Genomic DNA, 57,671 nt, shown 5'->3' on the forward strand with positions numbered 1-57,671 from the left:
GTCGAATTGGCGGTTTCGGTATTCCCGATCGGGGTAAAGGACCCCGTGTGCTCCGTTACGGCCTGCGCGTTTCCGCGGGGCTTTTTTCGAAGCGACTCTGCGAGTTTACATGCCCCGAGCACCGCTCGGACCAGGCTGACTTCTCAGAGGGAGACCGGCCCGCCCGCGAAGATTCGCGTTCGTGTCGCTCGGTCTTGACCAACTGTACCCCTGGGTGGGAGTGCTTGTGACGGGTTCCGGAGAACGCGTCGGTGTCATGGCTTACACGTCGTGAAGACGCGTCCGGCCGGTACGCACCCAAGGCACGTCCGGCCGGTTCCTCCCGCGCAGCGGTCAGAGCTTCTCGATGGGCGCGTACTTGACGAGGAAGTCCTTCTCCCCGATGTCGGCGCCGAAGTCGATGCGGGCCTTGGTCCGGTCCCCGGCCCCCTCGACGAGTTGGACCCGCCCCATACCGAAGGAGTCGTGGTTGACGAGGTCGCCGACACTGAGGGTGGGCGCCTCCTTGGCGGCCTGCTTCCGCCCCCCGCCGAAGGTGCCGCCGAAGCCGCCGCCCCCACTGAGACCGCCGCCGCCACGGCCACCACCGATACTCCGGCTAGGAGGTGCGGCCAGGGTGGACTCCGCACGCCGCCAGTCCACGAGCGCGACCGGGATCTCGTCCAGGAACCGGGACGCCGGGTTGTACGACGGCGTCCCCCACGCGCTGCGGACCGCGGCCCGGCTGACGTACAGCCGTTCCTGGGCTCGGGTGATGCCGACGTAGGCCAACCGACGTTCCTCTTCGAGCTGGGTCTTGTCCCCCAGGGTCCGGGTGTGCGGGAACACCCCGTCCTCCATGCCGGTGAGGAAGACGGCGGGGAACTCCAGTCCCTTGGCGGCGTGCAGGGTCATCAGGGTGACCACACCACCGTCGTCGTCCTCGTCCGGAATCTGATCGGTGTCGGCGACCAGGGCGATGCGTTCGAGGAAGTCCACGAGCGTGGGCTCACCGGGGTCGATGCCCTGGTTCTCCTCACCTTCGAGCATCGCCTCGTCCTCCAGGAGCGCGGCGAAGGTGTTCTCGAACTCGCGGGCGACGTCGACGAACTCCTCCAGGTTCTCCACCCGGCTCTCGTCCTGGAGGTCCTTGGACTCGGTGAGCTCGGACAGGTAGCCGGTCTTGCTCAGCACCGCCTCGACGATCTCCGCCGGAGTGCTCCCGGGCACCACCGCGGTGAGTTCGTCGAGCAGCGCGGTGAAGTTGCGGATCGCGTTGGCCGAGCGGGTGGCGATCCCGGGGGCCTCGTCCACGCGTCGCAGCGCCTGGGCGAACGTGACGCGCTCGCGCGCGGCGAACAGTTCGATGGACTCCTCCGCCCGGGCCCCGATGCCGCGTTTGGGCACGTTGAGGATGCGGCGCAGGCTCACGGTGTCCTCGGGGTTGGACAGGACCCGCAGGTAGGCGAGGATGTCGCGGATCTCCTTGCGCTCGTAGAAGCGCACACCACCGACGATCTTGTAGGGCAGACCGGTCCGGATGAACACGTCCTCGAACACCCGGGACTGGGCGTTGGTCCGGTAGAAGACGGCGACCTGACCGGGCGCGACGATGCCCTCGTCGGTCAGCTTGTCGATCTCCCCGACGACGAAGGCCGCCTCGTCGTGTTCGTTGTCGGCGACGTAGCCGATGATCCGGGGCCCCTCGCCCTGCTCGGACCACAGGTTCTTGGCGGGCCGGCCCTCGTTGCGGTCGATCACCGTGTTGGCGGCCGACAGGATGTTCTGGGTGGAGCGGTAGTTCTGCTCCAACAGGATCGTGCGCGCGTCGGGGAAGTCGCGCTCGAACTCCAGGATGTTGCGGATGGTCGCGCCGCGGAAGGCGTAGATCGACTGGTCCGCGTCGCCCACCACGCACAGTTCGGCGGCCGGCACCACGCTGGTGTCGGAGCCCTCCGCGGCGCCGACGAGCTCTCGCACGAACACGTACTGCGCGTGGTTGGTGTCCTGGTACTCGTCGACCATCACGTGCCGGAACCGGCGCCGGTAGTACTCGGCGACGTCCGGGTACATCTGGAAGAGGTTGACGGTGACCATGATGAGGTCGTCGAAGTCCATGGCGCCGGCCTCGTGGAGGCGGCGCTGGTACAGCCGGTAGGCCTCGGCGAGCTTCTTCTCCTGCTCGTTCTGGGCCTGCTCGGCGAACGTGTCGTAGTCGACGAGTTCGTTCTTGAGGTTGGACACCTGGAAGCTGAAGGACTTGGGCGGGAACCGCTTGGGGTCCAGGTCCATCTCCTTGCAGACCAGCTGCATGAGCCGCGAGGCGTCCGCGGCGTCGTAGATGGTGAAACTGCTCGGGTAGCCGAGCCGGTGCGCCTCCCTGCGCAGGATGCGCACGCACGCGGAGTGGAAGGTCATCGTCCACATGGTGTTGGCCGCGCGGGTGCCGAGGAGCGCCTCGATGCGCTCCTTCATCTCGGCGGCGGCCTTGTTGGTGAAGGTGATCGCGAGGATCTCGCCGGGGCGCACGCCGCGTTCGGCCATCAGGTGCGCGATGCGGTGCGTCAGGACCCGGGTCTTGCCCGACCCGGCCCCCGCGACGATCAGGAGCGGCGAGCCGGAGTGGGTGACGGCGTCGCGCTGGGGACCGTTGAGACCTTCGAGAAGCTGCTCTTGGGAGGACACGTCCTCCAGGTTACGGCCGACCGGTGACGGTCCCGTCCACCCTCGTGGGGGTGGTCGGTCGCGGGAGTGCTCCGGAAGTCGTTCTAGTCTGGTTTCACACCGGGTGCGCTCTTTTCCCACCCGGCTCATGTCATTTTTCAGGGGGAGATGGGTCTTGTCTGACCGGGAGACCACACGTGTGTTCGTCGACTGCGACCCGGGGATCGACGACGCCGTCGCGCTCGCGTACCTGGCGGCGCGGCCCGAGGTGGAGATCCTCGGTGTCGGTGCCGTGTTCGGCAACAACACCGTGGCGGTGACCGCGCAGAACGCGCTGCGCCTGTTGGAGTTGTACGGCCGGCCGGAGGTTCCGGTCGCCGTGGGCGCGGAACGACCGTTGGTGCAGGCGCCACGGCTGGCCGAGCACGTGCACGGCGGCAACGGCCTGGGCGACGTCGAACTGCCCGATCCCAAGGGCGAGCCGGTGGCGGAGTCCGCCGCCGAGCTGCTGGTGCGTCTGGCCCGGGAGAACCCGGGTGAGCTGGACGTGCTGGCGGTGGGCCCGCTCACCAACGTGGCGTTGGCGATCGGTCTGGAGCCGCGGCTGCCGCAGCTCGTCCGTCGCCTCGTGGTGATGGGCGGGGCCGTGGAGGTCGCCGGCAACGTGGGTTCGCACGCCGAGGCCAACATCGTCAACGACCCGGAGGCGGCCGAGGCGGTGTTCGCCGCCGGGTTCGACCTGGACCTGGTGGCGCTGGACATCACCATGAAGACGGTGGCCACCGCGGAGTGGCTGGACCGTCTGAAGGAGGTGCCCGGGGATCGCGCGGAGCGCACTTCGGCGTTCCTCGACTTCTACGCGGAGTTCTACAAGGGGATCTTCGGGCTGCGCCAGTGCGCGATGCACGACCCCCTGGCCGCGGCGGTGCTGGCCGACCCGCACCTGGTCACCGAGGCGTTCGAGGCACCGGTCCGGGTGGAGCTGACCGGGACGCTGACCCGGGGGATGACGGTGGCCGACCGTCGTCCGCGCCCGCGGACCGACGAGCGCCGCGCCTGCCGGGTGGTCACCTCGGTCTCCGAGGACGCGTTCCTGGACCTGATGCTCGACGCCCTGCGCTGAGTCGCGAGGACGGCGGGGTCCGCGGGTCCGTCGGGCGCGGGGGCGGCGTGCACGTGCGTGCCGTGCCCCGCGCCGCGACCGCCCGTCAGACCAGCCGGCGGGCGGTCGCCCAGCGGCTCAGTTCGTGCCGGTTGGAGAGCTGGAGCTTGCGCAGCACCGACGACACGTGCGTCTCCACGGTCTTCACGGAGATGAACAGCTCCTTGGCGACCTCCTTGTACGCGTAGCCGCGGGCGATGTGCCGCAGGACCTCGCGTTCGCGCTGGGTGAGACGGTCCAGCTCGGGGTCGACCGGGGGCGCGTCGGTGGCGGAGAAGGCGTCGAGGACGAACCCGGCCAGGCGCGGTGAGAACACGGCGTCGCCGTCGGCGACGCGCACGATGGCGTTGGCCAGGTCCTTGCCGGAGATGGTCTTGGTGACGTAGCCGCGGGCCCCGCCGCGCACCACCCCGATGACGTCCTCGGCGGCGTCGGACACCGACAGGGCGAGGAACCGGATCTGGGGGTGTTTGGCGAGAACGCGCCGCAGCACCTCCACTCCCCCGCCGCCGGGCAGGTGCACGTCGAGAAGGACCAGGTCGGGCTGGGCCTCACCGATGACGTGCACGGCGCTGTCGACGTCACCGGCCTCACCGATGACCTCGACGGTGTCGCCGAGTTCGCCGCGCACACCGCTGCGGAACAGTCGGTGGTCGTCCACGATCACGACGCGGGGAATCGCGTCTCCGTCACTGAAGGTCGTGCTCTCTTCTCCCACACCTGGACCTTACCGCGACCGGAACCGCATCAGAGGTCGAGGATGCGGGGCATCCTGAGTTGGACCTCGGTGCCCTCGCCGGGTTCGGTGCGGATGCGGGCCGAACCGCCGTGGCGGTCCATGCGCCCGAGGATGGACCCGCGCACGCCCATACGGTCCTCGGGGATGGCGTCGAGGTCGAAGCCGGCCCCACGGTCGCGGACGAACACGAGGACCTCCTTCTCCTCGACCTCTCCGAAGACGGAGAGGGTGTCGCTTCCCGCGTACTTGGAGGCGTTGACCATGGCCTCGCGCGCGGCGCGCAGCAGGGCGCCGAGCCCGTCGTCCATGGGACAGTCCCCCACGCACACCACCTCGATGGGCACGCCGTGCTCCTCCTCGACCTCGGCGGCCACGCGTTCGAGGGCGGGCGAGACGGTGGTCTCGGCGTCGGCGGGGCGCTGGTAGAGCCAGCTGCGCAGGGCGCGTTCCTGGACGCGGGCCAGGCGTTGGACCTCGCGGGGGTCCTCGGCCCGGCGCTGGATCAGGGTGAGGGTGTGCAGGACGGAGTCGTGGATGTGGGCGGCGAGTTCGGCGCGCTCGGCGTTGCGGATGCGTTCGCGGCGTTCGGCGTCGCGGTCGCGGACCAGCCCGATGATCCAGGGGGCGGCGACCAGGGAGATGCCGGCCAGGAGGGTGAACGCGAAGCTGAGTCCGGCGCGGGCGTCCTGGAGCTGTTGCTGGAACACCATGAAGCCGATGACGCCGGTGACGATGAGCAGGACGCCGGCGCCGGTGCGCATGAGGCCCTTGGGGCCGGCACGGCTGACGGTGCTGGTCATCCACTCGTCGCGTTGGGCGGGGTTGGCCTGTTGCCAGAGGATGGTGGCGCCGAGCGCGCCGAAGACGATGAACCACAGCAGGGGGTCGAAGACGCCGCCGAAGACGAGGAAGAGCGCCGCGAGGGCGGTGGCCAGACCGACGTAGGCGATGATCTGCGAGAGGTCGCGACCCTTGCGTCGGTTCTCGGTGGCCGGGTCCGGGTTCTCCTCGACCTCCTGCACGGGGAGGAGGAAGTAGAGGGCCGCGTAGACGGCCACACCGATGCCTCCGACGCCCAGCGCCATGAAGGCGAGCCGGACCACGACCGGATCGATGCGCAGGTGTTCGGCCACGCCCGCGGCGACCCCGCCCAACAGGCGTCCGTCGACCGCGCGGGTGAGCCGAGGGGTTCCCACGGCCGTCGTTGCCACCGCCCGATCACCGCTTTCGTCCGAAGTCCCGTTACGTGCGGCGCACCCGTGGGCGCGCCCTTCCCCAGGTCTCCAGCATGCCTTGTGCGGGAGGCGCCGACATCGGGGACGCACCCGGGGTCCGCGGGGTGGGGCGGTCAGGGTGGGTTCAGGGTCGTCCCGGATTCCCTCTTGGACGTGCCAGGGGTGACGATGGTTCCATGAGGAAGGTGCGGTGAGCGACGATGACCGACAGTCAGGCCCCTGACACGCCTGCCTCCGCGGAGGTTCCGCCCGAGACCGGGCCGGAACTGCGCCGCGACGACGACCATCGGGTGATCGCCGGTGTGTGCGCCGGGTTGGGCGCGTACACGGGGATCGACCCGGTCCTGTGGCGTACGGGGTTCGTGCTGACGGTGTTCGCCGGGGGTACGGGGTTGTTCCTGTACATCGCGGCGTGGGTCCTGATGCGCGACCCCCAGGGCGGTCCGGCCACGTTCGAGCAGATGCTCGACCGGGCCATCCCGTCCCGGGCGGTGCCGAAGCTGTTGGCCGTGGGGTTGATGGCGGCGACCGCCCTGAGTCTGGTGGGCGGGTTCGGCTGGGGGACGATGATCCTCGCCGTCCCCCTGGTGTTGGGGTTGTTGACCGCCCGGAACCGCGGGGTGGACCTGCGGGCGTCGCTGACGGCGCTCCGCAAGGACCTGGCCGAACGGGAACCACCGCCGACCGGTACGACACCACAGCCCAGCGCCGCCTACTACAACCCGGCGCAGCCGTGGGCCTCGGCCCCGCACGGCCCGGTGGACCTGGCGGTGGTGTCGGAGCGCACCTCGCGCGACGTCGAGGACGACGTGGAGGAGGACTCCGACGACGGGGACGACGACCACGAGGACGGTGGCCGGGACCACCCGGGGACCGGGTGTCAGGACCACAAGGGCACCCGGAACGCACGTGGTGCCCGGTGCGCGCGGTTGACCGTGTTCGCGGCCTGGACCGTGATGGTCATGGCGGTCGGTTGGGTGCTCGTCGCGCCCGGTCTGGGGCCACCGTTCTCCGAGGCGGGGGCGGTGGGTCTGCTGGTCGGACCGCAGCTCGGGGTCTACTTCATGGCCGCGGTGATCGCGGTGGTCGGCCTGTACGCGCTGCTCGGCGCCTGGGTCGGGGACCCTCGTGGGCTCGCCTCCCTGGGGACCCTCGCGGTGCTGGGCGCGCTCACCGTGCACGGCACCGACGTCACGCAGTGGCGGATCGGCGGTGAGGTCTGGCGACCGGGGTCGGTCGCCGAGGCCGAGTCGGAGACCATGCGGGTGACCCTGGGCCAGGGGACCCTGGACCTGACGGACCTCGGCCGCGAACTGGAGCCCGGGCAGAGCGTGGACGTGACGGCCGGCACCGACCTGGGGGTGACGGTCGTGGTGGTGCCCGAGGACGTGCGAGTGGTGCTGGAGGGGTACGTGCTGTTCGGTGCGGTGCACATGCCCGACGAGGGAGAGGACGACCTGCCGGGGTACGACCTCGTCTATGACGCGACGTTCGAGCCGGTCGGTCCGCTGCCCCCACCGGAGTCCGCGGACGGGACCGGCGGGGAGCGGACGCCGGGAAGCGAGGAGGAGTCCGCGACGACGGGCCGCACCGACGTGCCCGTGGTGAACGTGAGCGCCGACACCCGGCTCGGAGTACTGGAGGTGCGCTATGACCAAGCGCGGGATTGACGGTGGCTCGCTGGTCGCCGGTGTGCTGTTCCTCGGCCTGGCGATCGTGTTCGCCGTCCAGGGCAGCGGATCCTGGGGCTTCGACACCGTGTGGCTGGTCCCGGTGTTGATCGCGGGTCTGGGCCTGGCCGGGGTGGCGCGGGCGCTGTTGCGCGCCCGCCCGGACCGCTCGGGCGCGACGCGAGGGCCGCGGGGAGCCGAGGACGCGAGCGCACCGGGCGCTCCGGACACCGCCGGGGGAAAGCCCGGATCGGACCGGTCCGGGCACACCGGCTCCGAGGACTGACGCAGGAGGCCGTCCCCGGTCCGCCCCGAACGACGGAACACCGCCCCGCGCAGGTCGGGGCGGTGTTCTCGTGTGACGAGCGGCGGCTACGCGGGACGGTGTTCGGCGATGGCCGCGAACTCCTCGATGCCGAGGGACTCACCCCGGGCCTTGGGGTTCACGCCGGCCGCGCGCAGGGCGTCCTCCGCGGCGGGGGGCGACCCCGCCCAGCCCGCCAGGGCCGCCCGCAGGGTCTTACGGCGCTGCGCGAAGGCGGCGTCGATCACCCTGAAGACGTCCGCTCGGGGGGCCTTGGTGGTGGGTTGGGGACGGCGCACGAGTTCCACCAGCCCCGAGTCGACGTTGGGCGCGGGCCAGAAGACGTTGCGCCCCACGGCGCCGGCGCGTTTGGCGGTGGCGTACCAGGCCACCTTCGCGGAGGGGACCCCGTAGATCCGCCCACCGGGGGTGGCGGTGATCCGGTCGGCGACCTCGGACTGCACCATGACCAGGACCCGTTCGAGGCTCGGCAGCAGTTCGAGCAGGTGCAGCAGGACGGGCACCGACACGTTGTACGGCAGGTTGGCCACGAGCGCGGTGGGGGCCGGCCCGGGGACCTCGGCGATGCGCATGGCGTCTCCGGGCACGACGGTGAGCCGGTCGACGAGGTCGGGCGCGTGGGCCGCCACGGTGCCGGGCAGCGCCGTGGCCAGCGCCGGGTCGATCTCGATCGCCGTCACCTGCCGCACGTGCGGCAGGAGCGCGAGGGTGAGGGAACCGAGCCCGGGCCCCACCTCGACGACCACGTCGTCGGCGCCCACGCCCGCGACGCGGACGATGCGGCGGACGGTGCCGTGGTCGATGACGAAGTTCTGGCCCAGGGTCTTGGTGGGCCGGATGTCGAACCGTTCGGCGAGCTCACGTACGTCGGCGGGGGTGAGCAGGCGGGAACGGTCGTCGGGGTCGGGTGCGGGTGTCTGTGTCACCCACACATCTTGCCGGCCACGGCCCACCCGCTCGTCCCGCGCGATGGCGCCCGCACCCGCCCGGTCCCGTGCTCACTCGTGGAGGTGCACCCCGCAGTGGGGCCACTGGCTCTGCCAGTTCCCGCCGACGGTGTTGTACAGCTGCTGCGCGCGCTGGGTCTGTTCGCCCGGGCTCGCGTCCGAGGGCAGGCCGCTGCCGCCGACCGACTCCCAGGTGGTGACGCTGAACTGGTAGAGGCCGTAGTAGCCGCCCGCCGAGTTGACCGCCGAGGGGTCGCCGCCCGACTCGCACTGGGCGAGTCCGGCCCAGTTGAGCCCACCGGCCTCGCCACCGCCCTGGGGCGGGGTCGAGGGGTCCTCCTCCACCTTGGTGCCGATCATCACCAGACCCTCCACCGGTTCGGTGACGACCTCCTCGGAGAGTTCGTGCTCGACCTCCTCCCCGTGGCGCAGGACGGTCGCGGTGGTGACCTCCTTGAGGCCGTCCTCGGGTTCGGTGACGACCTCGCGTTCGCCCTCGGGCAGATCGGGGTCGTCCTGCTCGACGGTCTCGGCCTCGATGACGACCTCCTCCGTCTCGGGCGCGTCGAGCACGGGCAGGACCCGCACGACCATGCCCGGTTCGGCGGCCTCGTCCGGTTCCGGGCTGACGATGTCGTGCTCACCGAGGTCGACCCCGGCGGCGTCGAGGACGTCGGCGACGGTACCGCCGGTGGTGCGGGTCTCGGACCGGACCGTGTCGTACATGACGATCATGCGGGGGGCGCGTTCGGCGGTGACGGTGAGGCCGTCGGCCGGGATGGCGGTGGTGTGCGCCTCGGAGAGTTCGACGCCCTCGGGGTCGAGGCCGATCTGGCCGAAGGCCTCATCGAGTGTGGCGGCGTTGACGCGGTGTTCGTGCCGGTGCCCGTCGAGTTCGACGGTGAGCGGTCGCGGAGAGCGGACGATGACGTGGTCGCCGCCGCCGACGGGGGTGTCCGGGGAGGGGGCCACGGCGTCGTGCTCGTCGAGTTCGATGCCGGCGTCCTCCAGGACGTCGGCGACGGTACCGCCGAAGGTGCGGACGGTGGTCTCCTCACCGTCGGCGTCGATGGTGACGCCCTGGTCCATGGCGAGGGCGGTACCACCGCCTGCGAGCGCGAGTGTGATCGCGCCCGTGGCGACGGCGGCCACGACGAGGCGGGACACGGGCGGTGCGGAGCGGACGCGCCGGCGACCCTTGGCACGACGTTCGCCCCGACCCCTGACCCCGGGTTTTTCGGGCATGAGTCGATCACCTTTCTCTTGGTGCGAAAAATGCAGAACCCCTCTGGGTACCCCGGGGGGACTTGAGAGGCTCTGGGAAGATTCCGCCTGTTCTGCGAGGCTCTGAACGGGGGTTTCGGGCCATCGACAGCAGGACAGGGTCACATTAACACCGAGTCGCGTGCGCCTTTTGATATTGACCGAATATAGGCGTCGGCATCGGGAACATAGTCCGCCGATCCCTTTTTGTCGGATTCAGCCCCCGCGTTTCCCCTCGTGTTTCCCCGGCACCCCCGCCCGAGGGTCGGCTTGGCGCCGGACGGGACGGGCCTGCACAATGACCCGAACGTCGTTCTGGTCAGTTCCCCGCGAAAGGCATCCATGGGCCCCCTCAACGGAATCCGCGTCGTCGAGTTCACCGGGATCGGTCCGGCGCCGATGGCGGGCATGCTCCTCGCCGACATGGGAGCCGACGTCATCCGGATCGACCGCCCGGGGGCCGTCGAGGCCGCCCATTCCGGCGCGCCGGGCCCGCACATGACCGAGGGTCGCGCGGTGGTCGGCGCGGACCTCAAGTCCGAGGAGGGACTGGCGCTCGCCCGTGACCTGATCTCCCGCGCGGACGTCCTGCTGGAGGGTTTCCGCCCCGGGGTGCTGGAGCGGCGCGGTCTGGGCCCCGACGACTGCCGCGCGCTCAACCCCCGGCTGGTGTACGCACGCGTCACCGGTTGGGGGCAGGAGGGCCCGTTGGCCCACACGGCCGGGCACGACATGAACTACGTCTCGGTCAACGGCGCCCTGCACTCCATCGGGCGCGCGGGCGGCCCCCCGGTCCCACCGATCAACCTCCTCGGCGACTTCGCCGGCGGCACCATGTTCACCGTCACGGGCATCCTCGCGGCCCTGGTGGAACGGCAGGGCTCCGGGCGCGGCCAGGTGGTCGACGCGGCGATGGTGGACGGCAGCGCCCTGCTCATGTCGATGGTGCACGAGGACCGTGCCCGCGGTGAGTGGCGCGACGAGCGCGGCACCAACTACCTGGACACGGGGGCGCCCTGGTACGACGTCTACGCGTGCGCCGACGACCGTCACGTCTCGGTGGGCTGCATCGAGCCGCAGTTCTACGCGGCGTTCCTGAAGGGGATCGGTCTGGCAGACGAGGAACTGCCGGACCAGTGGGACACCCGGGCGTGGCCCCGGTTGCGCGCCCGGTTCGCCGAGGTCCTGCGCACACGGACCAGGGACGAGTGGGGTGCGGTGTTCGAGGGCACCGACGCCTGCGTGATGCCGATCGTGTCCCTGGAGGAGGCCCCCGACCACCCGCACGTGCGGGCCCGTGGCGCGCTCGTACGGGAGGGCGGTCGGATCGTGTCCGGTCCCGCCCCGCGTTTCGACCGCACACCGGGCGGGGTCACCCGCGCACGACCGCTGCCCGACACCGACGCGGCCCTCGAACGGTGGGGGTTGGGGCACTGAGCGAGGGTCGGAGGGCGCTTCTGCCCGCACGATCGGAACGGCCCCCGAGGCCCGACCGGCCGCTTCACCCGGAATCGCCGTATCGCCGTTTTCCCTCGGTGGGCACGCTCGATCACTAGGGTGAGCCCGACCACCAGGGTGATACGCGCGATCGGGGGGCCGCCATGTCACCGAGTACCGGGCTCGGCACACGTTGGGCGTCGCGTCTGTGCGGGGTCCTGTTGGCGGGCGTGGCCCTGCTGGCCTCCGCACCCGCTTCCGCGTCGGAACCGGCGACCACCCCCGACGCCGACCTCACCCGGACCACTCCGGTCGTCCTCGTGGGGATCCCCGGACTGCTCTGGGAGGACGTCACCCCCGAACACACCCCCACCCTGTGGCGGATGGCCGGGGACGGCGCGATCGGCAACGTGTCGATCCGCACGGCCACCTCCCGCACCTGCCCCACCGACGGCTGGCTGTCGGTCTCGGCAGGGCAGCGTTCCCTGGCCGAGCGGGAACGGTTCACCGTCTGTGAGCCCGCACCCGAACCGATCCCGGACGGCTCGGGCGCGGTGGTGCCCGGCCACGCCGCGCTGGTCGCGCAGAACCGGGCGTCGGCCTTCGACGCGCCCGTGGGCCTGCTCGGCGGGACCGTGCGCGACCACGGCGGTCTGACCCTGGCGGCCGGCCCCGGCGCGGCACTGGGCGCGGCGGACACCTCCGGCCGGGTCGACCACTACCTGGAGTCGGCGCGCGAGGTGACCCCCGAGCGGCTCGACGGGGTGTCCCTGGCCGTGGTGGAACTGCCCGAACTCACCCGCCTGTACCCCGAGCCCGGTGTCGACGGGGAGGAGCCGTCGGAGCCGCTGCCCGAGGACGTGCCGGAGTGGGAGCGCGAGGAGGCGCTGGCGTCCCTGGACGCCCGGTTCGCCGCCGTGACGAGCGCCCTGCCCACCGGCGCCTCACTGATGGTCGCGGGCGTGTCCATGGACAGCGGGCCGTCCCGGCTGACCGTCGCCATGACCGCCGACATGACCGATCACGGTCTGGCCGGACCCGCCTCCTACCTGGCCTCGGAGTCGACGCGCAGGCCCGGCCTGGTGGTCCTCACCGACACCACCGTGACCGTGCTCCACGCCCTGGGCCTCCGTCCGGAGACGCCCACCGGCGGCAGGGTCTGGCAACTGAACGAACGCCCGGCGACGACGGAGGCCGCGGTGGAGCGGCTGGTGGACTTCAACACCGCCGCGGTCGTCGTGGGCGCGTCCATCCCCGGCTTCTTCAGCGGACTGGTCGTCCTCCAACTGTTGATCTACGCGGCGGCCGCCTACGCGCTGCACCGGTACTCCGACCACCAGCGCGGTAAGCGGGCCCTGGTGCTGTCGGTGACCCGGGTGGTGGCGCTGGCCGGCGCGGCCTTCCCGGTCGCCAGCTACCTGGCCAACCTCATCCCGTGGTGGGCGGCGGACACCCCGCCCCTGGCGCTGTTGGCGTCGGTGCTGGCCGTGGACGCGCTGGTGGTGGCGTTGGCCATGGCGGGCCCATGGCGGCGCACCATACTCGGGCCGATGACGGTGGTGGCGGGCGCGACCACCCTGGTGCTGTTCCTGGACCTGTGCTTCGGCGCGCACCTGCAGATGAACTCGCCCACCGGGTACTCCCCGATCGTGGCCGGCCGGTTCTACGGGATCGGCAACATCGCGTTCGCGACCTTCGCCACCGGCATGCTCATGGCGGTCGCCGGGATCGCGCACGTCCTCATCGGTCGGGGGCTGCGACGGACCGCGGTGGTCACCACCCTGGTCATCGGGGTGGCCTCGGTGCTCATCATCGGCTGGCCCGGTCTGGGCACCGACTTCGGCGGGGTGATCGCGCTCATCCCCGGTCTGGCGGTGACCACCATGATGATCGCGGGCGCGCGGATCACCGTGCCACGCCTGACGGTGATCGGGGTCACGGCCGTGACGGTGATCGCACTGCTGTCGTGGATGGATCACCTGCGCCCCGTCGAGGACCGGAGCCACTTCGGCGCGTTCGCCGAGCAGGTGGTGAACGGTGAGGCCGGAACCGTGCTCGTCCGCAAGCTGGAGGCGATGCTGGGCACCCTGGGCAACTGGCATCTCACCCTGCTGTCGGCGGGGGCGCTGGTGTTCCTCTTCGCTGTCCTCAACCGGCCAACGAAATGGCGGATCGGGGCGTTGCAACACGCCTACGAGTACGCTCCGACACTCCGGGCGGGTCTCACCGGTTCCCTCGTGACCGCCCTCGTGGGATTCGCGGCCAACGACTCCGGGGTGGCCATCCCCGCCCTGGCGCTGACGGTGGCGGTGCCGTTGACCCTCTCGGCCTGTGTGTGGGCGATCCAGCGCCAGGATCGGGAGCCGGAACCGGCGTCCGACGGTGAGGAGTCCCTACGCCGGGCGTGACCCCTACACCATCGGTCACAGGGACGGCAAAGCGACCGGGCACGACCTTGCGTCGCTCACGTCACGAATAGGCCACGGCCCTGTGGTAAAGTCCGTGGCTGTAACGACCCCGGTGACACAGATCCCACAGGCCATGAGGCCGCCAGGGAGAGGGGCCGCGCGAGGAACCGGCCCAGCCGTCACCTCCGGCACCGGCCACCGGGGAATGACCGTCGACAGCGATGGGTTCTCACGTGCAGAGGGCCGTGTCACCGTCGGTCCACGGCGAGCCCCACGGAAACCGGGCCCGTCGCGCACCGGGTCTCACCGACCCTCTGTATCCGTCATCACCGATGACCCGCATCGCATCCGGAACTTTCGGCCCGGGCCCAGGCGTTCCATGGATGCCGTGCTTTTACGAGCAAACCAGGCGAGAAAGGCGTTTCCTCCCCCGGCATCCGGTCCGGGGTACCACGCAAGGAACTAGATGAACCATCAGCTTGGCTCACGCGGTAACGCAACCAACGCACCGGTCACCACACGTCCCCGGTGGGACTACGTGTGGTCTGCCTCGCCGACCCATCGGGCAGGGCCCGAGTACGCCGGAGTCGCAATGCCCGAACTGAGCATCGCCTCGACCCTCCACGAGTCCGGACGCGTTCTGGCTCTGGACGGCGAGATCGACATGGCCACCGAAGCCCGCTTCCAGGACGCCGTCACCGAAGCGCTGACCACGCAACCGTTCGGCCGCGTCGTGCTGGACTGCACCGAACTGCGGTTCATCGACTCCAGCGGTCTGCGCGTGCTCATCCGCGCGCACAAGTTCGCCAAGGAGCAGCGTGCGCTGCTGGTGATCGCCTCCGCTCCGCCCCGGGTCCTGCAGACCCTGCGCATCACGTCCCTGGACACCCGCATTCCGGTGTTCGGCTCGGTCGCGCAGGCGCTCGCGGCACCGCAGAACGCCTGACCCGCGCACTCTCCACGACATGAAGAAGGCCCCGCGATCCTCTGCGGGGCTCTTCGACGTGTACGGGGACGGGTGCCGCCTCCTGCCGTGAGGCGGAGGTCCGACGCCGGCTCGCACTAGAACAGCAGCATCCACACGCCCAGGCCGGTGACGGCCGCGTTCACCAGGAGGAACACCCCCACCCACAGGGTGCCGGGAATCCCGGTGAGCCCGGCGAGCTGGTCGGCGTCGGAGTGCGGCGAGGGTTGGCGACTGCGCTGCGCCTGGAGTTCGAGGACCGGTCGCACGCCCGCGAAGAGCAGGAACCAGATGAACAGGTAGGCGAAGGCCGCTTGGACCTCGTGCGGGGTGAACCAGCTGACCCCGAAGACCACGGCCCCGGTGACCACGATGGAGATCACGCCGTACAGGTTGCGGATCATCAGCAGCATGGCGGCGAGCACGAGGATGCTCGTCCACAGGAGCGCGGTGATGCGTCCGGACATGAGCATGAGGATGCCGAGAAGGCCGATGACGGTGGGCGCGACGTAGCCGGCGAACACCGTGAGGATCATGCCGATACCGGTGGGCCTGCCACGGGAGACCGTGACCCCGGAGGTGTCGGAGTGCAGGCGGATACCGGTCAGCTGGCGTCCACTGAGCAGCGCCACCAGGGCGTGCCCGCCCTCGTGCGCGATGGTGACGACGTTGCGCGCCACCCGCCAGGGAGGGCCGAGCAGAACGGCTGCCAGGGCGATCGCGGCCGTCGTGACGATGATCCACTGTTCCGGGTCGGGCTGGACGGACAGCACGTCCTGCCACACGTCACCGAAGCTCGTTGCACCCACTGGTCTCCCGACTTCCCACATCGACCGCCGACGAAGGGGCCGCGCCGCCGACGCCTCGGTGGCCGGGGGCGAGGGGGTCGCGGGCCCTTGCCGAACTTTATGGCATGTCCGGAGGTGCCGTGCCGGCACACCGGAGCAGGGTGGGGGGCGCCGCCACCCGGAGCGACCGTGGCCGGTCACCGGGAAGGCACCGAGGGGCGGCCCGGTCCCGGCACCGGGCCGCGCTCACGACGAAGGTCCGGTGCACACCCACGCCGCCGGCGCGACCTGTCCGCCGCCGAGGATCACGACCGCCGCCGCACGGGCCTTCGGAGGACGCGGCGCGTCGCCCGCACGCCGGAGGCACCGACGACCGGGGAGACCACGGCGAGGCCGGAACGGGAGCCGGGACCACGAGTCCCTCCGCACACGGCCCTCGGGGCCGGCCCGGCCCGGGCGTCGACCGCGCCCGGGGAGGTTCAGTCCTGTTCGGCCACGGCCTTGAGGCGCACCAGGGTCTCCTCGATCCCCCGGGCGTTGCGGGCCGGGGCCCCGGACAGCACGTAGAGGTACGCCTGACCCCACGTGTAGTCGAAGGTCTCCGTGACCCGGGTCCGGCCCGACCCGAGGTCCTCCAACACGTAGCGCCAACGGTGCGAACCGACGTGCTTCCAGGCGATGAGGCGTCCCTCCTCGAACTCCACCACCCTGTTGGTCATGCGGTAGGGCAGCCCCAGCATCCGCATGTCCATGCCGAACTCCGAGCCGAGTTCGAGTCGTTGCGGCCCGAAGACCGACCCGAGCACCGTGCCGGACCCGTCGAGTTCGGAGTGCCGTACCGGGTCGGCGAGCAGGTCGAAGATCCTCTTGACCGGAGCGTCGACCTCGATGCTCCGCGCCACCATGTGTTCAGCCATGCACGCATCATGTCACCGGCGCGGGACCACCCCGACCCGGGAGGTACCCGTCACTCTCGGACGCCGTGACGTTCCACACCGGCCAACTCGCCGTCGGCGGACACGTGCAGCACCCAGAACGAGCCCTTGCGCAGCCCACGTTGTTGGGACAGTGGGGCGCCCAGTCGGGTGAGCGCCTCGGTCATCAGTTCCGGGACCAGTTCACCGTGGGTGCACACCACGGTGGGAAGGCTCTCGTCGAGGAGCCGCGCGAACGCCTCCCTGGCCTCCCCCACCTCGTAGCCCCGACCCTCCCGGCCCACCGTGAAGGCCCGTTCGGTGCGCATCTGCACGTCCTGCTCGACCGTGTACGGCAGCAGGGACTCGGTGCAGCGCGCCGCGGCGGACGTCACCACCCGGGGCCGCCCGTAGGCGCCGAGCACCCGGGGCAGGGCCAGGGCGTCGGCCCGGCCGGTCTCGTCGAGCGGTCGCAGCAGGTCGCTGTCGTTCCAGGAACGCTTCTCCCCCGCGGACAGGTGCCGCAGCAGGACGATCGGGAAGGTCTCGGCGGGACCGGACAGGAAGTTGTCGACCACCTGGACGTCGTGGTCGTAGGTGAGCCGGGCGCGGGCCTCCTCCACGGGGACCCACTCGACCGTCTCGACCTCCTCGTTGGGTTCGTAGTCGATCTCGCCCCCGGGGCGTTCGGGGGTGGCGGCCCACCACTCCACCTGCTTGGGCCAGCCGTCCTTGAGGTAGCGCTGGGGCGGCAACCGACGGCCGAGCACGGGGACCAGCCCGGTCTCCTCCTCGACCTCGCGGACCGCACCGATGATGGGGTGCTCTCCGTTCTTCAACTTGCCCTTGGGCAGGGTCCAGTCGCCGCGGTCGGGGCGACGGATGAGCACGGTCTCCAGGCCCGCGGGGCCCTCGCGCCACAGCACGGCGCCCCCGGCCCGGATGGGTTCCAGATAGCCGCCCACGGCGGTGTCACGTGGCGGGAAGGCACTGGTCACCCGAATGCCGGTCGGCGGGGCCGACGTCCGTTCGTCCTGCTCGCTCACCCGTCCACCACTCTCAGGTGACGGTCGCCGCGCAGGGTGTCCTGGAGATCGATGAGCGGTCTGCCTTCCTCGTCATGGGTCACGCGCTTCCACGCCCCCTCCGGCTGCAGTCTCCAGGAGGAGGTGGTGTCGGCCATCGCCAGGTCCATCAGGCCGACCAGACGTCGGCACTGTTCGGGGTCGGAGATGCGCACCAGCGCCTCCACCCGCCGGTCCAGGTTACGGGGCATGAGGTCGGCGCTGCCGATCCACACCTGTGGACGCCACGCGTTGGCGAAGACGAACACACGGGAGTGTTCGAGGAATCGGCCGAGGATGCTGCGGACGCGGATGTTCTCCGACAGCCCCGGCACGCCGGCGCGCAGCACACAGCTGCCCCGCACCCACAGGTCGACACCGACGCCGGCCTGGGACGCACGGTAGAGGGCGTCGATGATCTCCTCGTCCACCAGGGAGTTGACCTTGATCCGGATGCGCGCGGGCTCGCCCTTGAGCGCGTTGGCGACCTCGGTGTCGATCTGGCGGAGCAACCCCTGGCGCAGCGCGGCGGGCGCCACCATCAGGCGTCGGTAGTGCCTTTTGCGGGAGAACCCGGTGAGGCTGTTGAAGAGGTCGCTGACGTCCTCACCGACCTCCGCCGAGGCGCTGAACAGACCGAGGTCCTCGTAGACGCGTGCGGTGCTCGGGTTGTAGTTGCCGGTGCCGACGTGACAGTAGCGACGCAGGAGACCGTCGTCGTCCTGGCGGATGACCATGGACAACTTGCAGTGGGTCTTGAGGCCGACCACTCCGTAGACCACGTGACAGCCGGCCTCCTCCAGCTGGCGGGCCCACTGGATGTTGTTCTGTTCGTCGAAGCGGGCCTTGATCTCGACCAGGACCACGACCTCCTTGCCCTCGCGGGCCGCCTCGATGAGCGACTCGACGATGGGCGAGTCCCCACTGGTGCGGTACAGGGTCTGCTTGACCGCCACGACCTTGGGGTCGGTGGCGGCCAGGGCGAGGAAACGCTCGGTGGTGGTGGCGAAGGACTCGTAGGGGTGGTGGACCAGGATCTCGCGTTCGCGGATCGAGGCGAAGAGGTCGCCCGAGGTCAGCGCACGCGGTTCGACGGGGACCATCGGCGGGAACCGGAGGTCGGGGCGGTCGGCGTCGGCGATCTGGGCGAGTCCGGCGAGGTTGAGCGGCCCGGGGACCCGGTAGATCTCCTCCTCGTCGGCACCGAGTTCCTCGGTGAGGATGGCCAGCACCTCGTCGCTGATGGTCTGTTCGACCTCCAGCCGGACGAGCGGGCCGAACCGACGGCGCAGGAGTTCGTTCTCCAGTGACTGGACGAGGTCGTCGGTCTCGTCCTCGTCGACCTCCAGGTCGGCGTTGCGGGTGACCCGGAAGGCGTGGTGCTCGACCACGTCCATGCCCTCGAACAGTTGGGGCAGGTGCGCCGCGATGATGTCCTCGACCGGCACGTAGCGGCCGCCGCCGTGCGCGGTGAGTTCGATGAAGCGCGGCAGCGCACTGGGCACCTTGACCCGGGCGAACATACGCCGGTCGTCACCGGGGTCCCGGACGCTGACGGCGAGGTTGAGCGAGCGGCCGGAGATGTAGGGGAAGGGGTGGGCGGAGTCGACGGCGAACGGGGTCACCAGGGGGTAGATGGAGCGGCGGAAGTTCCCGTGGAGGTGTTCGCGCTCGTCGGTGTCCAGGTCCTTCCACCGGACGATGCTGATGCCCTCCCCTGCCAGGGCCGGGGCCACGCTCTCCGCGAAGCAGGCGGTCTGACGCAGGATCAGTCGGTGGGTGAAGAGCGAGATGCGCTCCAGCAGGTCCTTGGGGTGGTGACCGCTGGAGGAGGCCACCGACAGTCCGGTGGCCAGGCGGCGTTTGAGACCGGCGACCCGGACCATGAAGAACTCGTCGAGGTTGCTGGAGAAGATCGCGAGGAACCGCGCCCGTTCCAACAGCGGGATGTTCTCGTCCTCGGCGAGTTCGAGCACGCGTTGGTTGAAACGGAGCCACCCCTCCTCACGGTCCATGAACCTGTCGGGCGGCAGTTCCGCGGTGCCGGGTTCCGCGGGTGTCGGCGCTGATTCCGTGCTCACAGTGGGCAGACTCCCCCTCCTTCATGACCACACGGTGACAACCCCATGAGGGGGAAATGACCGCAACACGACCCCTATGGATCTTCTGTACCCACTCGACCAGGGATCCCGTGGGTCGGCGGGCAAGTTTTGCACCACGAACGGGACAACGCGCCCCGCCGTGGCGGGGCGCGTCGCGAAGGTGGAACGTGGTCGGCCTCAGATGCCGATGTCCAGGTCCGGCGGCAGGATGAGGATGAACATCGCGATGCGCATGAGGACGTTGATCCAGGTGTTGCGGAAGCACGCCCACAGGTAGCCGTAGAGCACGCCCGCGGCGCCGTAGGTCAGCATGGCCATCCCGGTGTCGTGCACCAGGTCCAGCCCGGCGAGCTGGGACACCGCGTCGTAGGGCTGGATGAGCGCGTAGGTGAGCGCGAACAGCACCGAGGTGGTGATGATGCCGCCCCAGCGCCCCAGGAGCATCTCCAGCCGGGTCTGCATCATGCCCCGGAAGAAGATCTCCTCACAGACCGCGATGACGGCGAAGGCGACCAGCATGGCGTACAGCGTCAGGGACGGTCCGGGCAGACCGATGTAGGGCGCCAGCAGATAGCCGAGGATCCCCGAGGCCACGGCGACGGGGACGAGCCCCAGCCAACGCCAGGGTTCGACCACCTTGAGCGCGAGCGTGGGCATGGCGGTGCCCTTGCCGTCCACGGTGATACCGGAGCGGTCCATGATCAGCAGAGGGAGCGCGAAGAGGAACAGCAGGCGCGACACCAGTGAGACCGACACCGCCAGGTCCGTGGTGGTGCCCGTCTCCTCCCCGAAGAAGTCGAGGATGCCGGACAGCACCACCATCGACACCACGAAGCAGACGATGAGCAGCAACAACCAGGCCACTTCGCGGGTGAGGGGGTGCCCGTCCATGGCCGCCCACACCCGACGGTCCAGTGCGTCCCGTCGCCCCAGCCAACGGACCAGACCCCAGGCCACGAGACCGGCCAACAGCATCGGTCCCCAGGAGAGCACGAACAGCATGGCCGACTCGCCGAAGACGTCGTTGCGCAGGACCGGATGGGCGAGAAGTGGCCCGGCGACGAAGACCGCCGCGAAGGCGACGGTCCACGCGAGCCCCCATCTTCGCACTGTGGTCACTTGAGTCCCCCCTGTCTCAGAAAACCCATTCTGCCCCAGGGGAAACTAAAAGCGACTTAATGACTACGGTATGTCGTCACCAGGTGTGACCGGCGAAGACGCACCGGAGGGGCAGAGTCATCGGCGCACGAAAGGGCGCCGCCCCGGCCGTCGACACGACCGGGGACGGCGCTCAGCGACATCCGGGAGCGGTTCTCAGTGGCCGTTCTCCAGGACCGACTTGAGGAACGACTTCGTCCGCTCCTCGCGCGGGTCCCCGAAGATCTGGTCGGGAGGACCCTCCTCCGCGATCCGGCCCTGGTCGAACATGAGGACACGATGGGAGACGTCTCGCGCGAACCCCATCTCGTGTGTCACGCACAGCATCGTGATGTCGGTGGTCTCGGCCACCTCGCGCAGTACGTCGAGCACACCGGCGACCAGCTCCGGGTCCAGAGCCGAGGTGACCTCGTCCAGGAGCAGGATCTCCGGCCGCATGGCCAGCGCGCGGGCGATCGCCACCCGCTGCTGCTGACCGCCGGACAACTGGGTCGGGTGGGCGTCGATCTTGTCGCCCAGACCCACCAGCTCCAAGAGCTCCTCGGCCCGTTGGCTCGCCTCGTCCTTGCCGATCCCCAGGACGTGGACCGGCGCCTCCATGATGTTCTTGCGCACGCTCATGTTCGGGAACAGGTTGAACTGCTGGAACACCATCCCGATGCGCTTGCGCCTGGCCCGCAGGTAGCCCTCGTTCGCGGGGGCCATGCCGTTGCCCCTCGGCATGTGGCTGAAGGGCTCGCCGTCGACCCAGATGCGACCCTCGGTGACCTTCTCCAGCGTCATCAGCAGACGCAGGATGGTGGTCTTGCCCGACCCGCTCGGCCCGATGAGCGTGACGCGCTCACCGGGAGCGACCGAGAAGTCGAGGTGGTCCAGGACCGTGAGGTCACCGAAACGCTTGACCACCTTGTCGAAGACGATCAGCCCGTCCTCGGCGTTCTCGGCGACGACGCCGTCGACACCCGGTGCCGTGGTGTTCTCGGGGGTATCAGACGGCGACATATCGCTTCTCCAGTCGTCGGATCAGAATCGCGGACGGGATGCTCACCACGAGGAAGAGGAACCCGACCATGGTCATGGCCTCCGTCATCCGGAAACTCTCGCTCCCGACCCGTTGGGCCCGGGTCAGCAGCTCCGCCACACCGATGGCGAAGAGCAGCGGGGTGTCCTTGAACATGGCGATCAGGTAGTTGCCCAGTGCCGGGATGACCTTGCGGATGGCCTGGGGCAGCACGACTGCGCCCCAGGTACGGCCGGTCGGCAGGCTCAGTGCACGCGCGGCCTCCCACTGCCCCTGGGCCACTCCCTCGATGCCCGAGCGGTACACCTCGGCCGTGTAGGCCGCGTAGTGGATACCGAGGACCGTCACACCGACGGTGAAGGCCGTGATGGGCACCGGGCCCAGCAACGGTACGTTCAGGCTCGCCGGCAGCAGGAAGAAGACGAAGACCACCTGGATGATCAGCGGGGTGGTCCGGATGAACTCCATCACGAAGTGCACGATGGCCCCGATGACCGGTGCGCGGCGCACGATCGCGATCAGCAGTCCCAGGACCAGGGCGATGGTGTAACCGATCAGCGTGAGCTGCACGGTCACCCACAGCCCGCCCAGCAGACTCGGCATGACGTCGAACGTGAACTCGAAGTCCCAGATCATGGGTGCGGAGTCGTTCATTACTTGGCCACCCCCACCCGGGTACCGACCGACGGCGGTCGGAGCAGACCCATGAGCCCACCGCCGGAGGGCGGGATACGGCCCAGCTTCACGTTGGCTCGACGCTCCAGGAGTCGCATACCGAAGATCAGCACCTGCGCGATCAGGTAGTAGAAGACGAAGGCGATCGCGAACGCGGCGAGCGTCTCACCCGTACCGCTGCGCACCTCACGGGCGACGGCGGTGAGGTCGAGGATGCCGACCAGGTAGACGACGGCGGACGCCTTCATCAGCTCGATGATCAGGTTGCCGAAGGTGGGCAGCATCTGCGCCCACGCCTGCGGTACGACGACCAGTCGCATGCGCTGGAACCACGAGAGGTTCAGCGCGACGGTGGCCTCCACCTGGGCCTTGGGAACCGCGTTGAGCGCGGCCCGCACCACCTCGGCGCCGTAGGCGCCGACGTTCAGGCCGAGCGCGAGGATCGCGGCGAACATCGGATCGAGTTCGTAGCCGGTCATGTCCGGGAGCGCGTAGACGATCCAGAACATCACCACCAGGGCGGCGATGCCGCGGAAGACCTCCACGTAGACCGTGGTGATCGCGCGCAGGATCCAGGGCCGCGTCGAGCCCATGATCCCGAAGACCATGGCTAAGACGAAGGCCAGGACCGCGCCCGCGAAGGTGAGCTGGATCGTGATCCAGGCACCGTCGAGGTAACGCGGTAGCTGTACCTGGAGGAACTCCAGGAACCATTGAAGGAACTCCACGACGGGATCAGCCCTCGCAGAGCTCGGAGGTGCTCGTGCCGTCGGGAAGGTCGGCGTCGGTGAAGCCCCACTCCTCGCCGAGCTCCAGCAGGCGGCCGCTCTCGGTGAACTCGGCGATGACGCGGTTCACCTCGTCGAGCATCTCCTGGTCGCCCGAGCGGAGGCAGAGACCACCCCAGCCCTTCTCCTCCTTGCCGTCCATGACCGGGTAGAAGGGCTCGGTGACGTCGAACTCGCCGCCGCGCTCCATCAGGAGGTACTCGTGGGAGACCTTGAGCATCGAGACGGCGTCCACGCGGCCGTTCTCCAGCATCTCGAACCCGGTGGTCTGGTCCGGGATGAGCTCCATCTGGCCCTCGGGCACGCCGAAGTACTCGGCGTAGGTCTGCTCCACCGAGGCGTTGAGCACGGCGAGCCGGATGTCCGGGTTGGCCGCGATGTCCTCGAAGTGCTGGATCCCCAAGGGGTTGCCCGCCTCGACCATGAAGGCCTCGGGCGCGGTGGCGGTCGGCTCGCTGAACGCCACCTCCTGGCAGCGCTCGGGCGTGATGAACACCCCGGCGGCGAGAATGTCGAACTGATCGTTCTGCAGACCCGGGATCAGACCGTCCCAGCTGGTGGAGGTGGCGACGATCTCGGGAATGCCGAGTTCCTCGAAGACGGCCTGGGCCACGGCCGGAGACTGACCGGCGGCCTCACCCGCAGCGTCGACGAACCCGAAGGGGATCTCGTTGGCGAGCCCCACCCGGACGAAGCCCTGCTCGCGCAGGTCGTCCAGTGACGCGCCCTCGCCGGCGCGCGTGCACGAGGCGAGCGTGGGGGCCAGGGCGACTGCGGCCGCACCGACCCCGGCCAGGCGGAAGGCGTCTCGGCGGCGCCAGGTTCCCCGCCGACGCGCTGTTCCCTGATTCTTCACGACTGCTCCTCGAAAACTCGAGAGCGGGTCTCCGCCGAAGGACAGGCGGAGACACCGCACATTCGGATGGTGGATCGCCTCATGCGGCTCACACCGCGGATCGTGTCCGTGGCTCCGGCCGTCCCCCGGGAACACGGGACGACGGCTCTGGTACGGGGTCTCTCTCCCCGGGCCCGCCGTGCAGTAACTGAAGACGTTTAGTCCGTTATGCACTGGTTATGAGCTGCTCGGCATCGCGCGATCAGGCCGAAAGGCCTCGTCATGCCGATCACCTGTGAGTGGTGACTATGGGTTCTTATGCCCGTTACTCAGGGATGTCTACCCCACGAACAACGGAGGGCGAGGACCGGAACCGGTCCTCGCCCTCCGTCGAGGTCTGAAAGCGCCGTGTATCAGGCGCTCGCCTCCTCCTCCACGACCAACGGGTAGACCCCGTTCTCGTCGTGGACCTCACGCCCGGTGACGGGCGGGTTGAACACGCACAGCACGCGGAAGTCCGTCTTGGGGCGGACCGTGTGCTTCTCGTGGCCGTTGAGCAGGTAGAGGGTGCCCGGCGTGATGATGTGCTTCTCGCCGGTCTCCTCGTTGGTCAGCTCGGCCTCACCCTCGATGCAGTGCACGAGCTCGACGTGGTTGGCGTACCAGAACGTCGACTCGGTGCCCGCGTAGAGCACGGTCTCGTGGAAGGAGAAGCCCACCTTCTCCTTGGCCAGGACGATGCGACGACTGCGCCAGTTCTCGGTCTTGATGTCGGCGTCGGTGTCGCTGATCTCGTCCAGACTGCGAACGATCACTGGGGTCTCCTTAACGTGCTGGTGCGCGCCGAATATGCGCTGGTTACACGGTACGGGGCCGGACGAGGTTCCCGCTGGAGGAACCTCGTCCGGCCCCGAAGTCTCGGGGGGTCGGACTCAGGCGGGCTGGGAGCTCTTGACGGCCGCACGGGCGGCGTCGGCCATGATGTCCAGGCCCGTCGTGAGCTCCTCCTCCGTCGTGGTGAGCGGCGGCAGGAGCTTGGCGACCTCGTCCTCGGGACCGGAGGTCTCAAGGAGCAGACCGCGGTCGAAGCACTCGGCGGCGACCCTCTTGGCGATGCCGCCCTCGGCGTCGAAGGCCAGTCCACGAGCCAGACCGCGACCGCGGATGTGCGCGCCGAAGTCGGCGTGCTCGGCGGCCATCTCGCTCAGCCGCGCCTCGACCTTGGCGCCCTTGGCCAGGGTGGCCTCGGCGAAGGCGTCGTCGCTCCAGTAGCGGCGCAGGGCCTCGGTTCCGGTGACCATGGCCGGGTTGAAGCCGCGGAAGGTGCCGTTGTGCTCACCGGGCTCCCACACGTCCAGCTCGCGCTTGAACAGCGTGAGCGCCATCGGCAGGCCGTAACCGCTGATGGACTTGGACAGGGTGACGATGTCCGGGGTGATGCCGGCCTCTTCGAAGCTGAAGAAGCGGCCGGTACGACCGCAGCCCATCTGGATGTCGTCCAGGATGAGCAGGATCCCGTACTCCTTGCAGAGGTCGGACAGCCCGCGCAGCCACTCCGCGCTGGCCACGTTGATGCCGCCCTCGCCCTGGACGGCCTCCACGATCACGGCCGCCGGGGCGTCCAGGCCACTGCCGCTGTCCTCCAGCAGGCTGCGCAGCCACAGGAAGTCCGGGGTCTGGCCGTCGAGGTAGTTGTCGAACGGCATGGTCGCCACGTGGTCCAGGGGCACGCCGGCGCCGCCGCGCTTCATGGAGTTGCCGGTGACGGCCAAGGCGCCCAGGGTCATGCCGTGGAAGCCGTTGGTGAAGTTGATGATGGTCTGGCGACCGGTGTACTTACGGGCCAGCTTCAGCGCGGCCTCGACCGCGTTGTTACCGGCGGGGCCGGGGAACTGGACCTTGTAGTCCAGTCCTCTCGGTTTGAGGATGATCTCCTCGAACGTTTTCAGGAAGTCGCGTTTGGCCGTGCTGTAGGCATCGAGGCTGTGGACGATGCGGTCGTCCGTCAGGTAGTCGACGAGCGGCTTCTTCAGTTCCGGGTTGTTGTGCCCGTAGTTGAGCGAACCGGCACCGGCGAAGAAGTCGAGGTAGGGCTTGCCGCTCTCGTCGTAGACGTGTGCTCCGACCGCCTTGTCGAAGACGACCGGCCAGTTACGGCAGTATCCGCGGACTTCGGACTCGATGCGCTGGAAGGTCTCCATCGTGATGTTCCTTGGTTCCTTTCCCCAACTTCATGGGCTCATGGCTGAGACGAGGGGCGGGTCAGGATCGCGTTCGATCCGGTGCGGATGGTCAGTCGTCGGAGTCGACGTCCGTCGGCCCGAAGGGGCCGATACGTACGAGGTCCTCGGGCTCGTGTGGCTCGTCGCCGTCGGCCGGGAAGTGCTCCTCGGTGAAGAGCGGGCTCCACAGCGCCTCGGCGTCCCGGTCCCGTGCGAAGGACCCGAAGAGGGCGCGGGAGGCGGTGTTGTCCGGCGTGACGGTCGCTTCGAGGTACCGCACACCCTGATCGGCGAACGTGTCGCCGATGAAGTCGAGCATCCGGCGGGCCAGTCGCTGACCGCGGTACGCGGAGTCGACGGCGACCTGCCAGAGGAAGTAGGTGTCCGGGCTGTCGGGTCGGACGTAACCGGTGACGTAGGCCGCCACTCGTCCGTCGGTGTCCCTGGCCACGACGCTCGTCGCGGCGAAGTCCCGGCACCACAGTGTGTAGGCGTACGGAGAGTTGACGTCCATCCCCGTCTCGCCGGCCAACCGCCACATGTGCGGCCCGTCCTCCGGTGAAGGATGGGTGAGGCGCACGCCCTCGTGGCCCGCGCCCTCGGCGGTCCGGGAGTCCTGGGCCCCGACGTCGTTTCGGTCGCGTGCTGAGAGGTTCGTTCGTAGTTGTGGCACGTCGAACGAACTTAGCGAACGAAGTTCAAAGGCGATTCACGCCGAATCCGCGGACATGTTTGGAAGAAAGAGGGGCGGGTATGGCTCGTCTATTTAGCAGCTGACGACCGCCTTGACCTGCACCTTCGGGTGACGCGCGGTGGTGGCCGAACGGCCTGGTCACGCCCATCTCATCAGGGGGTTCGGCGGTGGCGGAGGGGTCTGCTCGCCCGGGGCGGGCACCCGTCTCCCGATGGACCATCGACAAGCGCCGGGGTCAAACATAGAGCCTCCGGCGGCGATATTAAGCGTGTGTTAAGTCACATCAATTCGGTGGAAAGCTCGCGACATAACACCCCGGAAGGGTCGCATCGCACGTCACACGGTACGCGTTCGTTTCTTGAGAACCAGCCTTACGCAGCAAAAATCGCCACCCCCGCAGGGCGCGCGGACGATCACCAGCCCGCGCCCCGCGCACGCCTCGCACGCGGCGCGACCCGGGCCGGGCGACCCTCGTCCTCGCCGAACGTCCTTGATGATTTGCGGATTTTGGAGCAGACTCTGCGTAGTACGACCTCATGTAGTACTACAATTAGTCGCATCGCGGTGCCGCAGTCACGGAAGGTCCTACCCCCGGCTACGGCCACGCGACCACGAATTTCGCCGTCCCCACCGCGGCAACTCCGGTGGGGGATCATCGACCAGGGATCGGAGGCGCTCGTGAACCGCCTGTATCACGACAGTGAGGACTGGGTCCAGCAGGGGAACTGCCGCTCGTACGACCCTGAGATCTTCTTCCCGGTGAGCAGCACCGGGATCGGTCGCGTCGACACGGAACAAGCCCTCGCCGTCTGCCGCAGCTGTACTGTTCGCCCGGAATGTCTGCGGTGGGCTCTTCGCGCCGGTGAGGCGCACGGAGTCTGGGGTGGGACCACCCCCGAGGAGCGTCGCTACATGCGCCGCGAACTCGTACCGGCCGGCTAGGAAAGCGGGTGGAGCCGCCGGGTGCCCTCGCGCACCCGGCGGCTTCCCTGTGTCCGGCCCCGTTCCCCGTGTCCTCCCGCTCCCCGACGGGTCTTGCGGCCCTCGGGGGCACCGCTTAGGTTCGGTAATCGTGCGACCCGCTCACGGCACCCTGCGACTCACGCGCACGGCACTCCTCGCCGGCGCGTGCTCCGGGCTTGCCTGGGGCGGTCACCACCTGTGGTCCGACACCGCCGCCGGGGTCGGGGGGCTCCTCCTGGCCACGGCGTTCCTGTTCGGTCTGCTGTGGCGCTTCACCAGGATCATGCGGGGCTTCGGCGACATCTTCGCCGTCATGGCCCTCGCACAGGTCGCCCTGCACCTGATCCTCCAGCTGACGGCGGGCCCGGGGCTCCACCCGCCCGGCTCCGACCATGGTGGCCACGGGCTGCTCACCCACACTCTCGGCCTCGCGCCGGGCATGCTGTTCGCACACCTGTGGGCGGCCCTGCTGGCCTCCGCGCTGCTCGCCCACGGCGAGTCCGCGTTGTGGTTCCTGACCACCGCCGTCTCCCGGGCCCTGCCACGGCCCCTGAGTGTTCCCGAGACGCCGATCGGCGCGGCACTCCGGGCACACGTCGCACCCCTGCCCACGGCACCTTCTCCGCCCGCGCCCACCGCGCACGGGCCTCGCGGGCCTCCCGGTTCGTCCGCGCCCCTCCTCCTGCCGTCGTAGTACCCCGGTACACGGCGTCTCGGGGCAGGCCGAAAGAGCCCGGACGCGCACGGACGCCGTGCCGCCCGGGGCACGCACCGCACCCGAACGGCCCGAGAGAGAAGACCCATGAAGAGAACCCACATCGCCGCCCTGATCGCCCCCCTCGCGGCGTCGGCCCTGCTGCTGGCCCCCTCCCCCGCCCTCGCCCACGACGTGCTCATCGCCTCCGACCCGGAGGACGGCGCCACCCTGGAGGCCGTCCCCGAGGAGGTCGTGCTGACCTTCAACAACGCGCCGATGGAGGGGGGCGACGGCAGCGCGATCGTCGTGACCGGCCCCGACGGCGAGACCCAGTACGAGGACGGCGCGCTCACCTTCGACGGCGCCGACGTGTCCGTGGGCCTGTCCACGCTGGACGAGGCCGGCGAGTACAGCATCGGGTACCGCGTCGTCTCCTCCGACGGCCACCCCATCCAGGACACGCTCGCCTTCTCGGTGAGCGAGGAGGCCGTGGCCGCGGCCGCCCCGGAGCAACCGGCCGAGGAGGAGGGCGCCCAGGAAGAGGAGCCCGCCGAGGAGGTCGAGGAGTCCCCGGCCGCCGCCGAGGAGCCCGCGGCCGAGGGAACGTCGTCCACCACCCTGCTGCTGGTCGGTGGCATCGCCGCCCTCGCCGTGATCGGCCTGATCGTGGTCCTCGTGGTGCGCATGCGCAACAGCACGGGTTCTCCGCGGTAGGCGGCGACCTGACACGCGAGAGCGGGCCCGCACGTCACCACGTGCGGGCCCGCTCTCGTGTCGTGTCGTCCTCGTGCGCCGGCGGACCGTGCGTCCCGAAAGCCGCGGAGGGCTCAGGAGGAACGTCCCTCACACCCCGAGCCCGGAGGGTTCCGCCTCGCTACCGGGCACCCGAACACGGGACGAGGCGAAGCGGAGGCCCGTGATCGGACACAGACGCCCCCGCTCAGCGCCGACGGGCCAGCAGGATGCTGATGTTGTCCTTGCCGCCCGCGCCCATGGCGGCCTGCCACAGGGCGTGCACGGCGGCCTCGTCGCTGCCGGCCTCCGCGATGATGCGCTCCATCTCCTCCAGCAGCACCAGGTCGGAGAGACCGTCGCTGCACATGAGCCAGGCGCTGGGGTCGGCGGCCTCGTCCCGGCCCACGTGCGGGACCATCGTGCCGCCGGAGCTGCCGCCCAGCGACTGGGTGATGAAGTTCGTGGTGACGGGACGGCCGTCCTCGGAGGGGGGCAGGGCCGGAGAGTCGTCCTCGGAGAGCTGGCGCAGGCGGCGCCCCTCCAGACGGTAGGTACGCGAGTCACCGACGTTGAACCAGAAGTTGCCGTCGTTGTTGAGCAGGACGCCGGCGACCGTGGTGCCCATCCCGGAGAACTCGGGATGTTGGGAGGCGTGGTCCTTGATCTCCTCGTCGATGTGGGTGAGGAGTTGGGCGACCTCCTCGTTGGTGTTGAGACGCGGACCCATCTCGGCCATGCGGTGCACGGCGTGCTCCGAGGCGATCTCACCGGCGGCCTGACCGCCGATGCCGTCGGCGACCGCGAGGATCACCGGTTCGCTCACCGGCAGCACGCAGCGGACCGGGGAGGTCATGTTCGCACTGGCGACGGTGAGTGCACCCATGACCACGGAGTCCTCATTGGCGGGGCGGATAGCGCCCCGGTGCGTGAGGGCCGTGACAATGACTTCCCCACCAGCGACACCCATACGCCCTTCCTCCCGTTTCGTCGGCCTTGGCCGGCTGTCCGGCACCCGCCGGACCTTGGTCGAGTCCCGTTCAACGTCTGGATTCTGTCACCGTACCGAGGCGGAGTCGGTCAAAATCCGTGTACATCATGGCGGAAAACGCTCGGATGCGCAGTTCCCGACCGCCTTTGTACCGCCAAAAGTGTGGCGATGGGGGGCTGAGGGACCCCCGAGTTCCACCGACCCGGTTCCGGTCCGACACTAGCGGTGCTCGGGGCCTGCCGACAGTGCCACCGAGGAGGTTCGGCGAACCGGCAGTCCAGCGCCCTGTTCACGGGGGTGGAACGGGACCGCGGACCACCCGGGAACCGGGTTTCGGACGGAAGACGGGACCGAGAGCACATTGTCGCTTCGTCCCGGGTCTGGCACAATGGTCCCCGTTGGGTGTCTAAGACGCAGACACACACGACCTCCGCCCCGCGCGCGAGCCTGGTCCACAGGTGCGCCCGGTGGCGTTCAGCCTCTCTCGATGGTCGTTTGGTGTGATCTGTCATGCGTCTCTCCCCTTTCCCTGTTCCTCGTGAACCACGGCACCGTCCGCACCTCGTGCGCGCGGCGCTTCGTGCTGCCCGGCCACCCTCGCCCCGGGGTCGGGGACACGCTCCCCCCTGAGTCCCCCCACGCCCGACCGTGCCCAACGGCGTCCAGTGGTTTTCTCCCCTCGGATGAAAGCACCGGTGGCCGCAGGGCACGGCGGCCCGACCTCGTTCCCCCCGGATGATTCCGATCCCCGCTCCGGAGTCCCCCGGGACCAACCACGACGGACACGACGACGGTGTCCAAGGAGTCCAGCCCAGTGAAGATCGCCATGGTCGCCGAACACGCCAACCCCCTCCCCGCTCACCGGGGCGAGCCGGCCTGCCCCTCCAGCCTGCACGTGTGCGCCGTGTCCCGCCAGCTCGCCAAGCGCGGTCACAAGGTGACCGTCTACGTCCGCCGGAGCGACCCCGAGCAGCCCGAGGGCCGCACGCGGATGTCCCGCGGCGTCTCCGTCGCCTACATCGACGCCGGTCCCGCGCACGTTCTCAAGGAGAGCGACCACGCCGAGCACACCGGAGCCTTCGGCACCGCCCTGGCCTCGGTTCTGGACGAGGACACCCCCGACGTGCTGCACGCCATCGGTTGGACCAGCGGCCTGGCCGCCCTGCACGCCCAGGCGCACAGCGTGAAGGACCAGACCGGGGTCCCCATCGTCCAGACCTTCCACTCCCTCAACGCCAGCGAGCAGCGCTCCGGCCTCGTCCACCGGCCCGACCGTGCCCGCATGGAGTCGATCCTGGCCGCCCGCGCCGACCGTGTCCTGGTCAACTCCACCGACCAGCAGGGCGAGCTGGCCCGTCTGGGCGTGCCCCGGCACCACGTGAGCGTCGTCCCGTTCGGGGTGGACTCCGACCACTTCAGTGTCGAGGGCAGCGCCTCCTCCGAGCCCTGGACCTCCCGCCGCGAGGAGCGGTCCCGCCTGATCTCCGTGACCTCGCTGAACGAGAGCGGCGGCGCCGAGCGTCTGGTCGAGGCGATGACCCGCCTGCCCGAGGCCGAGCTGCTGCTCGTGTCCACGGCCGAGGACCGCACGGTCGCCCTCGACGAGAACGCCCAGCGCATCGAGATCCTGGCCAAGGAGGCCGGGGTGGACGACCGCGTGCACCTGGCCGGCCCGGTGGAGCGCAAGGAACTGCCCCGACTGCTCCGGTCGGCCGACGTGTACGTCTCCGCCGCCTCCTACGACCCCTACGGCGGCGCCGTCCTGGAGGCCATGTCCTGTGGCCTTCCGGTCGTGGCGACCGCCACGGGCGCCGTGCCCGGCGCGGTGCTGCACCGCACCAGTGGTGTCCTCATGCGCTTCGGCCGCCCCGACGAGGTGGTCCGGTCGGTCCGCGCCGTCATCAACACGCCCACCATGAGCACCGCCTACGGCATCGCCGCCGTCGACCGCGCCCGCTCCCGCTTCACCTGGCAGCGCATCGCGGTGGAGACCGAGTTGGCCTACGAGCGCTCCCGGCCCGCGCAGACCGAGCAGGACCGCCCCGACGAGAACGAGGCGGAACTACTGCTGTCCGGCTCCGCCCACTAAACGGTCACCCACCACCGATGACCTTCGAACACCAGGGGCTGCTCTTCCGTCGGAGGAGACGGCTCCACGAGGTGGCACGGGAACGACTCCGCGGCGCCGTGCGCGGGGGCGATCACACCGTGCTCGCCGTGGCCGACCCGGCCGCGCTCCTGGACGGGCTCACGCCCGAGGACCGCGGTCGGGTACTGGTCATGGACCGGGACGCCCTCTACGACGCCCCTGGTCGCGCTCTGGCGACGCTGCACCGCATGACCTCGGTGCACGACTCCGTCACCGTCGTCGCCCAGCCCCCGATGCCCTTCGCGACGGCACTGGAGAGTCGTGAGTGGCACCGGTGGGAGTCGGTGTTGTGCACGGCGCTGGCGCCGACGCGCATGCGTCTGCTGTGCGTCCACGACGAACGAGGGCTGCCTCCGGGAACCCGGTCGACCGTCCTGGCCACCCATCCGGTTCTGGTGGAGGAGTCGGGGGGTCGACCCAACCCCGCCTACCTGGGCGCCACGGTCCTCGGCCGACGGCGCCGGGCCCCCGAACCCCTGCGCCTGCACGGACCGGAGCACCTCCTGGAGATCGGGCAGTCCCTGCCCCGGTTGCGCGCGGACCTCACCGCGCTCGCCCGCGACCTCGATCTCCCGGAGGATCGTGCGGAGGGTCTGGTGGTGGCGGCCAACGAACTCGCCGCCAACGTGCTGGAGCACGGCGCGGGCAAGGGGACCGTGCGGATCCGGCGCGGTCACGACCGGTGGGTGTGCGACGTCTTCGACGAGCGCGGCGGACTCACCGACCCCCTGGCGGGGTACCGCCCCGCCGACGGTCTGCGCACCCGTGGGTACGGGCTGTGGATCACCCGACAGATCTGCGACCACATGGAGATCTGCGCGGACGAGGAGGGGTCCCTGGTCCGGCTCCACTTCGTGGACCGCGCCCCCGACCGGGCGACGGAGGAGGACGGCGAGGGGCGGCGGAGCGCCTCGGTCGGCCCCTGAGGCGGGTCTCCCCCGCGACCGGATCAGGCGCGGAGTTCGGACACCGCGTCGCCGGTGCTGGCGCCGATCGGGATGACCTGGTCGATCCCCGCGATCACGAACAACCGATTGACCTGTTGCTGGGGCTCGGTCACCGTGAACCGGATACCGCGGTCGCGGGCCTGGCGGAACGCCGCGACCAGGACCCCGATGCACCGCGAGTCACAGAACTCGACCTTCGCCAGGTCCACGACCACGCCCGTGAACTCCTGCGAGAGGACCCGTTCCAGCGTCATGGCCAGGGCCGGGGACGTGACCGCGTCCATGTCGCCGACGGGTGTCACGACGGCGACGCCATCCTCGCGGCGGATCGAGATGTCTGACGTCACGGTCGATCTCCTTTTCGTTCACACGCGCACAGAGCGGGTGGCGGCCCACCGCGAGGCGGGCCACCGACCGTCGTCGCGCGCCACGACGGTCTCGGACCCTCATCATGACGCTTCACGGTCACGCTCCGGACTCACCGCGGTGTTGTTGCCAGGTCGTTCACCGGCCGGACCACCGCGCTCACCGCCCGTCCGCGCCGTTGCGCCGCATCCGCGCCTGCGGTCCGGTGTTCTGCGAGACCAGGTCCCGGGCCACGTCGACCACACGCTTGCGATTGCGCTGGGCGACCTCGCGCAGGGCCGTGAACGCGGCGTCGGCGTCACAGCCCCGGGCGTGCATGATGATCCCCTTGGCCTGGTCGATCACCGTACGCGCCGACATCGCCCGACGCATGTGCGCGGACTCCCGGGCCGCGTCGGTCCGACGGACGGCCGTGTGCAGGGCCATCGCCGCGTGTTCGGCGAGCAGTGCCGTGAGCTGGGGAACCACGCCCTGGTCGAAGGCGTCGGCGCGCCCGGAGTGCACGCCGAAGGTGAGCACCCGGTCCTCGTCTCCCTCGTCGGGGAGTGCACTGGGCTGGGTGATGGAGGAGCGGTCCCCGCACTGGACCGCCATGGCCGTGTAGCGGGGCCACCGCTGTTCGCGCAGGACGTCGGAGACCCGGACCCGGCGCATCTCGCGGACGGCCTCGACCGTGGGCCCCTGGTCGGTCGTGTACTGGTGCTCGAGCGCCTGGGACAGGTCGGAGTGCGAGGCGCCGTAGTCGGTGACCACGTGGCGGCGGGAGCCGTCCGGTCCGACCACCTCACGCCACAGCACCACCAGCGCCGCGGAACAGCCCGGCACGCTCAACGCCGCGGCCCGACTCATCTGGTCCAGGGCGCGATCCGGGCCGGCGTTCTCCTCCTGGCCCAGCGCACCGATGTCACGGGCGAGGTGTTCGATCCACACCGCACCAACCTCCTCCGTTCGTTCCCCTCTCCCGCACCAAAGGTAACCTTCGGAAAAGCCTCGACCGGACACCGGAGCGTTCCGGAGTCACCGCCCACCCTTGACGACGACCGGGAGACCGTGAGCGTGTCGGACAACCTCGCCGATCTGCAACGGGAGATCAGCGCACTGAGTGAACGGGTCGCCGCGCTGCGCAACACCCATGCCACCTATCCGGGCGACGCCGGCGGCACGGCCGAGGCCGCCCTGGCCGAGCTGGAGTACGCCGAGCGGCTGCTCGGCGACGCCGGCGGGGAGTTGGCACGGTCCCTCAGCGGGCCCGCCGAGCCCCGTCGCACGGGTGAGGAGGGCGACCGCGGCCTGTTGCGCGCGGTGTTCAACCAGCTCAGCGTCCCGGTGGTGCTGCTGGACCACGACGGCTACATCCGCCGGATCAACACCGCCGGCGCCGATCAGTTGGGCGGTGCCCCCGGCTATCTCACCGGGAAGCCCTTCGCTCATTTCGTGGACCTGCGCAAACGCGCCGCCATGCAGTCGTGGTTGGCGTCCGTGCTGCGCGGTGACGGGTCCGCGTCCCTGGAGTCGCGGCTGGCGCAGCGCGGGTGGGCCGAGGACGTGCACGTGACCCTGACCCGCCTGGAGCTGCCCTCCGAGGCCCAGCCCCTGGTGCTGCTGGCGATGTCGCCGCCCATGCGCGGCGCGGAGGAGGAGGGGCCCTCCCCGTTGGAGCCGGAGGTGGAGGACCAGGTGGTGGTCCTGGCCGCCCGCCGTCTGGACGTGCTCACCCGGATGACCCGGCTGCTGCTGCGCGGCACCACCCCCACGCAGGGCCTGGCGCTCACCGACGCCGCCGACCTGCTCGCCGACTCCTACGCGGACTGGGTGATCATCGACGTCTGCGACCTTCCCGAGCATCCCCTGGCGGCACGTCGCGCGGCGGTGGTCGGTCCCGCGGACGCGCCGCAGGGCCAACGGGACGAGGTGGCCGCTCTGCCCCCGGGCGACTCCGACATCCCCGGAGAGGTGCTGGGCCGAGGTCAGTCGCTGTTGTTCCCGCTGATCGAGGACGCGTCGGTGCTCGGCCGCATGGGATCGGGCGCCCCGGTCCTGGCGGGTCTGGGCGCGGGTTCGCTGCTGTCGGTGCCGCTGCGCGGCAGCCGGGGTGTGCGGGGCGCGCTCACCCTCATCAGACGCAGTAACCGCGGCAGCTTCCGCCTGGCCGACCTGGGCCTGATCGAGGAGATCGGCGAGCACATCGGGCTCGCCCTGCCACCGCGCGCCTACTGACCTCCACCGGCCTGCCGAGCCCTCGCCCCGCGGGTCACTCCGCCCAGGGCACCGAGGGGCGCGCGCGGCGGACCCGCGGGCCCCGACACCCTCGCCACCGGACCCACCGGACCCACCGGACCCACCGGCCGGCACGGTCCACGCACACGGCCGCGCGCGCCGGGGCGACGCGGCCGGGGGCGGACTCAGTCGTCGGGGCCGTGCAGGGTGTCGACCAGCGTGGACAGCCGTGAGGCCGAACGGTCCACCCGGCGGACGGCGTCCACCAGGGGCTGATCGATCTCCTGGTACTTGCCGACGATGTGCTCGCGCAGGTCGGACAAGTCCGACTGGACCTGACGGGAACGCTGGGAGAGCTGCTCGGCGAGCACCTTCCCGGGTTCGCCGGTCTCCTGGTTGAGGACCCGCTGCAACGAGCGCGCCTGCTCGCGCATCTGCGCCTTGAGCTGGTGCAGCTCGACGAACACCTCGACCTTGGAGCGCAGCACCCACGGGTCGAACGGCTTGATGAGGAAGTCCACCGCGCGCGACGAGTAGCCGCGGAACACCTGGTGCCGGTCGACCTCCTGCGCGGTGAGGAAGATGATCGGCACGTCCTTGGTCTTCTCGCGCTGCTTGATGTGCGCGGCGGTCTCGTAGCCGTCCATGCCCGGCATGATCACGTCGAGCAGGATGACCGCGAAGTCCGTCCCCAGAAGGTGCTTCAGCGCCTCCTCACCGGAGTTGGCCCGCACCAGGTTCTGGTCCAGGGAGGTGAGGGCCGCCTCCAGTGCGATGAGGTTCTCGTCGCGGTCGTCGACGAGAAGGATGTTGGCCTTCTGAGTCACTGCTGCTTACTCCGAGTCGTGGGGCGGGGTGATGCCACGGGTGCCGGTCCTCCCGGTCGATCCGTGGACGTCCCCGGCGTCGTCGCGGATGTCCGTGTCGCCATTGTGCCCGTCCCGGGGACCGTTCGCGTCACCGGGACGGTCGTCCGCGGCGGCACCGGCCCTGGTCTCCTCCGGTCCGGCGGTGAGCCAACGGCGCATCACGTCCAACAGGTGGTCGAGATCGACCGGTTTGGTCACGTAGTCGGTGGCGCCGGCCGCCAGGCTGCGCTCCCGGTCACCCTGCATGGCCTTGGCGGTCAACGAGATGATCGGCAGGTCGGCGAACTGCGGCATCTCCCGGATCCGCTGCGTGGTCTGGTTACCGTCCAACTCGGGCATCATCACGTCCATCAGGACCAGGGAGATGTCCTCGTTGGCCTCCAACCGCTCGATCCCGGAATGCCCGTTGTCGGCGTACAGGACCTCCAGGCCCTGCGCTTCGAGGGCACTGGTCAGCGCGAACACGTTGCGCACGTCGTCGTCGACGATGAGCACGCGTTGTCCGGCCAGGATCGCGCGGCGTTCGGGGTCGGGCCGCGCCTCGACGTGTTCCTCGGTCCCCGACTCCTCGGGTTCGACCCCCTTGAGGACCTGGACCATGGGCAGCGGCTCCTCGACCTCACCGGAGTCGGTCAGCGCCGCCACCACGGCGTCGAAGTCCTCGTCGGGCAGGTCGAGTTCGGCGTCGGTCAGGCTGTCGTGCGCGCCCGAACCCTGCTCCAGCGCCGGCAGCCCCATCGTGGCCGGGACCCCCAGGGCGGGGGTCTCGTCCATGTTCTCCCCGGCGTCGTCGGGCAGGCGCACCGGCAACAGCAGGGTGAAGGTGGAGCCCTGTCCCGCCACGCTCTGGACCCGGATCTCGCCGCCGAGCAGGCGGGCGAAGTTACGGCTGATGGACAGGCCCAGGCCGGTGCCGCCGAACCGTCGTGAGGTTCCGCCGTCGCCCTGGTGGAAGGCCTCGAAGATCACCTGGAGCTTGTCCTCGGCGATCCCGATGCCGGTGTCGGCGACGGTGAAGGCGATGACCTCCTCGTTCTCGACGAACATGTCGAGGTCGGTGTCCTCCAGCGCCCACGCGGGTTCGATGAGCAGCCGGACCTCGCCCTGCGGGGTGAACTTGACGGCGTTGGAGAGCAAGTTCCGCAGGATCTGCTGGAGCCGCTGTTCGTCGGTCCACAGTGTCTCGGGGATGTCCGGGGAGACGTCCACGGCGAACGCCAGCCCCTGTTCGCCGGTGACCGGGCGGAACGTGGCCTCCACGTAGTCGACGAGCTGGGCGATGTAGACCTCGCTGGGCTGCACCTCGGCGCGGCCCGCCTCCACCTTGGACAGGTCGAGGATCTCGTCGATGAGCAGGAGCAGGTCGCTCCCGGCCTTGTGGATGGTCTGGGCGAACTCGACCTGCTTGGGCGTGAGGTTCTGTTCGGCGTTGTCGGCGAGCAACCGCGCCAGGATGAGCAGGCTGTTCAGCGGCGTACGCAGCTCGTGCGACATGTTCGCCAGGAACTCGGACTTGTACTTGGAGGAGACCTGGAGCTGGTGGGCGCGCTCCTCCAGGGCGTTGCGGGAGCGCTGGATCTGCTGGTTCTGGAGCTCGATCGCCCGGTTCTGGTTGGCCAGCTGGGTGGCCTTCTGGCGCAGCTCCGCGTTCATGCCGCGCAGCTCCTCCTGCTGGCGCTGCAGTTCGTTGGAGCGTTCGCGCAGCTGGCTGGTGAGCTGCTGGGACTGTTCGAGCAGCAGCTCGGTGCGGTTGTTGGCCAGGATGGTGTTGATGGTCGTCCCGAGCAGGGAGACCAGCTGGCGGAGGAAGTTCTTGTGGATCTCGCGGAACTCCTCGAAGGAGGCGAACTCCACGACGCCCAGGGAACGGCCCTCGGTGACGATCGGGACGATGTACAGGTTGGTGGGGTGGGCGCCCCCGAGCCCCGATTCGATGTTGACGTAGCCCGGCGGGATGTTGCCGACCTGCTGTTCGACCTGCTGGGCGATGGCCTCACCGGCCAGTCCCTGACCCTTGACGATGCGCCGCCGCTTCTCGGTGGGCTGGAAGCCGAAGCCCGCGTACAGCCGGAAGACGTCTTCGTGGTCCTGGTCCTCGGGCAGGTAGCAGGCGCCGTGCTGCGCCCCGATGAGCGGCGTGACCTCGTTCATGATGAGGCGCGCCAGCTCGTCGAGGTCACGGTGCCCCTGGATGTGACCGGAGATGCGCGCGAGGTTGGACTTGAGCCAGTCGGCGTCGCGCTGGTCGGCCGTGGTCTCGCGGAGGTTGGACACCATCAGGTTGATGTTGGCCTTGAGCTCCTCCATCTCACCGCGGGTGTCGACCTGGATGTTGCGGGTCAGGTCGCCCTTGGCCACGGCGTTGGCGACCTCGGCGATGGCGCGCACCTGGGTGGTGAGGTTGCCGGCCAGTTCGTTGACGCTGTCGGTGAGCTGCTTCCACGTCCCGGTGACGCCCTCGACCTTGGCCTGACCGCCCAGCTGTCCGAGGCTGCCCACTTCGTGGGCCACGCGCGTGACCTCGGTGGCGAAGGCCGACAGCTGGTCGACCATGGTGTTCACCGTGGTCTTCACTTCGAGGATCTCGCCCTGGGCGTTGACGTCGATCTTCTTGGTGAGGTCACCGGCGGCGACCGCGGTGGTGACCTCGGAGATGTTGCGCACCTGGGTGGTGAGGTTGTGCGACATCGAGTTGACGTTCTCGGTGAGGTCGTTCCAGATACCCGAGACGCCCTTGACGCTGGCGCGACCGCCGAGCTTGCCCTCGGTGCCCACCTCGCGGGCCACACGGGTGACCTCGTCGGCGAAGGCGGAGAGCTGGTCGACCATCACGTTGATGGTCTCCTTGAGCTCCAGCATCTCGCCCTTGGCGTTCACCGTGACCTTCTTGGTGAGGTCGCCGGCGGCCACCGCCCGCGTCACCATGGAGATCTGCCGCACCTGGTAGGTCAGGTTGTTGGCCATGGAGTTGACGTTGTCGGTCAGGTCCTTCCAGACCCCGGAGACGTCGCGTACGTGGGCCTGCCCGGCCAGTTTGCCCTCGGTGCCCACCTCGCGGGCCACACGGGTGACCTCGTCGGCGAACGTGGACAGCTGGTCCACCATCGTGTTGATGGTGTCCTTCATCTCGAGCATCTCGCCCTGGGCGTCGACCGTGATCTTCTTGCCCAGGTCACCGCGGGCGACGGCGGTCGTGACCTGGGAGATGTTGCGGACCTGGTAGGTGAGGCTGTTGGCCATCGAGTTGACGTTGTCGGTCAGGTCCTTCCAGATGCCCGACACGCCCTTGACGCTGGCACGGCCGCCCAGCTTGCCCTCGGTACCCACCTCACGGGCGACCCTCGTCACCTCGTCGGCCAGGGAGTCGAGCTGGTCGACCATGGTGTTCACGGTGTTCTTCAGGGAGAGCATCTCGCCCTGGACGTCCACCTCGACCTTGCGGGTGAGGTCGCCGCGGGCGACCGCCGTGGTGACCTTGGAGATGTCGCGGACCTGGTTGGTGAGGTTGTCCGCCATGGAGTTGACGTTGTCGGTGAGGGCCTTCCAGGTGCCCTGGACACCGCGCACGTTGGCGCGACCGCCGAGCTTGCCCTCGGTGCCCACCTCGCGGGCCACACGGGTGACCTCGTCGGCGAACGTGGACAGCTGGTCCACCATCGTGTTGATGGTGTCCTTCAGCTCCAGCATCTCGCCCTGGACGTCGATGGTGATCTTCTTGGTGAGATCACCCCGGGCGACCGCGGTCGTGACGGTGGAGATGTCACGGACCTGGAGGGTGAGGCGGGAGGCCATCTGGTTCACCGACTCGGTGACCTCGCGCCAGGCGCCGGAGACCCCCTCGACCCGGGCGCTACCGCCGAGCTTGCCCTCGGTGCCCACCTCGCGGGCCACACGGGTGACCTCCTCGGTGAACCCGCTCATCTGGTCGGCCATCCGGTTGACCGTGGTGGCCAGGCGCAGCAGGTCGCCCTTGAGCTCGCCGCTGCGGCCCTCGGTGGAGGCGCGACGGTTCAGCTCGCCCTCGGCGACGGAGTCCAGGACCAGGGCCACGTCGGTGACGGGTTCGGCGACCTCGTCCAGCAACATGTTGAGCGCCCGGGCGCTGTTGCCCCAGGCGCCCCGTGCCGGGTGGACGCTGACCCGCTCGTTGAGACGGCCCTCCTCGCGGACCACGTCGCCGACGCGCTGCAGCTCCGAGCTGAGCTGTTCGCTGTGGTCGACGACCTCGTTGAAGACGGAGGCGATCTCCCGCAGCTTCCCGCTACCGCGGGCGCGGAGCCGGACGCTGAAGTCACCGTCGCGCATCCGGTACAGAGCGTTCAGAATCTCGTCGAGCTGGTCGTCGGCCAGTTCCGTGACCGCCTCGGGCATGAACCCCTCCTCAATCCCGCACACCACCCTGGTCTTCGATCACCGCGCGCCGGGCCGGTCCGACCCGGCCCACCGCCCGGTGGGCCGCCCCCGTGCCGGGTCGCGAGCACGGGACACGGGGGCGCGCGAGTGGTGGCGCGCCCCTGGTGACACCCCGTCACGCTATCGTCGCGAAGTACCACCCGAAAGAAGCGGATGTGTCGTCTTACACTAACCGCCAGAGCAATCGCGCACAGGTGTGTCGACGATCTCCCCCGCGGTCGCCCCCGGTGAACGGGGTCCGGGCATCGACGAACGGATCCCGCGTATCGTTGCAGTGGCCATCACCAGCATTCGCGCCCAGTGACGAAGGACACCGACGGCTTGGCAGCACACGACGCGTTGAAGGTCGCTCGACGGGAGTTCCCCCCAGCTCCCGAGACCGCGGCGGCCGCCCGAGAATTCGTGCACGACACCCTGCTCGGTTGGGGCGTGCCCGACCCGTTCGACGACATCATCCTGCTCGTCAGTGAACTGGTCACCAACGCCGTCATCCACGCGGACTCCTCCCTGGAGGTCACCGTCCGGCGTTCGGAGGGGTCGACGGAGGTCATGGTGACCGACTCCGCCCCCGAACGCGCGGTCCCCCAGGCGGGTCCGTTGGCGGTGGACACCACACCCTCGACCGACAACGAGCGCAGTGGTGGTCTGGGGTTGGCGCTGGCCTCGGCCATCGCCTCCAGTTGGGGCGTGAGCTACGGGCGCAACGACAAGGCCGTCTGGTTCCGCATCGAGGACAAGGGCGCCGACCACACGTCCCTGGAGTCCCCTCAGGTGCGCAGGGGCGGTGGTCCCGTCCGTCCCATGCGTCCGCCGGCGTGGTCGGCGCTGGACGCGGCGCTCGGCTCCCGACTGAGCCTGCCCCAACTGCTGGAACGCACGGTGGAGTACGCCACCTCGAACCTGGGCGGTGACGCCGCCTACGTCGCTCTGGCGACCTCCGACGAGACCATGTGGGAGGTGCGCGCGGCGATGGGGTTGACCGGGGGCGCGCCCTGGCGCCCGCTGCGGGTGCGCACCGAGGAGATCTTCCCGTCCGCGGCGCCCGAGCCCGGACCGGTGATCAACGACGACCTCATGATCGCCCGCGCCAGCCGCGGGGCGCTGTCCCGGGCGGGGATGCGCTCGTTGGTGACCGCTCCGCTCATCGTCGACGGACGCGTGACCGGCCTGTTGGCGGTGGCCTCCACCCGGGCCCGCCACTTCGGCTCCGCGGCCGCCAAACGGCTCCAGGAGGGCGCCGACCTCATCGCGCTGCCCGTGGAGCGGGCCCGACTGGCCGAGGTGGAGCTGAGCCGCCGCGCCTCCCTGAGCTTCCTCGCCGAGGCCAGCGACCTGCTCGCCGGCACACTCGACGAGCGGATGACCGGTGCCCTGGCGGCACAGCTCATCACCTCCCGGCTGGGCCGGTGGTGCGCCATCCACACCACCGACGAGCTGGGGATCTCCAAGCTCACCCACGTCGTGCACAGCGACGAGAACCTCAACGACGTCCTGCGCTCGCTGCTCACCGCGCTGCCCCCGCAGGAACAGCGTGAACCGCAACCGTTGTGGTCGCCGCAGGAACTGGCCGACGAGGGACTGGCCACCGAGGGGCTGGACGAACACCTCACCGGCCTGTTGGCGCGCGGTCCCGCGATCAGCATCCCCCTGGTGGCGCACGGTCGCGCGCTGGGGCGGATGACCATCGGCAAGAACGAGACCGACGACTTCACGCGTGAGGAGGCGGACGTCGCCGACGACCTGAGCCGTCGGGTCGCCTCGGCGATGGAGAACGCCCGCCTGCACGAGCGGCACACCGCGATGAGCACCGCGCTCCAGCGCAGCCTGTTGCCGCCCAAGGACAAGGAACCCGTGATCCCGGGCGTCGACCACGCGGTGTACTACCGACCCTCGGACGAACGCAGCGAGGTCGGCGGCGACTTCTACGACGTGTTCTCCGCCAACGGTCGGTGGTGTTTCGCCATCGGCGACGTGTGCGGCACCGGCCCCGAAGCGGCGGCCGTCACGGGTCTGGCACGGCACACGCTGCGCGCACTGGCCCGGGAGGGCTTCACCCCCGCGCACATCATGCAGCGGCTGAACATGGCCATCCTCGACGAGAACACCTCGACGCGGTTCCTCACCATGCTCTACGGCGAGATGACCCCGGCCACCGACGGCGCGGGCGGCATGCGCGTGCGCATGGTCTCCGCGGGCCACCCGCTGCCGATGCGGGTGAACCAGAAGGGCGAGGTCGAGACCTTCGGCAACTCCCAGCCGCTCCTCGGCGCGTTCGAGGACGTCGGGTTCGCCACCGAGAGCGTGGACATCCATCCGGGCGAGGTGGTGCTGGCGGTCACCGACGGCGTCACCGAACGGCGCAGCGGCAGCGACATGCTCGGCGACGAGGGGTTGGCGGAGATCTTCTCCCACGCCGCGGGGCTGACCGCCCAGGCGGTGATCAGCCGGATCGAGCGCGAGTTGGAGGAGTACGCGCCGGGCGGCAACGCGGACGACACGGCGATGCTGGTCCTGCGCTTCCTCTGAACCCGGGGGTCAGAGCCAGCCCATGTCCTGCGCGGTGCGGATCGCGGCCATGCGGTTCTCCGCGCCGGTCTTGCCGATGGCGTTCGACAGGTAGTTGCGCACCGTGCCCTCGGTGAGGTGCAGGGTCCGGGCGATGGCGGCGACGGTGGCGCCGTCGGCGGCGGCGCGCAACACCTCGCTCTCCCGGTCGGTGAGCGGGCTCTCGCCGCCGACCATGGCCGCGGCGGCCAGGTCGGTGTCGATGTAGCGTCCGCCCTCGTGGACCTTGCGGATGGCGCCCGCCAGCAGTTCGACCGGCGCGTCCTTGGCCAGGAACCCCCGCGCGCCCGCGGACAGGGCCCGGCGCAGGTAGCCGGGGCGTCCGAAGCTGGTGAGGATGACGACCCCGCAGCCGGGCGCGCGCTTCTTGAGCTCGGCGGCGGCCTCCAGCCCCGTGGCCCCGGGCATCTCGATGTCCAGGACGGCGACGGCGGCGTCGTGCGCGAGGACCCGGTCCACCACCTGGTCGCCCCGACCGACCTCGGCGACGACCTCGATGTCGTCCTCCAGGCCGAGCAGCGCGGCGATGGCACCGCGCACCAGGTGTTCGTCGTCGGCGAGAACAAGCTTGATCACGGGGAGGCCTTCCCTCTCACCTGCGCCGTCGGAGAGCGCGAGCACGGTATCGTTCCGGACATTGTGGGGCATGAGGCACAGTACGGGCTCGCGGGGAGGGGCGCCCCGCACCGCACGGGAACTCGAAACCGCGCTGTAGCGGGCTCTCACCCTTTTCTAACCCACACACCACAAGATGAAGCAAGTCAGTACATCGTCCCATCAGCCGGAGGATGAGTTGCAGCCGAACGAACCGAACGACGGCCGGGAGACCGGTGCGGGTGCGGAGCACGCCGCCGGCCCCGAGGACCGACCCGTCCAGGACTCCCTCGCCTCCGACGACCGGGAGCAGGGCACTCCCTCGGACGACGCCACCGGGGTGGACGAGACCGGCGCGCAGGCCCCCGAGGTCGAGCGTTCGGGTCCCCCTCGTTTCTCCCCGCCCGAAGGGTCGGCCCCCAGTTGGGCGACCGGCCCCCACGACACCGACCAGGGGACCTACGTCTTCCACGGCCAAGGCCCGCACACCGGTCCCCGACCGGCCGGGCCGCAGCAGCCCGGACCGGGCCCCCAGCAGCCGAGCCCGTACGCCACGGGACCGGGGCACCACGGCCCGCAGCACCACACCGGTGCCTTCGCGGCCGGCGGTCACCCCGGGGGACAGCCGGGCGGCGCGCCCGGCCCCCACCCCGGTGGGCATCCCGGCGGCGGGCCCGGTCCCCACCCCGGAGGTCCTCACTACCCGGGGCCGATCGGGCATCCGGCCTTCGGCGCCTCACCCGCGCCCGGTCCCAAGAAGCGCGGCACCGGCAGGATCATCGGGATCGCCGCCGCGACCGCGCTGGTCACCAGCCTGATCGTCGGTCCGGCGGCGGCACTGGGCACCGCCTATCTGATGCCCGGCGCCGCACCGAGCAACGCGCTCACCGGTGAGCAGGGCACCACCGCCACGGAGGGGGCCGTCGGCGAGGTCGCCGAGCAGGTCCTGCCGAGCGTGGTCTCCATCCAGACCGGATCCGGCGGCGGCAGCGGCGTGGTCCTGTCGTCGGACGGACAGATCCTCACGAACGCGCACGTGGTGGCCGAGGGCGGCCCCCTCCAGGTGCGGTTCAACGACGGGACCGCCGCGGAGGCGGAGGTCCTCGGCTCGGACCCGGTGTCCGACATCGCGGTGATCCAGGCCGAGGGCCGCGACGACCTCACCCCGGCCACGCTGGGCGACTCCGACCAGGTCGGCGTCGGGGGCGACGTGATCGCGATCGGTTCACCACTGGGCCTGTCCGGCACGGTGACGACCGGTGTGGTCAGTGCTCTCGACCGGCCCGTGAACACGGGCGCCACCGAGAGCGGCGGTGGGCAGACGTCCACCGTGATCAACGCGATCCAGACGGACGCGGCGATCAACCCCGGCAACTCGGGTGGACCGTTGGTGAACTCGGCCGGCGAGGTCGTGGGCATCAACACGGCCATCGCCGGACTCTCGCAGGAGAGCGGTTCCGTGGGTCTGGGCTTCGCCATCCCGATCAACCAGGTCCGCCCGATCGCCGAGCAGCTGGTGGAGCAGGGGAGCGCGAGCTACCCGGCCATCCAGGCGACCATCGCCCCGAGCCGGAGCGGTGGCGCGGAGATCATGGAGGTGACCGGCGGTGGCGCCGCCGACGAGGCGGGCCTGTCCGCGGGCGACGTCGTGGTCTCGTTGGACGGAGAGTCGGTGGACTCCCCCGACCAGCTCATCGCGCAGATCCGGGCCCGTCAGCCCGGGGACGAGGTGACGCTGGGCGTGCAGTCCGGCGGCAACGGCTCCACGGAGGAAGTGAAGGTCACGCTGGGCGAGCAGAGCGCCGCGGCCGCCACCGAGGAGGTCGAGGCGGAGGAGGACTAGGGATGCGCCCCCGGGGGCTCGGCCGGGTTTCGGCCCGTGGCGGGACACCCCGAGGCGAGGCGAAGGCCCTCGGCGCGTCCAGAGCCCTACCGGTGCCCGAGCGGACACCACTCGTGGTCCGGCGCACGGGGTCCGGGCGGTGTCCGCGCGGGCCCGGCCCGTGGTCGGCGCCGGCGGAGCCGGGGCACCGACCGCCCGGCGCACAGATCACCCGGCGCGGTCCCGCAGGAGGTCGACGGGGGCGTCCCTCCGGCGGGACCGCGTTCGGGTTCACTCTCGTCGATCAGCGGGGGGATCCCCGGCGACGCACAGTGGGTGCACATGAGGAACACGAGACGAGGGGCGGCCCGGCACGAGCGCCGGGCCGCTTCTTCGTGTCACGGACTTCCGGGCCGTCTCGGTTCCGGTCGGAATGGGCCGTCGGTCGACCCTGACCGGAACACACGAGACCGTCTTGAGGGACAGGAGTGAATACGGAGAGTATTGTTCTCTGCGCCGTCTGCGACCACTGCGATCGTCGCTCCGTTCACCGCACGGTCGACGACGGTCCATGCGGGTGGCTCACACTCAGGATGACCACGGCAGGCCGCGCGACACTGCAGGAGAACCGGTATGTCCACGTCCTTCGCACTGCACCAGCCCACCGTCCCGCGGCCGGCCCATCCCGGCGTCGGTCACCGCCGCACGCGAGTCCTCATCGGCACCGACACCTACCCGCCGGACGTCAACGGCGCGGCCTACTTCACCGCGCGCCTGGCCCAAGGCCTGGTCGAACGCGACGTCGAGGTGCACCTGGTCTGCCCCTCCCCCACCGGGCGACCGCACGTGGTGGAGCGGGACGGGGTCGTGGAGCACCGGTTGCGGTCCATGCCCTCCCTGGCGCACGAGAGTGTCCGCCTGGCCCTGCCACCGGGGGTGCGCGGCCACCTGAACCGGCTCCTGGACCGCCTGAGCCCGGACGCCGTGCACATCCAGAACCACTTCCTCATCGGCCGGATGCTGGCCCGGGCCGCCCGCGGGCAGGGTGTGCCGGTGATCGCCACCAACCACTTCATGCCCGAGAACCTCTTCGACCACCTGCGCTTGCCGTGGTCGCTGCGACCGTACGCGGCCCGCCTGGCCTGGTGGGACCTGAACCGGGTGCTGAGCCGGGTGGCGCACGTGACCACCCCGACCCCGACCGCCGCCGGACTGCTCCGCGTACAGGGGTTCGCCCATCCCGTGGAAGCGGTGTCCTGCGGGATCGACCTGGCCCGCTTCCGCCCGGCGCCGGAGGGGTCCACCCCCGCCGACCGGCGGCGCCTGCGCGCCCGGTTCGGGCTCCGGGACCGCACGACGATGCTCTTCGTGGGCCGTCTGGACGAGGAGAAGCGCGTCGACGAACTGGTGCGCGCCGTCGCCCTCATCCCCGACGTCCAGTTGGTGCTGGTGGGTCAGGGAGCGCACCGGGGCAGGCTGGAGGAGCTCGCCGCGGCCGAGGGTGTGGCCGACCGGGTCGTGTTCCTCGGTTTCGTGGCGCACGAGGACCTGCCGGACGCCTACCGCTGCGCGGACGTGTTCACCATCGCGGGCATCGCCGAACTCCAGAGCATCGCCACCCTGGAGGCCATGGCGAGCGGGTTGCCCGTGGTCGCCGCCGACGCCATGGCGCTGCCGCACCTGGTGGAGGAGGGGCGCAACGGGTACCTGTACGAGCCGGGCGACCCGGATCGACTCGCCGACCGGGTGAGGGCGGTGGTGGCCTCGGAGAAGACCCGGTCGCGCATGGGCGCGCACAGTCGGGCCATGGCCTCCCGTCACCGGATGGAGGACTCCCTGGAGCGGTTCGAGCGCATCTACGAGGACGTGTCGGTCGGCGCGCTCGCCTCGTCCTCCGGGGGCCGGTAGGTCGGCAGCGCGAACCCGATCACGGTGCCGCCGCCCTCGCGGTTGCGGGCGAAGACCCGGCCTCCGTGGTCGTGGGCGATCTCGCGGACCATGGCCAGTCCCAGCCCGGAGCCGGGCAGACCGCGGGCGACGGTCGCCCGGTAGAAGCGTTCGAAGAGGTGCGCGATCTCGTCGGGATCCACACCAGGGCCCCGGTCCAGAACCTCGACGACGCCCGCGCGGACACGGATCTCGATCGGGGCGGTGCCGTCGGGGTCGAACTTGGCGGAGTTCTCCACCGGGTTGGCCAGCGCCCGTTCGAGGGCGCCCGGACGGCCCCACACGAGGCTGTCGTCGGCGTCGACGAGGATCAGACGGCCGGTCCGGCGACGGGTGCGGGCCGCGACGCGCTCGGCGACCTCGGTGAGCGCGACCGCGCTGCGAGCCTCGTCCTCGTGCTCTCCGGTGGCCAGCCCGACCAGTTCGTTGACCAGGTCGGTGAGTTCGCGGGTCTCGCCCTGGAGATCGTCGATGAGCCGCTGTCGGGCGTCCGGGCTGAGCCGGTCCACCCGGCCCATGACCTGCACGTTGGTGCGCAGGCTGGTGAGCGGGGTGCGCAGCTCGTGCGCGGCGTCCTGCACCAGACGGCGCTGTTCGTCTTTGGAGCGGGCGAGCCGGGCGAGCATGGCGTTGAAGGCGCTGGTGAGTCGACCGACCTCGTCGTGGCCGGGTTCCTCGGGGTCGCCGCCCTCACCGTGACCGCCGGCGGCGGTCGCCCGATCGCCGTCGCCCCCGTGCCGGCCACGCGCGGTGGTGACCGGATCGAGGCGTCCGGTGGAGCTCACGTACTCGGCGGCCTCGGTCAGACGGACCAGCCGGCCGGTGATGCGGTGGCCCACCAGCCACCCGACCGCGGCGGCGCACAGTGCGGCGAACAGGCCCACCCACAGGATCTGGGTCGCCAGTCGACCCACCATCTGTTCGATCGGCGACAGGCGTTGGAGCAGCTGGATGGCGCCACGCCCCTCCCCCAGCGAGACGGTGCCCACCCGGTACATCTGCTCGTCGACCTTCAGGTCCCGCTTGCTCACCACACCGGCGTCGTCGGCCCGGGCCACCTCCAGGTCCTCGGCGGTGGGGTGGAAGGAGGGCGGCTCCTTTTGGTTGGACTGCAGACGCGCCCACCCCCCGTCGGGCGCCAGGACCTGCGCGTCCAGGCTGCCCGGGGCCAAGAACGAGTAGCGGTTCTCCTGCACGTCCTGGCTGGCCTCGGCGGAGACGACCAGCTGACGGGAGAGGTTCTGCACCGCGGTGTCGAACTCGTTCTCGGCGTCGGCCCGGATGAGCGAGGCGGCGGTGCCGTAGGCGAGCGTGCCGATCAGGGCGATGGTGACCGCGGCGACCATCGCGAACAGGACGGCGAAGCGGGTACCGAGCCGCCAGTCACCCGGATTGAGCAGGACACTGTGCCGCGCCGCCTCCTGGACACCCGATTCGGGAACGGACACCGTCGACTCACCCCTGGCGCAACGTGTAGCCGACACCCCGGACCGTCTGGATCAGCGGTGGTCCGCCGTCCTCCAGCTTGCGACGCAGATAGCTGATGTAGACCGCCAGGTTCTTCGACTCCGGGCCGAAGTCGTAGCCCCAGATGCGGTCGTAGATGGTGGCGTGGTCCAGGACGATCCCGGCGTTGCGCATGAGCAGTTCGAGCAGGTCGAACTCGGTCTTGGACAGCTCCACCTCGCGTTCGCCGCGCCAGACGCGACGGGCGCGCGCGTCCAGACGCAGCGCGCCCACCCGCAGGGGCGCCTCGTCGCCGGCGTCCTCCGTCACGGGGGCGGCCCGACGCAGCAGGGCGCGCAACCGGGCGAGGAGTTCGTCCAGTTCGAAGGGTTTGGCGAGGTAGTCGTCGGCGCCGGCGTCGAGCCCGGCCACCCGATCGGGCGTCTCCACCCTGGCGGTGAGCATGAGGATGGGGGTGCGGTCGTGCTCCGCCCGCAGGACCCGCGCCACCCCGAGGCCGTCGACCCCGGGCATCATGACGTCCAGGACCAGCAGATCGGCGGGCTCGGCGTGGACGGCGGCCAGGGCCTGGACGCCGTCCGCGACCGTGCGCACCGTGTACCCCTCCAGTTGGAGGGCGCGTTCCAGGGACTCCCTGATGGCCCGGTCGTCGTCGGCGACCAGGACGGTGGCGGTGCTTTCCATGCGCCCATGCTCCCCCAAGCGGGTGAGAGAGCGGTAAGAACCCGCCAGGAAAGCGGCGAGATCCTGTCACGGAACCGGCACCGGACCACGCCCCGGCCCCGCCGGGGCCCCGCCGGGGCCCGGTTCAGGCCTCGGGGTCGAAGGCGCGGGTGCGCCGCAGGCCGGCCGCGCGGCCCTTGCCCGCCACCACCAAGGCCATCTTCCGAGACGCCTCGTCGAGCATCTCCGCGCCCAGCATCACGGCGCCGCGTCGGTCGACGGTCGTGGCGTGCTCGTAGGCGTCGAGGATGAGCTCGGCGTGGTCGTAGTCGTCCTGGGAGGGGGCGAACACCTCGTTGGCCGCCTCCACCTGGAGGGGGTGCAGCACCCACTTGCCGTCGAAGCCGAGGGCGGCGGTGCGTCCAGCGGCGCGGCGGAACGCGTCCACGTCCCGGATCTGCAGGTAGGGGCCGTCGATGGCCTGGAGTCCGTGCGCGCGTGCGGCCACGAGGATGCGCATGAGGACGTGGTGGTAGGCGTCGCCGTGGTCGTAGCCGGGCGGTTGCTCGCCGACCACGAGGCTCTTCATGTTGAGCGAGGCCATGAAGTCGGCCGGCCCGTAGACCAGGGTCTCCAGACGCGGTGAGGCGGCGGCGATCGCGTCCACGTTCACCAGGCCCCGGGCGTCCTCGATCTGGGCCTCGATGCCGATCCGGCCGACGGGCAGGCCCACGGCGCGTTCGATCTGGGTGAGGAGCGTGTCGAGCCAGTGCACGTCGCGGGCGTCGGTCACCTTCGGCAGGACCAGGGCGTCCAGATGGGCGCCCGCGTTCTCGACCACGGTGATGACGTCGCGGTAGGCCCACTCGGTGGAGACGTCGTTGACCCGCACGGTCCGGATCCGTCCGTCCCACCCGCCGTCGGTGAGCGCCCGGACGACGGTGGTGCGCGCGGACTCCTTCTCCAGCGGCGCGACCGCGTCCTCCAGATCGAGGAAGAACGCGTCCACGTCCAGCCCCCGGGCCTTCTCCACGAACCGGGCGTTGGACCCCGGCACCGCGAGCACCGACCGTCGCGACCTCGGCTCTGTCATGGCGTGATCTCCCCGCTCGTGCGCTCGGGTTCCTGTGCGGACACGGACCCCGCTCGGGGCCGCGCGCCTCATCATCGCACCGTGCGGTGCATAGAGTGTGCTCCGGGGCCGGGCGACGAGACGGCCCGGGGGATCAGGGAGTGCGCATGTCCGTGACGCTGCGGCCGACCAGTGCCCACTGGGGCAGCTACCAGGTGGAGGTCCGGGGGGACCGGGTGGTCGGGGTGCGTCCCGACCCGCGGGATCCGGCGCCCTCCCCGGTGATGGAGAACACCCCGGAGGCCCAGCACCATCGCACCCGGGTGGCCCGGCCCGCGGTGCGACGCCGTTGGCTGGAGCACGGCCCCGGCCCGGATCCGCGCCGGGGCGATCCGGACGACGCGTACGTCGAGGTGGACTGGTCCACCGTGCTGGACCTGCTGGCCTCCGAACTCGACCGGGTGCGCAAGACGTACGGCAACACCGCGATCTACGGCGGCTCCTACGGCTGGGGCAGCGCGGGCCGGATCCACCACGCGCAGAGCCAGCTGCACCGGTTCCTCAACACCATCGGCGGGTACACGCGTTCGCGCACCACCTACAGCCACGGGGCCGTGGAGGTCCTGTTCCCGCGGATCATCGGCATCCCGGCCGCCAACCGTCTGTTGCACCGCGCCCCGTCCTGGGAGCGGATCCGCGAGCACACCGAACTGCTGGTGAGCTTCGGCGGACTGCGCCTGTCCAACACGTGGAACTCCTCGGGTGGACGCGCCGCGCAGACCGCCGGACCGTCGATGACCGCGGCCTCGGACGCGGGCGTGGAGTTCGTGTCGGTGTCCCCCCTGGCCGACGACGTCCCCGACGGCCTCAAGTGCACCCGGGTGTCCCTGGAACCGGGCACCGACACCGCCGTGTTGTTGGCGCTCATGCACGTGTTGTTCGACGAGGGGCTGGCCGACACCGCGTTCCTGGACCGGTACACGGTCGGCGCCGACCGGCTCCGCGCCTATGTGATGGGCGGTCGGGACGAGCACGGGGAACCCGGCGGGGTGGAGCGGTCACCAGAGTGGGCGGAGCGGGTGAGCGGGGTTCCCGCCGCCGACATCCGCGCCCTGGCCCACCGGATGGCGGAGCGCCGCACCCTCGTCAACGTGGGTTGGTCGGTGCAGCGCGCCCGGTACGGCGAGCAGCCGCTGTGGGCCGGGCTGGCTCTGGCGTGCTGCCTGGGGCAGGTGGGTCTGCCGGGCGGCGGCTTCGCGTCGGGCTACGGCTCCATGGGCAACTACGGCGGCGGTGCCACCCCCGTGGGGCTGCCGCGCATGCCACAGGGGTCCAACGCGGTGGACTCGTTCATCCCGGTGGCCAAGGTCGCCGACATGCTGCTGTACCCCGGTCTGCCCTACGACTTCGACGGAGAGCGTCGCCACTACCCCGACATCCGACTGGTGTACTGGGCGGGCGGCAACCCCTTCCACCACCACCAGGACCTCGACCGGTTGACCCGGGCCTTCGGGCGTCCCGAGACGGTGGTGGTGCACGAGACGCACTGGACGGCCACGGCCCGGCACGCGGACATCGTCATCCCGGCGACCACCACGCTGGAGCGCGAGGACATGGCGGCCAGCCAGGGCGACCTGGCGCTGCGGGCGATGCCGAGGGCGGTGTCCCCCCACGGGCGGGCACGCGACGAGTACGACACCTACGCCGACCTGGCCGAACGGCTCGGGGTACGGGAGGAGTTCACCGAGGGGCGCACCGCCCGCGCGTGGATGCGCGTGGCCTACGAACGGTGGCGTTCCCTGCTGGCCCGCCGTGACCTGGAGGTCCCGGACTTCGCGACGTTCTGGGAGCGGGGCCGGGTGGAGATCCCGGGCCGGGTCGAGGACGAGACCCTGATGGGCGACTTCCGCGAGGACCCCGAGGGGCGTCCGCTGCGGACCCCGAGCGGGCGGATCGAGCTGTACTCGGAGACCATCGCCTCGTTCGGGTACGAGGACTGCCCCGGACACCCGGTGTGGCTGCCCGGTCCGGCCGTGGCGGCCCGGCCGGGACGACACCGGGACCAGCGGCCCCTGGTGCTGGTGGCCAACCAGCCCTCCGGCCGGTTGCACAGTCAGCAGGACATGGGCCGGCACAGCACCTCGCAGAAGGTGCGGGGACGGGCCCCGCTGCGGATGCACCCGGACGACGCCGGGTCCGCGGGGGTGTCCGACGGCGACGTGGTGCGGGTGACCGGTCCCAGCGGCACCTGCCTGGCCGGTGCGGTGCTCGACGACGGTCTGCGCCCCGGAGTGGTGCAGCTGTCCACGGGCGCCTGGTACGACCCGTCCGGACCCGACGTGACCTGCGCGCACGGCAACCCGAACGCGCTCACCCGGGACGAGGGCACGTCCTCCCTGAGCCAGGGCTGCACCGGCCAGTTGGTCCGGGTCCGGGTGGAGCCCTACACGGGCGCTCCGCCGGCCCTGCGGGCCTTCGAGCCGCCCCTCGGTGTGGAGCGGTCGACGGACTGAGGCCCGACCGGTGGAGCACCGGGACGCCGGCGTCGGTCAGCGCGTGTCGACGTCGGCGGCCCGCGCGGTGAGCCCGGACATCGTGTGCTCCGCGGCCTCGGAGATGTGGGCGTGCATGTGCGCGGCCGCCCGGTCGCCGTCCCGGGCCCGGAGGGCGTCCATGATCGCGTGGTGCTGGTCCGAGGACGCCTCGGCCCGACCCACGAGGCTGATCGCCTGGTAGGGCACGCCGTCCCAGAGGCGGTCGATGAAGTCCATGAGGTAGTGGGAGCGGGCGGCGCTGTAGACGGCGCGGTGGAAGTCGGCGTTGAGCGCGGTGATGTCCTGGCTGCGCCCCTCCGCGACGGCGCGGTCGAGGACCCGCAGCGCCCCCTCCATGATCTCCAGTTGCGCGTCCGTGGCCTGCTCGGCGGCCAGTCGGGCCGCCATGGGCTCCAGGACGAGGCGGAGCCGGTAGACGTCCTCGGCCCGCTCGGGGGTGCACTGGGCGACGACGGCTCCGAGGTTGGCCCGCTGTTCGATGAGGCCGTGGGCCGCGAGCATCCGCAGGGCGTCCCGCACCGGGGTGAGGCTCATGCCGAGCCTGCGCGCGAGGTCCTGGAGCCGCAGCCGTTCCCCCGGGGGGAGCTCTCCGGAGCGGATGGCGTCACGCAGTGCGCGGTAGGCCACCTCGGCCTTGGTCGGGGCTTCCGCGCGCTCGATCGACATGGGGTTCAGACTAGCGCACCTTGGCATTTTGTCATTTATAAATTATTCTCCCACCACGCGTCGTGTCCCCCGTCACGGACATCGGTGACGCAGGACGCGCCGGTCCCGACGGAGCCTCCCCGCGAGGGGGGGCGTGGAAGGAGCTCGCCCATGCCGGCACTCGACGGCATCACCGTGGTCTCACTCGAACAGGCCGTCGCGGCCCCCTTCGCGACCCGCCAACTCGCCGACCTCGGGGCACGGGTGATCAAGGTCGAGCGCCCCGGCTCGGGTGACTTCGCGCGCGGCTACGACACCACCGTCCAGGGGATGTCCAGTCACTTCGTCTGGATCAACCGGGGAAAGGAGAGCCTCACCCTGGACATCAAGGACCCCGACGACGCGGAACTGCTCGGGCGCCTCCTCGACCGCGCCGACGTGTTCGTGCAGAACCTGGCGCCGGGAGCGGCCGAGCGCGCCGGTCTCGACGCCGACACGCTCCGGGCGCGCAACCCCCGGCTCATCACGTGTGGGATCTCCGGGTACGGCGCCGAGGGACCCTACCGCGACAAGAAGGCCTACGACCTCCTCATCCAGTGCGAGGCCGGGCTGCTGTCGATCACTGGTTCGGAGGAGGAGCCCGCCAAGGCCGGGGTGTCGATCGCCGACATCTCCGCGGGCATGTACGCCTACTCCGGCATCCTGGCGGCACTGTACGAACGGGAGACGACCGGGGTCGGCACCCACGTGGACGTCGCCATGCTGGACGCCCTCGGCGAGTGGATGGGCTACCCGTACTACTACGCGAACTACGGCGGGTCCGCCCCACGGCGCACCGGGGCCCGACACGCCTCCATCGCCCCCTACGGACCCTTCCGCGCCGGCGACGGCGCCGAGGTGTTCCTCGCGGTGCAGAACGACCGCGAGTGGCGTGCGCTGTGCACGGTGGCGCTCGGGCGGCCCGAACTGGCCGACGACCCGGCGCTGGCGACCAACAGCGACCGTGTGCGCCACCGCGAGCGGGTCACCGAGGCGGTGGAGGCGTCGTTCGCCGAGCTGACCGCCGACGGGGCGATCGCCCGACTGGACGCCGCGGGCATCGCCAACGCCCGTCTGCGGACGCTCCGGGAGTTCGCCGACCACCCCCAGCTCGCCGCGCGCGACCGGTGGCGCGAGGTCGACACCCCGGCGGGTCCCGTGCGCGCCCTGCTCCCACCGGTGACCCCGGGGGGCGTCGAACCCGTGATGGGGCCGGTCCCGGCCTTGGGCGAACACACCGAGGCGATCCGCGCCGAGCTCGCCCTCACAGCGGGCGCGCCCACGCACGGTGCTCCCACCACGGACGGGAAGACGACGTCATGACCGACGTCCCGTACACCGAACCGCTGCCCCTGGGTCCGGACACCACCGAGTACCGTCTCGTCACCTCCGAGGGCGTCGCGCTCCGCTCCGTCGACGGGCACGAGGTCCTGGAGGTGGCGCCCGAGGTGCTGCGCACCCTGACCCGGACCGCGATGGAGGACATGGCCCACCTGTTGCGCCCCTCCCACCTGGCGCAGCTGCGCACGATCGTCGACGACCCCGAGGCGAGCGGGAACGACCGTTTCGTCGCCTCGGACCTGCTGCGCAACGCGGCGGTCGCGGCCGGGGGCGTCCTGCCGATGTGCCAGGACACGGGGACCGCCGTGGTCATCGGGCAGCGGAGCAACGCCGTGCGCACCGACGGGGACGACCACCGCCAGGTCGCGGCCGGGGTGCGGGACGCCTACGCCCGCCTCAACCTGCGCTACTCCCAGATGGCGCCGCTCACCATGTGGGAGGAGGTCAACACCGGCACCAACCTGCCCGCGCAGATCGACATCAAGCTCAAGGCGGGCAACGAACCCCGGTACGAACTGCTGTTCATGGCCAAGGGCGGCGGCAGCGCGAACAAGACCTTCCTGTACCAGGAGAGCAAGGCGATCCTCTCGGAGGAGCGCATGCTGGCGTTCCTGGAGGACCGGCTCCGCTCGCTGGGCACGGCGGCCTGTCCCCCGTACCACCTCGCGATCGTCGTGGGCGGATCGAGCGCCGACCAGGCGCTCACGACCGCCAAGCTGGCCTCCACCCGCCAACTCGACGCGCTGCCCGACCAGGGGTCGCCGACCGGACACGGGTTCCGGGACCGCGACTTCGAACAGCGTGTGCACGAGCTGACCCGGAGGATCGGCTACGGCGCGCAGTTCGGCGGCAAGTACTTCTGTCACGACGTCCGCGTCGTACGGCTGCCCCGCCACGGCGGTTCCCTCCCGATCGCGTTGGCGGTCTCGTGCTCGGCCGACCGTCAGGCCAAGGCCGTGATCACACCGGAGGGCGCCTACCTGGAGCGGTTGGAGACCGACCCGGCCCGCTTCCAGCCGCCGGTCGCGGACGCGCACCTGTCCTCGGACGCGGTGAGCGTCGACCTCGACCGGCCGATGGACGAGATCCGCGCGCGGCTCTCCACGCTGCCCGTCGGCACCCGGCTGAGCCTGAACGGCACCATCGTCGTGGCCCGGGACATCGCGCACGCCCGCATCCGCGCGGCCCTGGAACGCGGCGAGCCGATGCCCGCCTACCTGCGGGACCACCCGGTGTACTACGCGGGCCCGGCCAAGACCCCGCAGGGCCGCCCGTCCGGTTCCTTCGGACCGACCACCGCCGGACGCATGGACGGCTACGTCGAGGAGTTCCAACGCGCCGGCGGCTCCCTCGTCATGCTGGCGAAGGGGAACCGGTCCCGCGGGGTCGTCGAGGCGTGCCGCGCGCACGGCGGGTTCTATCTGGGCTCGGTCGGTGGTCCGGCCGCCCGGCTCGCGCAGGAGTGCATCCGCGAGGTGGAGGTCCTGGACCACTCCGACCTGGGCATGGAAGCGGTGTGGCGGATCCGGGTCGAGGACTTCCCCGCGTTCATGGTCATCGACG

Annotated in this window: 45 protein-coding genes (1 of these 45 running past the window's edge); 18 read left to right on the forward strand and 27 right to left on the reverse strand. The window is 70.5% G+C overall.

Features of this window, described 5'->3' with window-relative positions; genetic code table 11:
- Positions 1–333 precede the first annotated feature (333 nt).
- A complete protein-coding gene (pcrA, locus tag DSY14_RS02190) occupies positions 334–2,664 on the reverse strand; it encodes a DNA helicase PcrA (protein ID WP_211714709.1) in 2,331 nt (776 codons plus the stop codon).
- Between the two features lie 127 nt (positions 2,665–2,791).
- Here pcrA and DSY14_RS02195 point away from each other — a divergent pair, with 127 nt between their 5' ends.
- Positions 2,792–3,766 (forward strand): nucleoside hydrolase, encoded by a 975-nt coding sequence (locus DSY14_RS02195; RefSeq protein WP_211714710.1) that lies wholly within the window; start codon positions 2,792–2,794, stop codon positions 3,764–3,766.
- An 85-nt stretch (positions 3,767–3,851) separates the two neighbouring features.
- Here the strand turns inward: DSY14_RS02195 and DSY14_RS02200 are convergent, their stop codons facing one another.
- On the reverse strand, positions 3,852–4,523 hold the full coding sequence (locus DSY14_RS02200; protein WP_211714711.1) for a response regulator transcription factor: 672 nt from the start codon (positions 4,521–4,523) through the stop codon (positions 3,852–3,854).
- Positions 4,524–4,552: 29 nt separating this feature from the next.
- Positions 4,553–5,755 carry an ATP-binding protein gene (locus tag DSY14_RS02205; RefSeq protein ID WP_211714712.1) on the reverse strand — a complete coding sequence of 401 codons (1,203 nt, stop codon included), beginning with the start codon at positions 5,753–5,755 and terminating at the stop codon, positions 4,553–4,555.
- A 224-nt stretch (positions 5,756–5,979) separates the two neighbouring features.
- On the opposite strand from DSY14_RS02205, the gene DSY14_RS02210 reads away from it, so the two are divergent.
- The gene (locus DSY14_RS02210) at positions 5,980–7,449 is read left to right on the forward strand and encodes a PspC domain-containing protein (protein WP_211714713.1); all 1,470 of its coding nucleotides are present in this window, start codon (positions 5,980–5,982) and stop codon (positions 7,447–7,449) included.
- The gene (locus DSY14_RS28605; protein WP_249187194.1) at positions 7,430–7,735 is read left to right on the forward strand and encodes a hypothetical protein; all 306 of its coding nucleotides are present in this window, start codon (positions 7,430–7,432) and stop codon (positions 7,733–7,735) included. Before DSY14_RS02210 ends, DSY14_RS28605 begins: the two co-directional genes overlap by 20 nt.
- Positions 7,736–7,821: 86 nt before the next feature.
- On the opposite strand, the gene rsmA is transcribed toward DSY14_RS28605, so the two are convergent.
- Positions 7,822–8,706, reverse strand: coding sequence for a 16S rRNA (adenine(1518)-N(6)/adenine(1519)-N(6))-dimethyltransferase RsmA (gene rsmA, locus DSY14_RS02220; protein WP_211714714.1), 885 nt, complete (start codon positions 8,704–8,706; stop codon positions 7,822–7,824).
- A 66-nt stretch (positions 8,707–8,772) separates the two neighbouring features.
- The gene (locus DSY14_RS02225; protein WP_211714715.1) at positions 8,773–9,966 is read right to left on the reverse strand and encodes a resuscitation-promoting factor; all 1,194 of its coding nucleotides are present in this window, start codon (positions 9,964–9,966) and stop codon (positions 8,773–8,775) included.
- Positions 9,967–10,326: 360 nt separating this feature from the next.
- On the opposite strand from DSY14_RS02225, the gene DSY14_RS02230 reads away from it, so the two are divergent.
- The 3 genes from DSY14_RS02230 to DSY14_RS02240 all read left to right on the forward strand — a co-directional run bounded on the left by DSY14_RS02230 (position 10,327) and on the right by DSY14_RS02240 (position 14,775).
- Positions 10,327–11,421 carry a CaiB/BaiF CoA-transferase family protein gene (locus DSY14_RS02230; protein ID WP_211714716.1) on the forward strand — a complete coding sequence of 365 codons (1,095 nt, stop codon included), beginning with the start codon at positions 10,327–10,329 and terminating at the stop codon, positions 11,419–11,421.
- A 164-nt stretch (positions 11,422–11,585) separates the two neighbouring features.
- Positions 11,586–13,829 (forward strand): hypothetical protein, encoded by a 2,244-nt coding sequence (locus DSY14_RS02235; RefSeq protein WP_211714717.1) that lies wholly within the window; start codon positions 11,586–11,588, stop codon positions 13,827–13,829.
- 592 nt (positions 13,830–14,421) lie between these two features.
- Entirely contained in the window at positions 14,422–14,775 is a 354-nt protein-coding gene (locus DSY14_RS02240) for an STAS domain-containing protein (RefSeq protein ID WP_211714718.1), read from the forward strand.
- 116 nt (positions 14,776–14,891) lie between these two features.
- Here the strand turns inward: DSY14_RS02240 and DSY14_RS02245 are convergent, their stop codons facing one another.
- The 12 genes from DSY14_RS02245 to ectA all read right to left on the reverse strand — a co-directional run bounded on the left by DSY14_RS02245 (position 14,892) and on the right by ectA (position 26,940).
- The gene (locus DSY14_RS02245) at positions 14,892–15,623 is read right to left on the reverse strand and encodes a M50 family metallopeptidase (protein WP_211714719.1); all 732 of its coding nucleotides are present in this window, start codon (positions 15,621–15,623) and stop codon (positions 14,892–14,894) included.
- A 437-nt stretch (positions 15,624–16,060) separates the two neighbouring features.
- Positions 16,061–16,498 carry an SRPBCC family protein gene (locus tag DSY14_RS02250; RefSeq protein WP_211714720.1) on the reverse strand — a complete coding sequence of 146 codons (438 nt, stop codon included), beginning with the start codon at positions 16,496–16,498 and terminating at the stop codon, positions 16,061–16,063.
- A gap of 50 nt (positions 16,499–16,548) precedes the next feature.
- Entirely contained in the window at positions 16,549–17,541 is a 993-nt protein-coding gene (locus tag DSY14_RS02255) for an NUDIX domain-containing protein (RefSeq protein ID WP_374223973.1), read from the reverse strand.
- Positions 17,538–19,640 carry an RNA degradosome polyphosphate kinase gene (locus DSY14_RS02260; protein ID WP_211714721.1) on the reverse strand — a complete coding sequence of 701 codons (2,103 nt, stop codon included), beginning with the start codon at positions 19,638–19,640 and terminating at the stop codon, positions 17,538–17,540. Before DSY14_RS02260 ends, DSY14_RS02255 begins: the two co-directional genes overlap by 4 nt.
- A gap of 198 nt (positions 19,641–19,838) precedes the next feature.
- The gene (locus DSY14_RS02265; protein WP_211714722.1) at positions 19,839–20,780 is read right to left on the reverse strand and encodes a CPBP family intramembrane glutamic endopeptidase; all 942 of its coding nucleotides are present in this window, start codon (positions 20,778–20,780) and stop codon (positions 19,839–19,841) included.
- Between the two features lie 195 nt (positions 20,781–20,975).
- Entirely contained in the window at positions 20,976–21,821 is an 846-nt protein-coding gene (gene ehuA / locus DSY14_RS02270) for an ectoine/hydroxyectoine ABC transporter ATP-binding protein EhuA (RefSeq protein ID WP_283091573.1), read from the reverse strand.
- Positions 21,808–22,476 carry an ectoine/hydroxyectoine ABC transporter permease subunit EhuD gene (ehuD, locus tag DSY14_RS02275; RefSeq protein ID WP_211714759.1) on the reverse strand — a complete coding sequence of 223 codons (669 nt, stop codon included), beginning with the start codon at positions 22,474–22,476 and terminating at the stop codon, positions 21,808–21,810. Before ehuD ends, ehuA begins: the two co-directional genes overlap by 14 nt.
- 17 nt (positions 22,477–22,493) lie before the next feature.
- Complete coding sequence (gene ehuC, locus DSY14_RS02280; RefSeq protein WP_211714761.1) at positions 22,494–23,222, reverse strand: ectoine/hydroxyectoine ABC transporter permease subunit EhuC; 729 nt, start codon at positions 23,220–23,222, stop codon at positions 22,494–22,496.
- Between the two features lie 28 nt (positions 23,223–23,250).
- The gene (gene ehuB, locus DSY14_RS02285; protein WP_211714762.1) at positions 23,251–24,099 is read right to left on the reverse strand and encodes an ectoine/hydroxyectoine ABC transporter substrate-binding protein EhuB; all 849 of its coding nucleotides are present in this window, start codon (positions 24,097–24,099) and stop codon (positions 23,251–23,253) included.
- A gap of 452 nt (positions 24,100–24,551) precedes the next feature.
- Positions 24,552–24,953, reverse strand: coding sequence for an ectoine synthase (locus DSY14_RS02290; RefSeq protein ID WP_211714723.1), 402 nt, complete (start codon positions 24,951–24,953; stop codon positions 24,552–24,554).
- Positions 24,954–25,070: 117 nt separating this feature from the next.
- The gene (ectB, locus tag DSY14_RS02295) at positions 25,071–26,339 is read right to left on the reverse strand and encodes a diaminobutyrate--2-oxoglutarate transaminase (RefSeq protein WP_211714724.1); all 1,269 of its coding nucleotides are present in this window, start codon (positions 26,337–26,339) and stop codon (positions 25,071–25,073) included.
- A gap of 91 nt (positions 26,340–26,430) precedes the next feature.
- Complete coding sequence (ectA, locus tag DSY14_RS02300; protein ID WP_211714763.1) at positions 26,431–26,940, reverse strand: diaminobutyrate acetyltransferase; 510 nt, start codon at positions 26,938–26,940, stop codon at positions 26,431–26,433.
- A gap of 792 nt (positions 26,941–27,732) precedes the next feature.
- Between ectA and DSY14_RS02305 the strand changes: the two genes are divergently transcribed.
- The 3 genes from DSY14_RS02305 to DSY14_RS02315 all read left to right on the forward strand — a co-directional run bounded on the left by DSY14_RS02305 (position 27,733) and on the right by DSY14_RS02315 (position 29,428).
- Positions 27,733–27,996, forward strand: coding sequence for a WhiB family transcriptional regulator (locus DSY14_RS02305; protein WP_211714725.1), 264 nt, complete (start codon positions 27,733–27,735; stop codon positions 27,994–27,996).
- 130 nt (positions 27,997–28,126) lie between these two features.
- Positions 28,127–28,711: a copper resistance protein gene (locus DSY14_RS02310; protein ID WP_211714726.1), complete on the forward strand. Its 585-nt coding sequence runs from the start codon at positions 28,127–28,129 to the stop codon at positions 28,709–28,711.
- Positions 28,712–28,819: 108 nt separating this feature from the next.
- Positions 28,820–29,428 carry a copper resistance CopC family protein gene (locus DSY14_RS02315; RefSeq protein WP_211714727.1) on the forward strand — a complete coding sequence of 203 codons (609 nt, stop codon included), beginning with the start codon at positions 28,820–28,822 and terminating at the stop codon, positions 29,426–29,428.
- A gap of 226 nt (positions 29,429–29,654) precedes the next feature.
- Here the strand turns inward: DSY14_RS02315 and DSY14_RS02320 are convergent, their stop codons facing one another.
- The gene (locus DSY14_RS02320; RefSeq protein ID WP_211714728.1) at positions 29,655–30,416 is read right to left on the reverse strand and encodes a PP2C family serine/threonine-protein phosphatase; all 762 of its coding nucleotides are present in this window, start codon (positions 30,414–30,416) and stop codon (positions 29,655–29,657) included.
- Positions 30,417–31,251: 835 nt separating this feature from the next.
- On the opposite strand from DSY14_RS02320, the gene DSY14_RS02325 reads away from it, so the two are divergent.
- Both DSY14_RS02325 and DSY14_RS02330 read left to right on the forward strand, forming a co-directional pair.
- Positions 31,252–32,526, forward strand: coding sequence for a glycosyltransferase (locus tag DSY14_RS02325; RefSeq protein ID WP_211714729.1), 1,275 nt, complete (start codon positions 31,252–31,254; stop codon positions 32,524–32,526).
- A gap of 17 nt (positions 32,527–32,543) precedes the next feature.
- Positions 32,544–33,512: an anti-sigma factor RsbA family regulatory protein gene (locus tag DSY14_RS02330; protein ID WP_211714730.1), complete on the forward strand. Its 969-nt coding sequence runs from the start codon at positions 32,544–32,546 to the stop codon at positions 33,510–33,512.
- A 23-nt stretch (positions 33,513–33,535) separates the two neighbouring features.
- Here DSY14_RS02330 and DSY14_RS02335 read toward each other — a convergent pair whose 3' ends face one another.
- Together DSY14_RS02335 and DSY14_RS02340 are read right to left on the reverse strand one after the other, a co-directional pair.
- Positions 33,536–33,880 carry an STAS domain-containing protein gene (locus DSY14_RS02335; RefSeq protein ID WP_211714731.1) on the reverse strand — a complete coding sequence of 115 codons (345 nt, stop codon included), beginning with the start codon at positions 33,878–33,880 and terminating at the stop codon, positions 33,536–33,538.
- A gap of 178 nt (positions 33,881–34,058) precedes the next feature.
- Positions 34,059–34,829: a GAF and ANTAR domain-containing protein gene (locus tag DSY14_RS02340; protein WP_211714732.1), complete on the reverse strand. Its 771-nt coding sequence runs from the start codon at positions 34,827–34,829 to the stop codon at positions 34,059–34,061.
- A gap of 126 nt (positions 34,830–34,955) precedes the next feature.
- Between DSY14_RS02340 and DSY14_RS02345 the strand changes: the two genes are divergently transcribed.
- On the forward strand, positions 34,956–36,116 hold the full coding sequence (locus DSY14_RS02345; protein WP_211714733.1) for a PAS domain-containing protein: 1,161 nt from the start codon (positions 34,956–34,958) through the stop codon (positions 36,114–36,116).
- A gap of 185 nt (positions 36,117–36,301) precedes the next feature.
- Here the strand turns inward: DSY14_RS02345 and DSY14_RS02350 are convergent, their stop codons facing one another.
- Both DSY14_RS02350 and DSY14_RS02355 read right to left on the reverse strand, forming a co-directional pair.
- A complete protein-coding gene (locus tag DSY14_RS02350; protein ID WP_211714734.1) occupies positions 36,302–36,943 on the reverse strand; it encodes a two-component system response regulator in 642 nt (213 codons plus the stop codon).
- Positions 36,944–36,949: 6 nt separating this feature from the next.
- Positions 36,950–41,356 carry a HAMP domain-containing protein gene (locus DSY14_RS02355; protein WP_211714735.1) on the reverse strand — a complete coding sequence of 1,469 codons (4,407 nt, stop codon included), beginning with the start codon at positions 41,354–41,356 and terminating at the stop codon, positions 36,950–36,952.
- A gap of 381 nt (positions 41,357–41,737) precedes the next feature.
- On the opposite strand from DSY14_RS02355, the gene DSY14_RS02360 reads away from it, so the two are divergent.
- On the forward strand, positions 41,738–43,924 hold the full coding sequence (locus DSY14_RS02360; RefSeq protein WP_211714764.1) for a SpoIIE family protein phosphatase: 2,187 nt from the start codon (positions 41,738–41,740) through the stop codon (positions 43,922–43,924).
- A 9-nt stretch (positions 43,925–43,933) separates the two neighbouring features.
- On the opposite strand, the gene DSY14_RS02365 is transcribed toward DSY14_RS02360, so the two are convergent.
- Positions 43,934–44,539 (reverse strand): response regulator transcription factor, encoded by a 606-nt coding sequence (locus DSY14_RS02365; RefSeq protein ID WP_211714736.1) that lies wholly within the window; start codon positions 44,537–44,539, stop codon positions 43,934–43,936.
- Between the two features lie 217 nt (positions 44,540–44,756).
- Between DSY14_RS02365 and DSY14_RS02370 the strand changes: the two genes are divergently transcribed.
- Together DSY14_RS02370 and DSY14_RS02375 are read left to right on the forward strand one after the other, a co-directional pair.
- Entirely contained in the window at positions 44,757–46,400 is a 1,644-nt protein-coding gene (locus tag DSY14_RS02370) for a S1C family serine protease (protein ID WP_211714737.1), read from the forward strand.
- A gap of 612 nt (positions 46,401–47,012) precedes the next feature.
- Entirely contained in the window at positions 47,013–48,287 is a 1,275-nt protein-coding gene (locus tag DSY14_RS02375) for a glycosyltransferase (RefSeq protein WP_211714738.1), read from the forward strand.
- On the opposite strand, the gene DSY14_RS02380 is transcribed toward DSY14_RS02375, so the two are convergent.
- The 3 genes from DSY14_RS02380 to DSY14_RS02390 all read right to left on the reverse strand — a co-directional run bounded on the left by DSY14_RS02380 (position 48,236) and on the right by DSY14_RS02390 (position 51,549).
- Entirely contained in the window at positions 48,236–49,774 is a 1,539-nt protein-coding gene (locus DSY14_RS02380) for an ATP-binding protein (RefSeq protein WP_374223974.1), read from the reverse strand. The two genes, DSY14_RS02375 and DSY14_RS02380, sit on opposite strands and share 52 nt — an antisense overlap.
- Positions 49,775–49,781: 7 nt before the next feature.
- The gene (locus DSY14_RS02385) at positions 49,782–50,477 is read right to left on the reverse strand and encodes a response regulator transcription factor (RefSeq protein ID WP_211714739.1); all 696 of its coding nucleotides are present in this window, start codon (positions 50,475–50,477) and stop codon (positions 49,782–49,784) included.
- A 124-nt stretch (positions 50,478–50,601) separates the two neighbouring features.
- Positions 50,602–51,549: a CoA ester lyase gene (locus tag DSY14_RS02390; protein ID WP_211714740.1), complete on the reverse strand. Its 948-nt coding sequence runs from the start codon at positions 51,547–51,549 to the stop codon at positions 50,602–50,604.
- Between the two features lie 146 nt (positions 51,550–51,695).
- Between DSY14_RS02390 and DSY14_RS02395 the strand changes: the two genes are divergently transcribed.
- Complete coding sequence (locus DSY14_RS02395) at positions 51,696–54,041, forward strand: molybdopterin-dependent oxidoreductase (RefSeq protein WP_211714741.1); 2,346 nt, start codon at positions 51,696–51,698, stop codon at positions 54,039–54,041.
- A 36-nt stretch (positions 54,042–54,077) separates the two neighbouring features.
- Here the strand turns inward: DSY14_RS02395 and DSY14_RS02400 are convergent, their stop codons facing one another.
- Complete coding sequence (locus tag DSY14_RS02400) at positions 54,078–54,749, reverse strand: GntR family transcriptional regulator (protein WP_211714742.1); 672 nt, start codon at positions 54,747–54,749, stop codon at positions 54,078–54,080.
- A 150-nt stretch (positions 54,750–54,899) separates the two neighbouring features.
- Here DSY14_RS02400 and DSY14_RS02405 point away from each other — a divergent pair, with 150 nt between their 5' ends.
- Together DSY14_RS02405 and DSY14_RS02410 are read left to right on the forward strand one after the other, a co-directional pair.
- A complete protein-coding gene (locus DSY14_RS02405) occupies positions 54,900–56,090 on the forward strand; it encodes a CaiB/BaiF CoA-transferase family protein (protein WP_211714743.1) in 1,191 nt (396 codons plus the stop codon).
- Positions 56,087–57,671, forward strand: partial view of a FumA C-terminus/TtdB family hydratase beta subunit gene (locus DSY14_RS02410; RefSeq protein ID WP_211714744.1) — the 5' portion only. Its footprint extends 71 nt past the window's final position; the window shows 1,585 of its 1,656 coding nt (coding positions 1–1,585); it begins with the start codon at positions 56,087–56,089; its stop codon lies beyond the right edge, outside the window. Before DSY14_RS02405 ends, DSY14_RS02410 begins: the two co-directional genes overlap by 4 nt.

The organism is Nocardiopsis sp. MG754419 (assembly GCF_018207095.1).
Taxonomy (GTDB): Bacteria; Actinomycetota; Actinomycetes; order Streptosporangiales; family Streptosporangiaceae; genus Nocardiopsis.

What these genes read in the sequence shown, in the direction of transcription:
- DSY14_RS02195 (WP_211714710.1), top strand. Translation starts at nt 2,792, where the DNA reads ATGTCATTTTTCAGGGGGAGATGGGTCTTGTCTGACCGGGAGACCACA.
- DSY14_RS02210 (WP_211714713.1), top strand. Translation starts at nt 5,980, where the DNA reads ATGACCGACAGTCAGGCCCCTGACACGCCTGCCTCCGCGGAGGTTCCG.
- DSY14_RS28605 (WP_249187194.1), top strand. Translation starts at nt 7,430, where the DNA reads ATGACCAAGCGCGGGATTGACGGTGGCTCGCTGGTCGCCGGTGTGCTG.
- DSY14_RS02225 (WP_211714715.1), bottom strand. Translation starts at nt 9,966, where the DNA reads ATGCCCGAAAAACCCGGGGTCAGGGGTCGGGGCGAACGTCGTGCCAAG.
- DSY14_RS02230 (WP_211714716.1), top strand. Translation starts at nt 10,327, where the DNA reads ATGGGCCCCCTCAACGGAATCCGCGTCGTCGAGTTCACCGGGATCGGT.
- DSY14_RS02235 (WP_211714717.1), top strand. Translation starts at nt 11,586, where the DNA reads ATGTCACCGAGTACCGGGCTCGGCACACGTTGGGCGTCGCGTCTGTGC.
- DSY14_RS02240 (WP_211714718.1), top strand. Translation starts at nt 14,422, where the DNA reads ATGCCCGAACTGAGCATCGCCTCGACCCTCCACGAGTCCGGACGCGTT.
- DSY14_RS02245 (WP_211714719.1), bottom strand. Translation starts at nt 15,623, where the DNA reads ATGTGGGAAGTCGGGAGACCAGTGGGTGCAACGAGCTTCGGTGACGTG.
- DSY14_RS02250 (WP_211714720.1), bottom strand. Translation starts at nt 16,498, where the DNA reads ATGGCTGAACACATGGTGGCGCGGAGCATCGAGGTCGACGCTCCGGTC.
- ehuA (WP_283091573.1), bottom strand. Translation starts at nt 21,821, where the DNA reads ATGTCGCCGTCTGATACCCCCGAGAACACCACGGCACCGGGTGTCGAC.
- ehuD (WP_211714759.1), bottom strand. Translation starts at nt 22,476, where the DNA reads ATGATCTGGGACTTCGAGTTCACGTTCGACGTCATGCCGAGTCTGCTG.
- ectB (WP_211714724.1), bottom strand. Translation starts at nt 26,339, where the DNA reads ATGGAGACCTTCCAGCGCATCGAGTCCGAAGTCCGCGGATACTGCCGT.
- DSY14_RS02315 (WP_211714727.1), top strand. Translation starts at nt 28,820, where the DNA reads ATGAAGAGAACCCACATCGCCGCCCTGATCGCCCCCCTCGCGGCGTCG.
- DSY14_RS02320 (WP_211714728.1), bottom strand. Translation starts at nt 30,416, where the DNA reads ATGGGTGTCGCTGGTGGGGAAGTCATTGTCACGGCCCTCACGCACCGG.
- DSY14_RS02330 (WP_211714730.1), top strand. Translation starts at nt 32,544, where the DNA reads ATGACCTTCGAACACCAGGGGCTGCTCTTCCGTCGGAGGAGACGGCTC.
- DSY14_RS02355 (WP_211714735.1), bottom strand. Translation starts at nt 41,356, where the DNA reads ATGCCCGAGGCGGTCACGGAACTGGCCGACGACCAGCTCGACGAGATT.
- DSY14_RS02375 (WP_211714738.1), top strand. Translation starts at nt 47,013, where the DNA reads ATGTCCACGTCCTTCGCACTGCACCAGCCCACCGTCCCGCGGCCGGCC.
- DSY14_RS02385 (WP_211714739.1), bottom strand. Translation starts at nt 50,477, where the DNA reads ATGGAAAGCACCGCCACCGTCCTGGTCGCCGACGACGACCGGGCCATC.
- DSY14_RS02390 (WP_211714740.1), bottom strand. Translation starts at nt 51,549, where the DNA reads ATGACAGAGCCGAGGTCGCGACGGTCGGTGCTCGCGGTGCCGGGGTCC.
- DSY14_RS02395 (WP_211714741.1), top strand. Translation starts at nt 51,696, where the DNA reads ATGTCCGTGACGCTGCGGCCGACCAGTGCCCACTGGGGCAGCTACCAG.
- DSY14_RS02400 (WP_211714742.1), bottom strand. Translation starts at nt 54,749, where the DNA reads ATGTCGATCGAGCGCGCGGAAGCCCCGACCAAGGCCGAGGTGGCCTAC.
- DSY14_RS02405 (WP_211714743.1), top strand. Translation starts at nt 54,900, where the DNA reads ATGCCGGCACTCGACGGCATCACCGTGGTCTCACTCGAACAGGCCGTC.